General features: G+C 48.0%; 52 protein-coding genes and 1 pseudogene. 37 read left to right on the top strand and 16 right to left on the bottom strand.

Translation table 11 applies throughout. The features are described from left to right. Window positions 1–305 precede the first annotated feature (305 nt). The 3 genes from yedE (at window position 306) to AK95_RS14060 (ending at window position 2,332) form a co-directional block, all read left to right on the top strand. Window positions 306–1,514, top strand: a complete 1,209-nt coding sequence (gene yedE, locus AK95_RS14050; RefSeq protein ID WP_074961842.1) for a selenium metabolism membrane protein YedE/FdhT — start codon at window positions 306–308, stop codon at window positions 1,512–1,514. Next, the gene (gene yedF, locus AK95_RS14055) at window positions 1,504–1,731 is read left to right on the top strand and encodes a sulfurtransferase-like selenium metabolism protein YedF (RefSeq protein ID WP_015735163.1); all 228 of its coding nucleotides are present in this window, start codon (window positions 1,504–1,506) and stop codon (window positions 1,729–1,731) included. The genes yedE and yedF overlap by 11 nt, the downstream gene beginning before the upstream one ends. A gap of 160 nt (window positions 1,732–1,891) precedes the next feature. Continuing rightward, the gene (locus tag AK95_RS14060; protein ID WP_071220618.1) at window positions 1,892–2,332 is read left to right on the top strand and encodes a helix-turn-helix domain-containing protein; all 441 of its coding nucleotides are present in this window, start codon (window positions 1,892–1,894) and stop codon (window positions 2,330–2,332) included. Window positions 2,333–2,508: 176 nt separating this feature from the next. Here the strand turns inward: AK95_RS14060 and AK95_RS14065 are convergent, their stop codons facing one another. Then, window positions 2,509–3,630 carry a DUF4261 domain-containing protein gene (locus AK95_RS14065; protein ID WP_071220619.1) on the bottom strand — a complete coding sequence of 374 codons (1,122 nt, stop codon included), beginning with the start codon at window positions 3,628–3,630 and terminating at the stop codon, window positions 2,509–2,511. Window positions 3,631–3,833: 203 nt separating this feature from the next. On the opposite strand from AK95_RS14065, the gene AK95_RS14070 reads away from it, so the two are divergent. The 7 genes from AK95_RS14070 (at window position 3,834) to AK95_RS14100 (ending at window position 10,736) form a co-directional block, all read left to right on the top strand. Further along, the gene (locus AK95_RS14070; RefSeq protein ID WP_071220620.1) at window positions 3,834–4,316 is read left to right on the top strand and encodes a GNAT family N-acetyltransferase; all 483 of its coding nucleotides are present in this window, start codon (window positions 3,834–3,836) and stop codon (window positions 4,314–4,316) included. Window positions 4,317–4,456: 140 nt separating this feature from the next. After that, window positions 4,457–5,830: a PD40 domain-containing protein gene (locus AK95_RS14075; RefSeq protein ID WP_071220690.1), complete on the top strand. Its 1,374-nt coding sequence runs from the start codon at window positions 4,457–4,459 to the stop codon at window positions 5,828–5,830. Between the two features lie 289 nt (window positions 5,831–6,119). Continuing rightward, complete coding sequence (locus tag AK95_RS14080) at window positions 6,120–6,662, top strand: MarR family winged helix-turn-helix transcriptional regulator (protein WP_071220621.1); 543 nt, start codon at window positions 6,120–6,122, stop codon at window positions 6,660–6,662. A 28-nt stretch (window positions 6,663–6,690) separates the two neighbouring features. Further along, window positions 6,691–8,145: an aryl-sulfate sulfotransferase gene (locus tag AK95_RS14085; RefSeq protein ID WP_071220622.1), complete on the top strand. Its 1,455-nt coding sequence runs from the start codon at window positions 6,691–6,693 to the stop codon at window positions 8,143–8,145. 52 nt (window positions 8,146–8,197) lie between these two features. Continuing rightward, window positions 8,198–9,151, top strand: a complete 954-nt coding sequence (locus tag AK95_RS14090) for an ABC transporter substrate-binding protein (RefSeq protein WP_481855850.1) — start codon at window positions 8,198–8,200, stop codon at window positions 9,149–9,151. Window positions 9,152–9,164: 13 nt separating this feature from the next. Then, on the top strand, window positions 9,165–9,944 hold the full coding sequence (locus AK95_RS14095; protein WP_071220624.1) for an ABC transporter ATP-binding protein: 780 nt from the start codon (window positions 9,165–9,167) through the stop codon (window positions 9,942–9,944). Between the two features lie 15 nt (window positions 9,945–9,959). Next, a complete protein-coding gene (locus AK95_RS14100) occupies window positions 9,960–10,736 on the top strand; it encodes an ABC transporter permease (RefSeq protein ID WP_071220625.1) in 777 nt (258 codons plus the stop codon). A gap of 56 nt (window positions 10,737–10,792) precedes the next feature. Here the strand turns inward: AK95_RS14100 and AK95_RS14105 are convergent, their stop codons facing one another. Then, window positions 10,793–11,347 carry a helix-turn-helix domain-containing protein gene (locus AK95_RS14105; protein WP_071220691.1) on the bottom strand — a complete coding sequence of 185 codons (555 nt, stop codon included), beginning with the start codon at window positions 11,345–11,347 and terminating at the stop codon, window positions 10,793–10,795. Between the two features lie 118 nt (window positions 11,348–11,465). On the opposite strand from AK95_RS14105, the gene AK95_RS14110 reads away from it, so the two are divergent. Continuing rightward, complete coding sequence (locus AK95_RS14110) at window positions 11,466–12,053, top strand: LysE family transporter (protein WP_071220626.1); 588 nt, start codon at window positions 11,466–11,468, stop codon at window positions 12,051–12,053. An 86-nt stretch (window positions 12,054–12,139) separates the two neighbouring features. On the opposite strand, the gene AK95_RS14115 is transcribed toward AK95_RS14110, so the two are convergent. Continuing rightward, window positions 12,140–13,072, bottom strand: a complete 933-nt coding sequence (locus AK95_RS14115; protein ID WP_071220627.1) for an L-lactate dehydrogenase — start codon at window positions 13,070–13,072, stop codon at window positions 12,140–12,142. 251 nt (window positions 13,073–13,323) lie between these two features. Next, complete coding sequence (locus AK95_RS14120) at window positions 13,324–13,887, bottom strand: thioredoxin family protein (protein ID WP_235613110.1); 564 nt, start codon at window positions 13,885–13,887, stop codon at window positions 13,324–13,326. Between the two features lie 347 nt (window positions 13,888–14,234). Between AK95_RS14120 and pdxR the strand changes: the two genes are divergently transcribed. From pdxR to csaA, 3 genes are all read left to right on the top strand, one after another. Next, window positions 14,235–15,662 carry a MocR-like pyridoxine biosynthesis transcription factor PdxR gene (pdxR, locus tag AK95_RS14125; protein WP_071220628.1) on the top strand — a complete coding sequence of 476 codons (1,428 nt, stop codon included), beginning with the start codon at window positions 14,235–14,237 and terminating at the stop codon, window positions 15,660–15,662. A 103-nt stretch (window positions 15,663–15,765) separates the two neighbouring features. Continuing rightward, the gene (locus tag AK95_RS14130; RefSeq protein ID WP_071220629.1) at window positions 15,766–16,641 is read left to right on the top strand and encodes an arylamine N-acetyltransferase family protein; all 876 of its coding nucleotides are present in this window, start codon (window positions 15,766–15,768) and stop codon (window positions 16,639–16,641) included. A gap of 180 nt (window positions 16,642–16,821) precedes the next feature. Further along, a complete protein-coding gene (csaA, locus tag AK95_RS14135) occupies window positions 16,822–17,151 on the top strand; it encodes a chaperone CsaA (protein WP_071220630.1) in 330 nt (109 codons plus the stop codon). A gap of 43 nt (window positions 17,152–17,194) precedes the next feature. Here csaA and AK95_RS14140 read toward each other — a convergent pair whose 3' ends face one another. Next, complete coding sequence (locus AK95_RS14140) at window positions 17,195–18,559, bottom strand: aminotransferase-like domain-containing protein (protein WP_071220631.1); 1,365 nt, start codon at window positions 18,557–18,559, stop codon at window positions 17,195–17,197. Between the two features lie 215 nt (window positions 18,560–18,774). Between AK95_RS14140 and AK95_RS14145 the strand changes: the two genes are divergently transcribed. From AK95_RS14145 to AK95_RS14205, 13 genes are all read left to right on the top strand, one after another. Beyond that, window positions 18,775–20,811, top strand: coding sequence for a penicillin-binding transpeptidase domain-containing protein (locus AK95_RS14145; RefSeq protein WP_071220632.1), 2,037 nt, complete (start codon window positions 18,775–18,777; stop codon window positions 20,809–20,811). 83 nt (window positions 20,812–20,894) lie between these two features. Next, window positions 20,895–21,287: a VOC family protein gene (locus AK95_RS14150; RefSeq protein WP_071220633.1), complete on the top strand. Its 393-nt coding sequence runs from the start codon at window positions 20,895–20,897 to the stop codon at window positions 21,285–21,287. 9 nt (window positions 21,288–21,296) lie between these two features. After that, window positions 21,297–21,725 (top strand): GNAT family N-acetyltransferase, encoded by a 429-nt coding sequence (locus tag AK95_RS14155; protein WP_071220634.1) that lies wholly within the window; start codon window positions 21,297–21,299, stop codon window positions 21,723–21,725. 19 nt (window positions 21,726–21,744) lie between these two features. Next, entirely contained in the window at window positions 21,745–22,341 is a 597-nt protein-coding gene (locus AK95_RS14160) for an AAA family ATPase (RefSeq protein WP_071220635.1), read from the top strand. A gap of 439 nt (window positions 22,342–22,780) precedes the next feature. Further along, window positions 22,781–23,752, top strand: a complete 972-nt coding sequence (locus AK95_RS14165) for a metal ABC transporter solute-binding protein, Zn/Mn family (protein ID WP_071220636.1) — start codon at window positions 22,781–22,783, stop codon at window positions 23,750–23,752. A 1-nt stretch (window position 23,753) separates the two neighbouring features. Beyond that, entirely contained in the window at window positions 23,754–24,482 is a 729-nt protein-coding gene (locus AK95_RS14170) for a metal ABC transporter ATP-binding protein (protein WP_071220637.1), read from the top strand. A gap of 3 nt (window positions 24,483–24,485) precedes the next feature. Beyond that, window positions 24,486–25,424 (top strand): metal ABC transporter permease, encoded by a 939-nt coding sequence (locus tag AK95_RS14175; RefSeq protein WP_071220638.1) that lies wholly within the window; start codon window positions 24,486–24,488, stop codon window positions 25,422–25,424. Further along, window positions 25,421–26,323, top strand: a complete 903-nt coding sequence (locus AK95_RS14180; protein WP_071220639.1) for a metal ABC transporter permease — start codon at window positions 25,421–25,423, stop codon at window positions 26,321–26,323. The genes AK95_RS14175 and AK95_RS14180 overlap by 4 nt, the downstream gene beginning before the upstream one ends. A 132-nt stretch (window positions 26,324–26,455) precedes the next feature. Beyond that, window positions 26,456–26,983, top strand: coding sequence for a GNAT family N-acetyltransferase (locus tag AK95_RS14185; protein ID WP_071220640.1), 528 nt, complete (start codon window positions 26,456–26,458; stop codon window positions 26,981–26,983). 32 nt (window positions 26,984–27,015) lie between these two features. Then, window positions 27,016–27,540, top strand: coding sequence for an NUDIX hydrolase (locus tag AK95_RS14190; protein WP_071220641.1), 525 nt, complete (start codon window positions 27,016–27,018; stop codon window positions 27,538–27,540). Window positions 27,541–27,734: 194 nt separating this feature from the next. After that, a complete protein-coding gene (locus tag AK95_RS14195; RefSeq protein ID WP_071220642.1) occupies window positions 27,735–28,694 on the top strand; it encodes a glycosyltransferase family 4 protein in 960 nt (319 codons plus the stop codon). A 13-nt stretch (window positions 28,695–28,707) separates the two neighbouring features. Further along, window positions 28,708–29,406, top strand: a complete 699-nt coding sequence (locus AK95_RS14200; RefSeq protein WP_071220643.1) for a galactosyltransferase-related protein — start codon at window positions 28,708–28,710, stop codon at window positions 29,404–29,406. 17 nt (window positions 29,407–29,423) lie between these two features. Next, a complete protein-coding gene (locus tag AK95_RS14205) occupies window positions 29,424–30,182 on the top strand; it encodes a glycosyltransferase (RefSeq protein WP_071220644.1) in 759 nt (252 codons plus the stop codon). Window positions 30,183–30,252: 70 nt separating this feature from the next. Here the strand turns inward: AK95_RS14205 and AK95_RS14210 are convergent, their stop codons facing one another. Next, entirely contained in the window at window positions 30,253–32,868 is a 2,616-nt protein-coding gene (locus AK95_RS14210) for a glycosyltransferase (RefSeq protein ID WP_071220645.1), read from the bottom strand. Window positions 32,869–33,106: 238 nt separating this feature from the next. Between AK95_RS14210 and AK95_RS14215 the strand changes: the two genes are divergently transcribed. Then, window positions 33,107–33,565, top strand: a complete 459-nt coding sequence (locus AK95_RS14215) for a hypothetical protein (protein ID WP_071220646.1) — start codon at window positions 33,107–33,109, stop codon at window positions 33,563–33,565. A 25-nt stretch (window positions 33,566–33,590) separates the two neighbouring features. Then, entirely contained in the window at window positions 33,591–33,794 is a 204-nt protein-coding gene (locus tag AK95_RS14220) for a hypothetical protein (protein ID WP_071220647.1), read from the top strand. Here AK95_RS14220 and AK95_RS14225 read toward each other — a convergent pair. Further along, window positions 33,768–35,126 carry a glycosyltransferase family 2 protein gene (locus tag AK95_RS14225; RefSeq protein ID WP_083397624.1) on the bottom strand — a complete coding sequence of 453 codons (1,359 nt, stop codon included), beginning with the start codon at window positions 35,124–35,126 and terminating at the stop codon, window positions 33,768–33,770. The genes AK95_RS14220 and AK95_RS14225 overlap by 27 nt on opposite strands. Window positions 35,127–35,336: 210 nt before the next feature. Between AK95_RS14225 and AK95_RS14230 the strand changes: the two genes are divergently transcribed. Next, entirely contained in the window at window positions 35,337–37,148 is a 1,812-nt protein-coding gene (locus tag AK95_RS14230; protein ID WP_071220648.1) for a DUF3658 domain-containing protein, read from the top strand. Between the two features lie 75 nt (window positions 37,149–37,223). Beyond that, window positions 37,224–38,297: an acyl-CoA dehydrogenase family protein gene (locus AK95_RS14235; protein ID WP_235613111.1), complete on the top strand. Its 1,074-nt coding sequence runs from the start codon at window positions 37,224–37,226 to the stop codon at window positions 38,295–38,297. Between the two features lie 113 nt (window positions 38,298–38,410). On the opposite strand, the gene ureC is transcribed toward AK95_RS14235, so the two are convergent. The 5 genes from ureC to AK95_RS14260 all read right to left on the bottom strand — a co-directional run bounded on the left by ureC (window position 38,411) and on the right by AK95_RS14260 (window position 44,698). Next, complete coding sequence (gene ureC / locus AK95_RS14240) at window positions 38,411–40,123, bottom strand: urease subunit alpha (RefSeq protein WP_071220650.1); 1,713 nt, start codon at window positions 40,121–40,123, stop codon at window positions 38,411–38,413. Then, window positions 40,120–40,764 (bottom strand): urease subunit gamma, encoded by a 645-nt coding sequence (gene ureA, locus AK95_RS14245; RefSeq protein WP_071220651.1) that lies wholly within the window; start codon window positions 40,762–40,764, stop codon window positions 40,120–40,122. The genes ureC and ureA overlap by 4 nt, the downstream gene beginning before the upstream one ends. Before the next feature lie 237 nt (window positions 40,765–41,001). After that, window positions 41,002–42,108 carry a Ger(x)C family spore germination protein gene (locus tag AK95_RS14250; RefSeq protein WP_071220652.1) on the bottom strand — a complete coding sequence of 369 codons (1,107 nt, stop codon included), beginning with the start codon at window positions 42,106–42,108 and terminating at the stop codon, window positions 41,002–41,004. A gap of 1 nt (window position 42,109) precedes the next feature. Next, window positions 42,110–43,192, bottom strand: coding sequence for a GerAB/ArcD/ProY family transporter (locus tag AK95_RS14255; protein ID WP_235613112.1), 1,083 nt, complete (start codon window positions 43,190–43,192; stop codon window positions 42,110–42,112). A 6-nt stretch (window positions 43,193–43,198) separates the two neighbouring features. Continuing rightward, entirely contained in the window at window positions 43,199–44,698 is a 1,500-nt protein-coding gene (locus tag AK95_RS14260) for a spore germination protein (protein ID WP_235613113.1), read from the bottom strand. Between the two features lie 168 nt (window positions 44,699–44,866). On the opposite strand from AK95_RS14260, the gene AK95_RS14265 reads away from it, so the two are divergent. The 4 genes and pseudogenes from AK95_RS14265 to AK95_RS14280 all read left to right on the top strand — a co-directional run bounded on the left by AK95_RS14265 (window position 44,867) and on the right by AK95_RS14280 (window position 49,888). After that, a complete protein-coding gene (locus AK95_RS14265; RefSeq protein WP_071220654.1) occupies window positions 44,867–45,649 on the top strand; it encodes a YqzG/YhdC family protein in 783 nt (260 codons plus the stop codon). 185 nt (window positions 45,650–45,834) lie between these two features. Then, on the top strand, window positions 45,835–47,397 hold the full coding sequence (locus AK95_RS14270; protein ID WP_071220655.1) for an ATP-binding protein: 1,563 nt from the start codon (window positions 45,835–45,837) through the stop codon (window positions 47,395–47,397). A gap of 126 nt (window positions 47,398–47,523) precedes the next feature. After that, the gene (locus AK95_RS14275) at window positions 47,524–48,774 is read left to right on the top strand and encodes a multidrug effflux MFS transporter (protein ID WP_071220656.1); all 1,251 of its coding nucleotides are present in this window, start codon (window positions 47,524–47,526) and stop codon (window positions 48,772–48,774) included. A gap of 189 nt (window positions 48,775–48,963) precedes the next feature. Further along, window positions 48,964–49,888, top strand: a pseudogene (locus AK95_RS14280) (VanW family protein). Here AK95_RS14280 and AK95_RS14285 read toward each other — a convergent pair. The 4 genes from AK95_RS14285 to AK95_RS14300 all read right to left on the bottom strand — a co-directional run bounded on the left by AK95_RS14285 (window position 49,885) and on the right by AK95_RS14300 (window position 54,052). Then, window positions 49,885–50,712: a cytochrome c oxidase assembly protein gene (locus AK95_RS14285; protein ID WP_481855849.1), complete on the bottom strand. Its 828-nt coding sequence runs from the start codon at window positions 50,710–50,712 to the stop codon at window positions 49,885–49,887. The pseudogene AK95_RS14280 and the gene AK95_RS14285 overlap by 4 nt on opposite strands. Window positions 50,713–50,716: 4 nt before the next feature. Continuing rightward, the gene (locus AK95_RS14290; RefSeq protein ID WP_071220657.1) at window positions 50,717–51,205 is read right to left on the bottom strand and encodes a DUF2243 domain-containing protein; all 489 of its coding nucleotides are present in this window, start codon (window positions 51,203–51,205) and stop codon (window positions 50,717–50,719) included. A 146-nt stretch (window positions 51,206–51,351) separates the two neighbouring features. After that, the gene (locus AK95_RS14295; RefSeq protein ID WP_071220658.1) at window positions 51,352–52,542 is read right to left on the bottom strand and encodes a styrene monooxygenase/indole monooxygenase family protein; all 1,191 of its coding nucleotides are present in this window, start codon (window positions 52,540–52,542) and stop codon (window positions 51,352–51,354) included. Window positions 52,543–52,855: 313 nt separating this feature from the next. After that, entirely contained in the window at window positions 52,856–54,052 is a 1,197-nt protein-coding gene (locus tag AK95_RS14300; RefSeq protein WP_071220659.1) for a cytochrome P450 family protein, read from the bottom strand. A gap of 231 nt (window positions 54,053–54,283) precedes the next feature. On the opposite strand from AK95_RS14300, the gene AK95_RS14305 reads away from it, so the two are divergent. Both AK95_RS14305 and AK95_RS14310 read left to right on the top strand, forming a co-directional pair. Further along, window positions 54,284–56,593 (top strand): helix-turn-helix domain-containing protein, encoded by a 2,310-nt coding sequence (locus AK95_RS14305; protein WP_071220660.1) that lies wholly within the window; start codon window positions 54,284–54,286, stop codon window positions 56,591–56,593. Between the two features lie 198 nt (window positions 56,594–56,791). Next, complete coding sequence (locus AK95_RS14310; protein WP_071220661.1) at window positions 56,792–57,664, top strand: ABC transporter permease; 873 nt, start codon at window positions 56,792–56,794, stop codon at window positions 57,662–57,664. The last annotated feature ends 7 nt before the right edge of the window (window positions 57,665–57,671 follow it).

Consider the following 57,671-nt stretch of genomic DNA (forward strand, 5'->3'; position numbering starts at 1 on the left):
ATTGAGACTTGGTTACGCCCATTTGACCTGCGCATTCGCCCTGAGATCGAAGATCAGAGTCATACCCTTGAATTAATGCCAATTTGCTATCCTTAGTAAATTTAGTCATAAAAAAACTGCACCTCCAACTGTTAGATGTGTCTAACAATTGGGGTGCAGTTCACAATCGCGGCTTTTTTGTTTTTAAGATGTAATTACATGAACAAATATCATCCCCGCATTGCAGTTTTTATAGTAAAATGGAAATTGCGGGTTTTGCCATAGATGAGTGTCGTGACTTTAAGGAAGAGGAGTTATTGAGGCAAGTGAAAAAGTTATATTCAACATGGTTCGGAGGTTATTGGAGCCCATATCTGGTTATGGCTTTGGCCGGTATTCTCAGCGCGGTTTACTTCGGAATCACCCATACGGTGTGGGCGGTAACCGGTGAGTTTACCCGTCTCGGGGGCCATATTCTGGAATTCATCGGGGTGGATGTGTCGGATTGGGCGTATTTCGACCTCGTACATATGAACGGAACGACTTGGACGCGGACCGACGGCTGGATCGTATGGGGCATGTTTATCGGAGCCCTCATTACGATTCTGCTGAGCAGCAATTTCAAGATCCGAATGCCGAGACAGAAACGGCGGTACGTTCAGGGATTTGCCGGAGGAATCATCGCGGGCTTTGGAGCCCGGCTGGCTCTGGGCTGCAATCTCGCAGCCTTTTTTACCGGCGTCCCACAATTCTCCCTTCATTCCTGGATCTTTATCGTTGCTACCGGCGCGGGCACTTTTTTAGGTGCTCGGTTGGTTAACACAAGATGGTGGAAAGGGAAGCCCGTCCTGAAAATGGGCGGTACCGCGCCTTCCGTTAAAACGGGTAAGAACCGGCAACCCCTCTTGGGGGGTGTGCTAGGTCTTGCGTACATCGCGCTGATCGTATACTTTTACTCAACAGGTCGCACGATGCTTGGGACAGCCGCCCTTTTCGGAGCGGCATTCGGTATTCTGATCGAACGGGGGCAGATCTGCTTTACTTCCGCTTTCCGCGATCTGTGGATCAGCGGCCGGGCTACGATGACAAAAGCGATTGCCGTCGGTATGGCAGTCAGCTCTGTCGCTACCCTTATCGTTATTCTTGTATACGGTCTGGACCCGATTACAAAAATTGCCGCCCCAAGCACCTTTATCGGCGGATTGCTCTTCGGCTTGGGTATTGTTATGGCCGGAGGTTGCGAAACCGGCATGATGTACCGGCTGATGGAGGGACAAGTTGTCTTTTTACCCGTGTTTATCGGCAATATAATAGGTGCAACTGCTCTGGCATATGCATGGGATCATATGGGGGTATTTAACCTTCTCGTGAAGAGCGGCTCGCTTGTTAATCTGATCACCGTCATGGGTCCGGCTGGTGCATTGATAATTACGCTGCTTGTACTTGGGGGCGGATTCGCTGTCGCCGCATACTGGCAAAAAAACTACCGCTTCGGCGTTGGATTCAAGAAAGGGGATGCAACCCATGTCCGTTGATTTCACACTGGATCTCCGGGGGGAATCTTGTCCTTACCCGGTCATCTACACACTCGAAACACTCCGTGATATGAAAAAAGGGCAGACGCTTCAGGTCATTTCGGACTGTCCGTCCGCTTTTCGGAACGTGCCGGAGGAAGTCGTTAAACACGGCTATACCATGGCACAGGAGCCGGTCAAAAACGGCCAGGAATTCAGCCTGTTTATCCAGGCGTAATACCATAATCATAATTGCGTAAAAAGCCTCCCTTCTAGAAGGGGGCTTTTTTCATGTGTGACTGTTCTGACGCAACTGAAAGCAACATGAGATGTTATCCTTAATTACTGGTTAACTCGGAAAATGACTTTATAATGAGAACAAAGGATGTGATCTCCATATGATTAATATGAATTTGAAGAAATTGCGAAAGATGCACCGATTCACGCAAGAAGAGGTTGCCGAAAAGATCGGCGTGTCAAGACAAGCTGTTGCGAAATGGGAAAATGGAGAGACCGTACCGGATATTCAGCATTGTACAGCTCTTGCGGATCTGTATGGCGTAGTACTGGATGATCTGGTCCATTATTCCGATAAGCATTCAGAAATCGGCCTTCGGCCAAAGGGAAAACATATTTTTGGAATGGTCAGGGTCGGGGAACGTGGTCAGATCGTAATTCCGAAAAAAGCCAGGGACATATTCGATATACGCCCCGGGGATAGCCTGGTGGTTCTGGGAGACGAGGCGCAGAAGGGAATTGCCATTATGAAAAGCGAAGGCATGCTGCAGTTTGCAGAGGATATATTAAATGCGCAGACACTCAAGGAGGAAGATGAGTAATTGCCCTCCAAGCGATGCACGTTGCACGAGTCTGGGTATCATCTCTAGGCGTCAGCTTTGGCTGGTTATAAAAAACTCAAGGGAAAATCGCTATTACAAGCTGTAGAGTTTGAAAGGCTCTCCAAGTCATTCAAAATAACTTGGAGAGGCTTTTTAATGTGGGAGATTACGTTGAATCAGAACTTGATTTTAAGTGTGTCACCATCAAGATAAACCCCTTCGGAACGCATTATCGGCAGCTTCTGTTCCGCCGAAAAGCCGATGGTTTCCCCGTCCCTAAGTGTGACGTTCTGTTCAACGATATATAAAGATATATCCATCAGGAATTCACGAAGCTCGGCAGGTGTTACCTGGCTGTCCAGCACTTCGATTTCGTCTTTATCAAAGGCTCTGAGTCCATAGGTATAACCATTAACTCCGGATTCCGTGCGTACGAGCCCGAAGTATACGAGATTTAACAGCGGAAACGGATCGTCGGTTTTCATGGTTTCAGCCATTTCCACAAAGAGCTCGGGCTGAAATACCGTGCCGGATGAATAGAGACCGACGGCATTAGGTAGTTTCAAACAGCTCGCCGCCAGCTTGGTGTACATCCTGCCGCTATCAAGCGGGGAGGCAGCACGCGAAAACACAGCCAGAATAAGCTGACTGACATGGGTTTTGGTTACCTCTACTGCCTCTGGCCACAGGTAGTTTCCTTGCGCGTAATGCTCAGCCTCGCCATCCGGTACCGGAGCATCAACGAAGCTGACCGCAACCATGCAGCCGTCTGCTTCAAAGACCAGAATACCTTCCTTTTCCTCTTCGGAGCTGCCATTCTCCAGGGAAGAGGAAATATTCCAATCGTGCTGAAGATTTGCTTTGATCTGCTCCAGGTCACATTCCGATGAATTCAACAGAACGAAGCCGTTAAATATACCGGATGATTCATTGGAGTCAATCGGGGTATCCTCTGGAGCTTCCCCTGCCTCATAGAGTGCCGCCTGCTTCATCCAATACTCACGAATCATGTTAACCATGGCTACAGCTTCTTGTTCCGCCGTGGCAGAATGATAAGGCTGCATCGCACTGAATACATGTCCGCAATGCTCGGTGTCTGACGAATTTTCATAACCGCCACAGACACCGACCAGCCATTTGCCAAACAGGGTCTTTTTATATTTGAAAATATAATAATGCATGTCGTGAAGATCAAATTCCCCCGCTAATTCGATTTTGCTGGGCTTATGACCGAGCTCTCGTTCATTTGCCAGCCATTCGATCATGGAATCCATTGCTGCTTGTTGTTGAACTGTCATTGTGTTCCTCTCCTTATATATGTACGATAATACAACTGTTATATTCTACCAATCATCATTGTGGTGAGCAATACTAGAAAAAGGAAAATAATGACCAATGAAAGAATGATCCTCGACAGCCGTTTTCTCAAATATGGGTAGGATCCATATACACCATGTTGAATATATTTTTACATCCATACAGAGATCAAGGAGGTGGGCAGGTGGAACTTTTAAAGGTTTCATATGAACAGAAAACAGTATTACGTAACCTCATGGAACTCTATCAATACGATATGAGTCAATATGAAGCTGAGAGTGAGAATGACGTTAATGAATATGGTCTGTACGATTATAAGTATTTAGACCATTACTGGACGGAAGAGGGGCGGTATCCTTACTTTGTTATACAATCAGGGAAGCTGGCCGGATTTGTATTGGTGAGAGAAATAAAAACAGCAAGGGATTCCTCTCGAAAGTACTCCATGGCGGAATTTTTCATCTTAAAAAAATACCGAAAGCAGGCAATTGGTAAGAAAGCAGCCTTTAAAGTATTCGAAATGTTTAAGGGCAAGTGGAGTATTGCCTGGTTGGAAAAAAATCGGTCAGCCCAGGCATTTTGGACAAAAATCATCTCAGAATACACGATCGGCGAATATTCCGAAACAACGTTTTCAGGTAACCCTGCAATTGAATTTAATGCCTAACAGCTCGTTCGAAAATACGACGCTTACGCATGATGAGCCATTCAAATAAAGATGAAGAAGCTCGATATAAATCTGATCGGGACGGTCGCCTAACCGTCCTCCACTGAATATATCTGAAGTATCAGATGATTCAAGAGAGGATGTTGGCCTTGCAAGCTGTTTCTCATGATCTAGATCAAGGGTGGATCGCCTATACATCGAATCGTGCCGGATCGTTCGACATTTGGCTGTACCGACCGCAGGATAGACTTCATGTTCAACTTACCCGGGGACTTGGCGCGGAATTCTCCGTTCCCTATTGGTCGCCGGACAGCAGGAGGATTGCATTTATCGGAATTGGAAATGTGGTCCATTTGCTGGATACCTCCACGCATACCGTAGCCAGGATCGACCAAATCGAACCTTACACGCTGTTGGACTGGTCTCCTGACAATCGCTCTCTGGTCTATGTTAAAAATGGCCGAATCGTCGTTTATGATACGTTCACACATCGGAGCTATACCATCTCAGAGCCTGGAGCTAGCGATGTCCAATGGTTCCCTTCGGGTACAGAGCTTCTATTTGCGGCTCCGGATGCCAGTGGCATTACGCAGCTCTTCCGCATGCAAAGCGATGGCAGTAATCGGAGACAAATCACACGGAATACGAATGGACCGCTCCATAACGTTCGGATATCCCCGGACGGTGCCTTCGCACTCTATACATTCCCAGGTGCAAGCATCTCCATAATATCAACTGTCGATTTGGCAACCGGAACTGTCTATACGCTGGAAGGCGGACCGCTCGCCAAAAACTATTTTCCGTCTTGGTCACCGGATTCCCAGAACATCGCCTACAGCGCAACCGCTTATGAAGAGCCATATTATTATTCTCTTATCCAGATTGACAGCCGCACTGGACAGAATCAAAGGACGATTGCGGTTTCCGACTGTTTTGCCACCCCTGTCGGGTGGTCGCCGGATGGTACGAAAATCGCGTATTTGTCGGGATGCGGAGGTGTTGAAAGCGCTAGTCAGCTCTGGATCGTGGATATCAGGGATCAGATGCCGGTGAACGTTGTCAGCGGCGGGCGTATTACCGCCGTGCAGTGGTCTCCTCGCGCCAGAAGGCTTACGGAAAACATTTTCACCAGCCTCGTTTACCGGGTATCCTTTCCATATCCTGCAAACTGGCGTCAGGTAAGTGATGAAAGATACGAAGGGGCCGACGGTTTTTTTCAGGTATCCGCGATTTCATCAAGTGACCCTATTACCGAAGTATGCCACGCTGAAGCTTTTCATCCATTAATGCCTTACGGCTCATCACCAACGATTATCCATGTGAAGGTGCAACATCAAGACGCATGTTTCATCTTCCCGTCAGCCGATCAGCCAGCCGAGATGAATAAGCAGTCCGCCCTGATCGTAAGATATCCCCGCCCTGTCCAAATCGGGGAAACGTTCTACAATTATTTTATCTTGTTTGCTGACGTCAACCATATCCGTCAAATGGGTGCACGGTTGTCGTTTGTATAATGCTAATCATTGCTCCATGGATGAATTTTGTTTAATCCCTACTTGACAGGTTGAATTAATTGGTTTAATCTAGCCACAGGAATCACCACTTCAGTCATCATTAAATGATCATTCATTATCTTAGCATTGAAGGATAATGTCAGCCGATTGGTCCACCAAAGGCTCCTGTTTACTCCTTTGTCGTTAGTACGACGAAAGGGGTAGATGGGGGTCTTTCTGTATTTTCAAGAGATAGCGATGGGGGATAAGGACCGGCAAACGGAGGTTCATGACCCGAGAAAGGAGCGACATGGAAGATAAGAATTGGGACTTGTTGGAGGAGGCCGATTGGCATTTTCGCAAAGTGGTACGCAGGTTTGTCAAAGAACGTGACAAGATTTCGGTAGAAGGCATAACCTTGCCAGGCTTGTTGATTCTCAACACGATATACCGGAATGGAGAGCAGAGGCTTGGCGAGCTGGCGGAACAACTCGACTTCACATCCGGAGCTGTAACGGCGATATGCGATAAGCTGGAGACTTCCGGGTTCGCGATCAGAAGGCGTAGCAAGACGGACCGGAGAGCGATTGCCTTAGATATTACAGAAGCAGGAAGAGAGATGCTGCAGCGTAATGAAAATGTTGGCGGGTATATGATTGACCTCATCTTCGGCGCATTCTCGCACGAGGAGCTCAGGGAACTCATTCATTATTTTAAACAGCTGAGTGAACATCTTGAAGGTTTCTCGGATTCCGTGCTTCAACAGTGTGCATTATTTACCGAGCCAAACGAAAGAAATGCACAAGGTAATCGTGGCTCCGTGAAACGATCAAATGCCTTTATTTCTTACTAAAAATCAAATTTGAAAGGAAGTTGTGACGATGGGACACCCGACGATTTATCCAACAGGTACAACGGTTTATAATCCGGAGAAGACTTGGAGCGGTTACACGATATATCAAGCAGCGGATACAGGAGCTCTCCTCATTGACATGAATGGGAGAGAGGTTCATCTGTGGAAAGGGCTTCGAGGATTTCCCAACAAGCTGTTTCCGGGTGGTTACGTGCTGGGAAGCACCTCCGAGCGCGACCCGAAATACGGGTTTCAGGATGAAACCAATCTGGTGCAGGTCGACTGGGACGGCAATATCGTCTGGAAATTTGACCGTTATGAATACATAGAGGATCCGGGGCATCCGCCGCAGTGGATGGCACGCCAGCATCACGATTATCAGCGTGAGGGCAATCCCGTCGGTTATTATGTTCCAGGGCAAGATCCGAAGGTGGATTCGGGCAATACGCTCATCCTGGCTCACAAGAATGTGAAGCGTCCCGAGATATCCGACATCGAGCTGCTGGATGATACGATCATCGAAGTGGATTGGGAAGGAAATGTGGTGTGGGAATGGGCCGTTAGCGATCACTTTGATGAACTGGGATTTGATGAGGATGCAAAGCTCGCATTATCCCGCGATCCGAACACCCGCGGCTTTGGAGCTCATGCGGGCGATTGGATGCACATTAATTCGGCTTCGGTGCTCGGGCCTAACCGATTTTATGATGCGGGAGACGAACGCTTTCATCCCGATAATATAATCTGGGATGCTAGGGAAACGAATATTATTGCCATCATTGATAAAAAAACCGGGGACATCGTCTGGAAGCTTGGCCCGGATTATTCCACGGAGGAAACGAAGCATATCGGCTGGATTATCGGCCAGCATCATGCACATCTCATACCGCAGGGCCTTCCGGGCGAGGGTAACATTTTGATCTTTGATAATGGGGGCTGGGGCGGTTACGGAAAGCCGAATCCGGAAGCGGCGGATGGTTTGAAAATAGCTCGGCGTGACCATTCGCGCATCCTGGAAATCAACCCCGTTACTTTAGAGATTGAATGGCAATATACGCCGACGGAAGCCGGATTCCAGGCTCCGCTTGACTCTTACCGCTTTTACAGCCCGTATATCAGCTCGGCACAGCGGCTTCCCAATGGCAACACCCTGATTACCGAAGGGGCTGACGGGCGAATATTCGAAGTGACACGAGATTTCGAGCTGGTGTGGGAATATATTTCGCCTTATAAGAACAGCCGCAACTCCAACATGGTCTATCGCGCATACCGGGTTCCATATGAATGGGTTCCTCAGCTTGAATTGCCCGTTGAGACGGAGATTGCCCCGCTGGATGTTGCCGATTACCGTCTGCCGGGCGCCGCGCCGAGAGGTGCCGTTACAAGCGTGGAAGTCGAAGGTACAATCTCATACGGTGAGGGAGCGCTTTGCGTGGCCAGAACGGATGAAGTCGTGCATAAAGAGAGGGATCGGGATGAGTAGAAATCAATCTTTGAAGCAATGGAGTTTTCGGCTGCTGTCGGTAATTCTTATCATGAGTATGCTAAGCGGGTGCGGCAATGCTTCGGGTGAGCAGCAGGGGAATCGGCTCAAACTGAAAATCGCAGACATTTCAACCAATACCGTGTTTCGTGTAGCAAAGAGCAAGGGTTTCTTCGACAAACACGGAATTGATGCCGAATTGGTAAACTTCGCTACGCCGGCTGAAGGCGTGAACTCCTTATTCATTAAACAGGTAGACGTTGCGTTCGGAGCAGACTTCCCGCTCCTGAACGCTGTCAGCAAAGGCGATTACTCCATCTTTGCTTCATCAGGAACGGCAACGGATTTAAGTGCGAGCGAATGGAAGCTGTTCGTTCGTAAAGAGATTGGAAGCGCTGCGGATCTCAAGGGGAAGAGGTTAAGTTTCTCGAGAGGCACTTTCATCCCCTATCTATGGGATGTGTATTTGGCCGAAAACGGAGTTGCGCTCTCGGATGTGGAACTGATCGGACAGGGAGGTTTCGACGAGGCGTATGTAGCTCTCAAAAAAGGCGACATTGACGCCGCCTGGGTATATGGAGCAGTGCTGAACGAGAAGTTCGGTGCGCTTACCGAAGCCAAAGAAATGTCGGATATGTCCAAGACACCCGTAAGGCTTGGTACCGGATTGATCGCTTCGAATGAATTGCTCAACGGCAACAAGAAAGGTTTCGTAGCGCTGCTGAAAGCGCTGGATGAGGCGTCAGCTTATGCCCAGGCGCATCCGGAGGAAACGGCGGACTTGATGTATGAAGAAGTCAAGCAGCCGAGAGAAGCGACGCTAAAGGATCTGCCGAAGAATCCATGGAATCTTGGTTTTACGGAAAAAGCCTACGAAGGATTACAGGGACAGAAGGAATATATGGTGGATAACGGCATCATCGAAAAGGATTTCGAGCTGAACGAAAAACTGAATCTGGATTTGGTGAGGGAAGCATTTCCGGATCGAGTCCTTGAACTGAAGTGAGGAGATGTAGACGATGAGAGCAGCGTCAAGGCAGAATGAAATCCATATTGAACAGTTGAATAAAAGTTACGCACAGCAAACCTCGGCAGGTGACTTGCACTATATTATCCAGGACGTCAACTTGGCGGTAAAAGGCGGCGAGTTCTTTGTTCTGTTGGGTCCAAGCGGGTGCGGCAAGTCGACGCTGCTTGGTCTGATCGCCGGCTTTGTATCCAAGACTTCGGGTCAGGTGAGAGTAGGCGAGAAGGAGGTGGACCGTCCGGGCCAGGATCGCGCCGTCGTATTTCAGCAAGCGGACTCCTCCTTGTTCCCATGGCTGACCGTAAGAGAAAATGTGGAATTTGGACTTCGGATGAAGCGAATACCTTCAGCAAAGCGAAAGGACATATCCAGTCAGTTTATTACGATAGTGGGTCTTGCGGGGCATGAGAGCAAATATCCACGCGAACTGTCAGGCGGTATGAAACAACGGGTACAGCTGGCAAGGGTATTGTCCAATGATCCAGCGATTTTGCTCATGGATGAACCTTTCGGCGCATTGGATGCGATGACAAGACGGACGATGCAAAGAGAGTTGGTACGCATATGGCAGGACACGGATAAAACCGTCATCTTCGTGACGCACGATATTCAGGAAGCTCTTCTACTCGGAGGACGTATCGGCATCATGTCAGCGGGTCCGTCCTCAAAAATAACGGATATCTACGAGGTGCCTCTCGCCTATCCGAGAGATATATCTGATCCGGCTTTCCATGCGCTGTATAACCAAATTCAATCGCATTTTGACGAGTAGAGAGGAAGGGAACCCATGAGCAAGAAAATTAAGAAATGGTCGCTTCATATCTTGGTGTGGATTGCTGGTCTTGCCGTCTGGCATTTGCTTTCCCTTGCGTATGGGCCCGAAATTCTGCCAGGTCCTATCTATACCGCCAAGGGCGGATATGAATTGTTGATGGACGGCACCCTGATTCAGTATATCGGGATCAGTTCATACCGGGTGCTGCTCGGCTGGACCCTTGGCAGTCTGATTGCAATTCCGGCCGGACTCATCATCGGGAAGGTGGGGCCGATCCGCGCTTTCGCCGAACCGTTCCTCAATTTCATCCGGTTCATTCCGCCGATTGCCTTCATCACCTTGTTTCTGGTCTGGTTCGGCATCGGGGAAACATCGAAAGTTATGCTTATTCTGTATGCAACCTTCTTTATTGTGGTAATAAATACGTTGACGGGTGTGTTATCCGTAGAAGAGGATAAGATTCGCTCTGCCCGCAGCATGGGGGCATCCGAGTGGCAGATTGTGCAGCATGTCATCATTCCTGCAACGATCCCATTTATGTTCACCGGCATCCGGCTTGCCATGGGAACCTCGTTCATGGCGATTATCGGGGCAGAGATGATTGCTTCGAATGAAGGCGTGGGGTATCTGATCTGGAATTCACGTTTGTTCTTCCGTACGGATTGGATTTTTGTCGGTTTGATTTGTCTGGGATTGATGGGGTTCATAACGGACCGTGCCGTAGGTCTGCTGGGGCGCAAGTGGTTGTCCCGTTACGGGGTAGTCAGTACGAACTCACTCCGTAGATGAACGTAGTACTATTATACGAAGCCGCAGCTCCCTCTTATGAAGGGGCTGCGGCTTTTTCATTTGGAATAATGGATCACCATACTTAATCGGTTCATGGAGGCGCCGGAGTTATGGTAAACATGCGGTTTATCGGCCTTAAATCGAATGGATTTACCAGGAGTCACCGTATATTCCTCGTTTTCGACACGAATGGTGAGCTCTCCTTCGAAAACAGTAATAAACTCTTCCGTCCCCTCAATGTGAGCCTCTGCACTTAAATAACCGCCACAGTCCATTTCTAACGAATACATTTCAAAGCGCCGCCCTTCCTCAAAAGGGAAATAAGGATAAATTCGAACTTTTCCGTGATCCTCCACCAGCGCTTGCACCTCTTCTTGGGATACCACGACCGTTTCGGATTGAGGCTCATTAATCAAAGACGTAAAAGAAAGCTTTAACCCGTTCGCGATTTTCCAGACGGTTGTAATAGAGGGACTCGATTCTCCTCGTTCGATCTGGCCCAGCATCGTTTTGCTGATTCCGGTCATCTCCGCGACTTTATCCAGGCTTAGCTTCCTTTGCTCCCTTAGCAGCTTCATATTATTCGCCAATACTAAATGAATCGGCTTCAACATCAAACACCGCCTTTTTTGGATTGTGCGTTATAACATACATATTGTATAATCATAACGTACAGACGCTATAACGTACAATTATTACTACTATAACATACGCGAAAGGAGGGAGCGCGTGTTCATCGTTTCGCTGCTTACCTATGCGATTGTCGCGTCATTTACGCCCGGACCCAACAACATCATTTCGATGACGAATGCACGGAGCCACGGATTTAAGAAAACGATGCGCTTTATCGGAGGGGTAGCAGCTGGATGCTTGGTCATTATGCTGTTGTCCAGCTATTTCAATCTGGTATTATATCCATTCATCCCGAAGATCAGGTTTGTTATGAATATCATCGGATGCGTGTATCTGATCTATCTTGCCATAAAAATCATGCAGAGCAAGCCCTCTCATGCAGATGATAAGGCTCGTGGATTCAATACCTTTTATTTCGGGTTCATCTTCCAGTTCATGAATCCGAAGGTTATTTTATACGGGATAACAGCCGTATCAACCTTCGTTATGCCGATCTCTACTTCCCATGCGCAGTTGATATCCTACTCGTTATTGCTCACGATTGTCGGCATTTGTGCCAACATGACCTGGGCGTTATTCGGTTCGCTGTTCCAGCATCTGTTATCCCGATATGAGCGCCCGTTTAATATATTAATGGGATTGCTTCTGCTTTACAGCGCCTTTTCTATTTATGCCACGAACTGATTGGCTAGCTACATCGTAATGTCATCGCTCCTCAGCCAAAAGAACAAGGCTTCCCGAATCACACATCCGGAAAGCCCTGCTTTGTTTTATTCGAAAATGTTGGAGATCTGCTCTTTCAGTTTGTTAGCAGATGCATGAAATTGGGTTAGTTCCTCGTCATTAAACTCGAGATTCAGAATTTCCCGAACGCCTGTACGATCAACCACACAAGGCACGCCTAAGTATACATCAGACACACCGTGGTAGTCCGTGAGCAGCGTGGATACATTGAGAACGGAACCTTCGTTTTGCAAAATGGAGACGATGATCCGATCGAGCGCCAACGCGATTGCATAGGAGGTGGAACCCTTGGCGTTAATGATTTCATAAGCCGCATTCTTGGTGCGGTCGAAAATGTCTTCTTTTTCACCGTCAGTCAGATCGATTCCGATCCCCGCGATGTTGGCAATGCTCCAAAGCGGCAATTCGGAATCACCGTGTTCCCCGACGATATGGGCGTGAATGCTGCGCGGATTAATGCCTTTGTTTTGACCAATCAAATACCGGAAACGGGCGCTATCCAGCAAGGTGCCGGAGCCGATCACGCGATTGACCGGGAAGCCGCTCTTCTTCAACGTGACGTAAGAGAGAATATCCACCGGATTCGTAGCCACAAGAATGATACCGTGGTCATTGTATTTCACGATGTTTTGGATAATATCGTCAAATATTGCCGTATTTCGCTTCAATAAGTCAATTCGCGTCTCGCCGGGTCTTTGGTTGGAGCCTGCGGCAATGACAATGATGTCTGCATCCTTGCAATCGCTGTAATCTCCAGCCCACAGCTTGACGCCTCCGGCAAAGGGGAGGCCGTGATTCATATCCAAGGCTTCACCAAGCGCTTTGTCATGGTTCGCATCGATTAATACCAGTTCAGATACTCTTTCGCGTAAGAATAAGGTGTACGCAGTCGTTGCTCCCACAGCTCCTGTACCGATGATCACCACGCGGGACGGACGCTGAGCTTCATTTTTTGTCATAAGTGTTTCGCTCCCTTGTACTGAGTTAATGAAATTTGGTGAATGGTATACTTCTGATGAATTACCCTTATTAAAGGCTGCCGGAACAGTGAATCCCTAAGGCTTCATCGATAGTAATGATAACATATTCAGGAAGATTTAAGCAGCGGGATTGTGATATATTTCATCCTGTGTGTTCATTTTTAACTTTGACACTGTCAGAAACCATACACCTTCATCAGGGGAGGGGATCACGCTTATGCCAAACGCGGTCACAGGTTATTATCGGTAATTCTATCAGGTATAAACGAAGCAAGCAGTTGCCTTATTTCCTGAATCATGACCCTCTGATATTCATTACCCTCATGGTAGAGCTCTCCGATCTTCATGTACGTTTGGTCCAGTTGCTCTTGATAGGATGCAGCTTGTTTATCGGGGTGGTTCCTCTTGAACTCATCCATAACGTTCTGGATATACGCCGGACGAGCGCCCCAAGTTCCGAGTACTTCTCCTGTGCTTGCATGGCTTGCATGGAGGAAGACAGCAATCGGCTGTGCGCGTCCGCCATCCGTTAGAAATAGGTCCATTGTTTCCATATGATCTTCCATGATGAGCACGTCGGACGGAATTCGGCTATATTCCAATATTTTAAATAGGACAGGCACATTCCATATGACATCCGGGCACCAATCCGTACAGAGAATCAGGCAGTGCAGATGGTTGAATGGGTTTCGCTCAGAAGTGAAGAATCGCTCGGTCTCTTTGTTCTCCCACTGGAAGCGATCATATACTTGTCTGAATAGTTCCTTCGTATTTGGGATTCTGCTCAATTTCATTTCCCGAATCTTCATATTCTCCATGAATTGGAGAGGCGTTAAACCCTGGCCGATCTTTTGTTGGAGATGGAGGGGATGAGACATAGGATCATACGTCCTTTCATAACGTAATAGATTCATATTGAGATACATCCAATTTAACGTTAGCTTAAGACAAAACTGACCATACAGAAATGGTCAGTTTTTATCTGTTTATGAAAGTCAGATATACTGAAGGTTGTGTTACCGAATGAAGCGATTCGTGAAATAGGATGCGCTACATGGGCTGAGTTTCATGTATAATTCATTAAACATACCTACCATTACGACAGTAAATTTTATTAATATAATGCCTGAGGTGGTCCCACTTGTTTGATATTCTTCTACCGGAGCAAAGCGAGTTCCCATTATACCAGCAGTTATATCTGCAAATTCGTGAGGGTATCCGTAATGGGGACATTCCCGACGGACAACGATTGCCTTCCGTTCGTGCCCTCCAGCTTCAGCTCAATGTAAGCAAAACGCCGATCGAGACGGCTTATCAAATGTTAACGTCAGAAGGGTATGTGATCAGCAAACCGAGGTCGGGGCTATATGTCATAAATCCATACAAGGAACTATCTCACCATCATCAACAGCAGACCCCCTCTATAACAACGATGTCAGTTATGCATTCCAACGGGCACTTGAATCAAGATCAAGGCGTTATTGACTTTAATCCCACTCGATTAGATCAAGCGTCTTTTCCGGTACGAACCTGGAATAAAATGCTCAAGGAAGCGCTGGAACAGCACGTGAGTGAAATGGGAATGTATGGGGATCCGCAGGGCGAATACGGGCTTCGCACCGTGGTTTCGGAATATCTGCGAAATTCCAGAGGGGTTATTTCAACACCTGATCAAATTGTGATCGGCGCCGGCACGGCCTATAGCATGGGGCTACTTACGAGAGTACTTCCAGAACTTAAGCATATTGCGGTTGAGGAGCCGGGTTACAGCTTGGTACGAGATCAATTTCACTTGAATGGCTGTGATTTACTTCCGATTACGCTTAGTGATAAGGGAATCTCGCTTGACCAGCTGGAGAGCAGCCACGCACAGCTCGTATATGTAACGCCATCTCACCAATTCCCGACGGGAAGCATCATGCCTTATCCGGAGCGGGAACGATTACTGGAGTGGGCCAATACCAGAAATGCATACATTATCGAGGACGATTATGACGGTGAGTTTCGTTACCAGGGAAAACCGATTCCTTCCCTGCAAGGGTTAGATCATAACGGGCGGGTCATATACGCCGGCACGTTCTCGAAAGTGCTGACTCCGACACTGCGTATGAACTATCTCGTTCTGCCACCGGCGCTGCTGAATCACATATCCCACAAACGTCAGGAAGTATTCTTTGCCCCTTCACGCGTGGAACAGTGGGCAATGACCGCGTTTTTTGAACAGGGGCATTGGTACCGTCATATTCGTAAAGTGCGTAATCTGTACAGGAAGAGACATCATCAGTTGATTGAGTTGATAGAGGCTTATCTTGGCAGGTTTGTTGAAATTACGGGTCAGAATTCAGGCCTCCACATTCAGCTGATCGTCAAAAAAGAAGTGTCCTCGGAGGAATTGATTCAGAGGGCGGCGAACGTCGGGGTTATCGTGTACGACCTGCGAAAAATGTGGATGAACCACCAGCAAGATGCAAACCAGTTCCCGAGGTTATATATGGGATTTGCAAGCTTGAACGCAGCTGACATGGAAAAGGGGATACGGCTTCTGCAGAAGGCCTGGAACATGGATTGAACACGGCTTGTTTATACCTGTCTTTTATAAAATGTTGAAACTGACCATTTCATAAGGGTCAGTTTCTTGTTTATGATAAGCAAAAAAAGTAGGAGTGCATGCTATGATCACCCAAAGTGAGGTAAGGGCATATTTAAACCGTTTAGGCATTTCGGATATTCAGGAACCGACGAAGGAATATTTGTTCGAGCTGCATAAAGCCCACGTCGCACGAATACCTTGGCAGACCTTGGATATTTTTGCTGGGAAACCGACATCCATCGATATACAGGAATCCGTACAACTTATGATCCATCAACGAAGCGGTTATTGTTTTCATCTGAATGGAGCCTTTAGCGCGCTTCTTCGAGCCTTAGGTTATAAGGTATATTGGCATCGGGCAGGAGTACAGCCATTAGGGCAAGAACCGCGGATTAACGGCTTCCATCTCGGGATAACGGTAAGTTTATTGAATGAACAACTTGGGGAAGAAGAGCGGTGGCTCGTGGATGTCGGTCTTGGCGATATGCCCTGGGAACCGATCCCATTGAAATTCGGACAATACATACAGGGACCTTTTCAATATGCGCTTGAGCCGTCTCGCATAACGGATGATGGCTGGAGGCTGATCCATGATCCCCATTATTCATATGTAGGCGTAGATTATGCCCCTGATGTTGTGAACAGCTTGGAACTATTTAAATCAAACCATGCATTTTATAGCCGATCACCGGAATCCCCGTGGATGGAGCTGTTCATTGTTAGGCAACGGCACGAGCAGGGCATGAACGAGCTCAAAGGCTGCATATGGAGAAAGTGGAGCGGCAATACCCTGGATAAGGTAGAGATTTCATCGAAGTCGGAATGGTTCGAGATCCTGGCGGACATATTTAATGAGCCGCTCGTCAACTATTCCATGATCGAACGGGACCTGATATGGAATAAGGTTAACAGGCAGCATCAGAATTGGAAGAAGCTTATGGAGAATGAGCGAGTATAGAAGACACCGAATGATTCACCTTATTTCAGTTCTCCAGTTGATCCTCAGCGGCATAGAACACGCTAAACCAATCTGTCACTTGAATACCCGGAAATGCAGATGATAAGATGGTACATAAAATTCGTGTTGTGAAGCATCGTCTTATTGCTTCATAACCTAGCTGTAAGGAGATCTATAGTCATGGCAACCATCGAAGATTTTACCAAACTGGATATTCGGATCGGAACGATCGTGGAAGCAGAGCCATTCCCGGAAGCGCGCGTTCCCGCCATCAAAATGAAGATTGATTTCGGTCCGCTCGGGATCAAGCGCACCAGTGCCCAGATTACGAATCGATATGATGCGGACACCATCATAGGTAATCAAGTTGTCGCTATCGTCAATTTTCCGCCTAGACGCATAGCTGGCTATCAATCCGAAGTGCTTGTCCTCGGCGGGGTACCGGAGCAGGGAGACGTCGTGCTTCTGAAACCGGATGTTGATCTGCCGAATGGTACTCCCATCGCTTAAACCTATTTCATCAGTCGGTCCGGTCGCTTGCGGCTTGGACCGACTAGATGAACCTCACCTCGCTGCGTCTCTTCAACAATTTAGCGGCTCCTTCCGCAATTTTCTGAACACCGATTTCGATGAGTTCCTCCTTCACCTGAGATACGCTTAGTCGTATCATGGATTCGTTCTTAAACTCAGGCAAGAACATGCTGCTGGCATCCTGAGCATATACGTTCTCATTCTCCAGATAGTTAACCAATTGATATGCTTTTAATGGTTCTGGCAGCTGGATCGTGGAATAAAATCCGGATGGCGAACCCGTAAAGGATAAGAAGGACGGCAGGTGAGTTTGGTAAGCCTGCTGGAGCAGAGCCCCTTTTTTACTATAGGTTTGCCTCATCCTCTGAATATGTGCTCGGAACATCCCGTTCTTCAGATAAATTTCGAGGGCGCCTTGCATGAGCACCGGACTGTGTATGTCCGCCGCGTGCTTTGCCCGCTGGAATATTTCACTCATCGCTTCGGGGATCACAGCCAAGCCCAGCCGTAGTCCGGGGAGCATGACTTTGGAAAAGCTCTTCGTGTAGATCACCCTGCCAGAGGGATCGAAGGCAAACATCGGATCATGTTTCGAATCCGGATCCAAATCTCCCATATAATCATCCTCGATGATATAGACATCATACTTCTGCGCAAGCTCTACAATCCTCTTCTTCTCCACATTGGAGTAACTGTAGCCTGTAGGGTTATGGAACCTTGAGACCGTATAGAAAAACTTGATATCCCTAGTTTTAAAAATGTCCTCCAACCGCCCAAAGTCGATGCCGTTCTTCGTAACCTCAATCCCGTATGTCACGGCTTGATGAATCTTGAGGGAGTCCATCATGCTAAAGTGCGTGGGCTGCTCCACACAAATATTGTTCTTTCCGTTAGGAAAAGGAAGGGAGACCAGCAGATGCAGCGCTTGCTGCGAACCGGACACAACAAAGATCCTTTCAGGAACCGTGAAGACCTGCAAGTCGAGTAAATGCCGGGCTAACTCAACACGAAGTGACTGCAAACCCGGAATTTGGGAATAGGTAAATAACTCTTCTTTATATATTTCAATCGCTTGGTTCATGCAATGCTGAAAGTCTCGGTAGGGCATGACCGTTTTATCAGGTCCCGCCGATCGAAAATCGATCACTTGGTCCGCTGGGTTCGAGGGAGTTATGTTACCTCTGCCCTCCACGACATAGTAACCACTCTTGGGAACAGCATAGATAATATGTCTCTTTTCCAATTCAGCATAGGCCCGTATGGCTGTATTTTTACTGCATGAATAGGATTCTGTCAAAGCGCGGATGGATGGCAGTTTGCTGCCGGGTTTCAATAAACCATCCAGTATTTGGCGTTCAACTGACTGAATAATGTCGGTGTATTTCATATCTTGTTATACCTCCATTCGATCTGTACGGGTACAGAGCCGGAAAACATGCATTCTCACAACAATATGCTATAAGTATACTCTACAATGCAGCATGCTTTGGTTCGATATTGCTGTTGATGTTGATGGGAATGGATTGTGTGCTGATCATGATCATTTTCATCGTTAGGAGAACGATGTAATGACGATTAATACGGGGTTGAGGAGTGGGATCGATGCATTTTAAATGGACATGGCTCTTCTTGTGCCTGATTGTGATGGTAATCCTTACGGGTTGTGACCGCATCAAGGAATCGGATCCGCGAGAAATTGTGAAACAGTATGTGGAATGGTGGGAGCAGGGAAGCTACGAATCGATGTATGATGTGTTGTCACTGGAGTCCAGACAGAAGATGACAAAAGAGGATTTTATAACGCGATTTCGGAACATTTATGAGGGGATTGGAGCAGAAGACCTCACCATCACGACAGACTTTATGGCTCAGGAAGCAAGCGAAACAAGGGATGAGCGGGTGTTCTATCCCTATCAAATCCAATTGGAAACATCGGCAGGTCGGGTACAGGCAGAAGGTTCGTTTGAGCTATTAAAAGAGGACGATTCAACCGAGGCTAAGAAGTTGTCTTGGCGAATGGTGTGGCAACCTTCCTTGATATTGCCGGCTATGGATTTCGGGGATAAGGTGAACGTGCAGACGTTACCATCCAGCAGGGGCGAGATTTTGGATCGTAACGGTCACGGTCTGGCCATTAATGGCACGATTGAGGTCATCGGTATCGTTCCCGGTAAGCTTGGCGCCGATGGAGAACAGACCTTGGTTGAATTAGCTGAACGCCTGGGAATTTCGACCGAGATTATGAAGCGTAAGCTTGATGCGCCGTGGGTGAAAGACGATCTGTTCGTACCCATCCTGAACCTGAATGCCCAGCAGGGCAGAATGGATTACAGTGATCTGCCAGGCGTTGTAAAGAAGAAGGAACGTGCTCGAGTCTACCCTTACGGCGCGGCGGCAGCACATCTAACAGGCTACATCCGACAAGTGACAAAGGAGGATTTGGCCAATGCGCCCGAGGCGCAGTATGGACCGACTGAACTTATCGGCAAATCAGGATCCGAGCAGGTATATAATGAAGTGCTGCGTGGCCGGGACGGTAAGCGGATATCGATCGTGGATTCCTCGGGTAAAGTCAAAGAAATCGTAGCCGAGAAGGAAGCAGTAGATGGTCAGGATATTCGTTTAACCATTGATGCTGAACTTCAAAAATCCATATTTGCTTCATTTCGTGAGGATGCAGGTACCGCAGCCGCCATCAACCCCAGGACCGGAGAAATCTTGGCATTGGTTAACAGCCCGTCCTATGATCCCAATGCTTTCATTGTTGGATTATCGACAGAGCAGTGGGATGAGTGGAACCACAATCCGGATAAACCGCTATTGAATCGATTCACGAAGCTGTACGCTCCGGGCTCGGTATTTAAACCGATCACGGCAGCGGTTGGTCTGAAGCTTGGGGTTACTACTCCTGGAAAGGTCAGGGAGATCAACGGCTTGCGTTGGTCCAAAGACCCGAGCTGGGGAAATTATTACGTGACACGCGTGAAGGAAGTACCCGTCCTGAATCTGAGAGATGCTCTTGTGTATTCAGATAACATCTATCTGGCGCAGGAAGCATTGGAGATGGGTGCGGATCCTTTTCTGAAGGAAGCTGTAAAATTCGGGTTCGAAGAGGGTTTGCCGCTTCCATTCCCTTTCCCGAAAGCAAGCTTGGCTAATGAGGGGATCAAGAACGAAATTCAACTCGCGGACTCCGGATATGGCCAAGGGGAAGTGCTCATGAGTCCTTTACATTTGGCGTTGGCCTATACTCCCTTCATGAATGGCGGGAAGCTGATTCAGCCTGTACTGGATTTATCAGAGCAGGAGAACAAGCCTCAGAAGACAAGAGAGGTGTTGGATGCGCACACTGCCGGAATCATCAAGCGTATGCTCGTCGATGTGGTTCAGGATCCAAAAGGCAGCGGACACGGCGCTGATCTATCGGGCATTGAGCTTGCAGGGAAGACGGGAACCGCCGAACTGAAAATCAGCAAAGGCGAAAAAGGACAGGAGAACGGATGGTTCGTTGCGTTTGACACGAGGGAGTCCAAGCTCCTCCTTGCGATGATGATAGAGCATGTTGAAGATCGGGGAGGCAGCGGGTATGTCGTGAACAAAGTCGCGCCGATCTTGCAAAAATATTACGAAAAAAAATAGCCTTGAAAATAAGCTGACGAAAAGCTCTTGTTATGCGAATTGGACGGTTGTAATATGGAATAAAACTAGTCGGAGATGATCTTATGAGTAAGATTCAATTCTCAGTCCAAGTTCGATTGGTATCCGATCTTACCCGTTCCAAACAGTTCTATGAAGAAGTACTGGGTTGTGAAGTGAATGACGTATGGGCGGTAAGGGATGAGTTTGCGCTCGGATTCAAGCTGATTCAGGCGGAATCCCGCGCTGATGTCACACCCAATCCAGCGGGGAAGGACCATGCGACGCGCTGGGATACATACGCTTACGTGGGTACACATTATGATTTGGATGCGTTGTATGAAGAACTGACCTCCAGGGGGGCCGAAGTGGCACAGGAACCTGTATTCATGGAAGCGGACTGGGGCGTGTGGAAGGATTTTGCGATTCAAGATCCAGACGGCTACGTCATTGGATTTGGCTCCGGGATAAAGGACTAGGTGGGTGCGATGTCGGACATTGATATGAAGCAGGTCCTTATCAGCAGCGACCCTTCGCTGTTGGATGTGGATGCCATTGTACATTTTTTGCGGCGAAGCTACTGGGCTAACGAGCGTTCTGACCAAAAAATCAAAACATCGTTAGAAGGTTCTACGTGCTTCGGGGCATATTACGCCAACCGACAGATCGGTTTTGCTCGCGTGGTAAGTGATGGCGCAACCGTCTATTGGCTGTGTGATGTATTTGTGGATGAGGCATATCGTGGAATTGGCGTGGGGAAGAAATTAATCGAAACGATTACGACCCACAAGGATTACCGAAATGTATTCGGTATATTGGCAACGCGGGATGCCCATGGTCTGTATGAGCAATACGGTTTTGTCCGCGATCATGGAAAAACATTGACTCGTATGCCGGATTTTCTCCGGAAGGATTAGTTAGAAGGGGGATTCCTCAATGATTATATGGGTTAACGGCGCATTCGGTTCGGGGAAGACCCAGGCTGCGCATGAGCTTCAGCGAAGAATCCCGAACTCGTACGTGTACGATCCGGAAAATGCAGGTTACTTCATTCGCGATAATGTGCCAAGAGATGCCAAACGCGATGACTTTCAGCATTATCCGATGTGGAGGGAGTTTAATTACTCCATATTTAAGTATATGGACCAGGAATCGGATCAATTGATCATTGCTCCGATGACCATTACAAACGCGGAATACTTCGATGAAATCGTTGGTAATTTGAGACGTGATGGCTTAAAAGTAGAGCATTTTACATTGTGCGCTTCCAAGGAAGTGCTCCTTAGACGGCTGCGGAGCAGAGGAGAAGGTTCGAATTCATGGGCCGCACAACAAATTGACCGGTGTATCAGCGGATTCTCGAATGAAGTGTTTCAGCATCATATCGACACGGATCATCTATCGATCGATGAAGTGGTCGAAACGATCGGTGCTTTGGCAAATGTGAAGCTGTTGCCTGATCATCGCAGCTCCGCCAAGAAGAAACTCGATCGAATCAAAACCAAATTTGCGCACATCCGATTTTTTGGATAACAAGTGGATGGATTATGACATTTGAGGGTTTATTCGAAAGTTCGTAGTGTAGAGTTTTAGCCATAGCGGGAATATAACTAAAGAAAAGGCGATTTCTCATATTGGGAAGTCGTCTTTTTCTGTCTGTAAGGTAACAGAAAATCTAACCGCCAAAATATTTTATATGCAGCTAAATATTTTTCCTTAATGAAAAACAAGCTATATATATATGAATATTCTCAATGAAATCAAGAAAAAATGGAGAAAACCATTAAAATGAGATCTGCGAAATTATAAAATTCCATTGACAAAGTCCTAAAGATGGATTATTTTTTGTACATGGGAATTAAAGTTGCATTAGAGAAAAATAATTGGATCAAGGCAGGACGAGGTTGGAGAATGTCCGGGATCGTCTAAGGATGAGCAAACTCATTATTGATGTGGAGTGGAGGAGAAGAAGATGAAGAAGAGGACTAGAAGAAACAGGATATTATTAGGGGCAGCCGCCATTCTGAGTTTGCTGCTGGTGTTAACCGCGTGCGCTTCGGGAGAAGTGAAACTGGAAGGAACAGCGGGTGAACAAGGGGATAAGAAAATCCGAGTGGTTACAACCATTGGACAGATTGCGGAACCCATCTCCGTTATAGGGGGAGATCGGGTCGAGGTACTGAGCTTGATGGGGCCTGGCGTCGATCCGCATTTATATAATGCTACCCAAGGCGACATCAAGAAACTGGATAGTGGCGATGTTATTTTCTATAGCGGGCTTCATCTCGAAGGCAACATGACGGAAATATTCGAACAGATCGGTAAGAACAAACCTGTACTGGCGATTGCAGATGCCATCCCGAAGGATCAATTGCTGCAGGATGATACACAGGCCATTGATCCCCATGTGTGGTTTGACATCGATTTGTGGAAAGTGTCTTTGGATTCGGCTGTAGAGGAGCTGAAGTCCCTTGCTCCGAATGATGCTGACTTTTTTGAAGAGAACAAGCAGAAGTATTTTGCCCAGCTGGATGAATTGAAAGCCGAGGCCAAGGATAAGTTGAGTCAAATTCCGGAAGAACAGCGGGTGATGGTTACCGCTCATGATGCCTTTGGGTATTTCGGCCGCTTGCATGGTCTGGAGGTAGTTGGACTGCAAGGATTGAGTACGGAGGATGAAATCGGCCTCTCGGACATTAACGGAACGATCGATATCCTGCTGCAGCACAAGGTGCCTGCCGTATTCGTTGAGAGCAGCGTCAATCCAGCTTCCATTAATGCCGTTATTGAAGGTGCTGCCAAGAATGGGCTGGATATAAAGCTTGGAGGAGAGCTTTTCTCCGATGCCATGGGCGAAGCGGGAACAACGGAAGGAACTTATGTCGGAATGTATCGTCATAATGTCGAAACCATCTATCATGCATTAACAGGAAGTGGTGAATAACATGTCTGTACTTCAAGTTCAAGACCTTAATGCATCCTATCGTAAAAATAAAGTGCTCCACCATGTCTCCTTTCATGTGGAACAAGGCTCTTTAACCAGCATTGTCGGGCCAAACGGCGCCGGTAAATCAACGCTGTTAAAGGTCATGCTGGAGCTTCACCCCAAGCTGTCCGGGAATGTGTCATTCTTTGGATCAAGCTTAAGCAAAACCAAGACCCGTGTCGGCTATGTCCCGCAGCGCGGATCCGTGGACTGGGATTTCCCGACCGATGCACTGGATGTTGTCATGATGGGTCTATACGGCCGGGTGGGCTGGCTGAAACGACCGAACAAGAGCCATAAGGAAAAAGCGATGGCATCGCTGGATCAAATGGGCATGGCGGACTTTGCCGACCGCCAGATCAGCCAGCTCTCCGGCGGACAGCAGCAGCGCGTATTCCTCGCTAGGGCGCTTGTCCAGGATGCCGACCTCTATTTCATGGATGAACCGTTAGCTGGTGTTGATGCGGCAACCGAGCGGGCGATTATGACCACGCTGAAGGATCTGAAAATGGCCGGTAAAACGGTCATGGTGGTCCATCATGATCTGCAAACGGTTGAGGATTATTTCGACCATGTGCTGCTTCTGAACCGTACGGTCATTGCGCATGGGAAGACGGAAGACGTCTTCACGAAGGAACATGTATACCGCGCCTACGGCGGTTCGCTTCGCTGGATGAAGGAGGCGTAACGCATGCTGAATTCATTATTATCTCCGAACACGCAATGGGTGCTATTGAGCACATTAATTCTGGGCATGGCAGCCGGCATGATCGGCTGTCTCGCCTATTGGAAGCGGCAAAGTTTGATGAGTGACGCATTGTCTCATGCGGCTCTTCCCGGTGTCGTGGTTGCATTTGCATTGACTGGAAGCAAGAATCTGCTGGTGATGATACTCGGAGCTGCTGTCAGCGCCTTAATCGGAGCCTGGATGATCCAGTGGATCCGTACTTCCAGCCGCATTAAGGAAGATACGGCCATGGGCATGATTCTATCCGTATTTTTCGGACTGGGCATTATGCTGCTTACCATTGTGAACCGAACAGCGGGCGGGAATCAGAGCGGACTGGATAACTTTATTTTCGGTCAGGCTGCATCCATGGTTCGTAAGGATGTTTTTACGATGCTCATTCTGGCTGCTTTAGTTATTCTGGTTGTCTCGATTGGCTTTAAGGAATGGAAGCTATTCCTGTTTGATCCCGATTTTGCCCGGGGATTAGGGATGAATAGCCGTCTGATGAATTCCCTCTATATGGGGGTGCTTGTTCTTGTCATTGTCATTGGTATTCAGGCCGTTGGCGTCATTTTGATGGCGGCCATGCTGATCATACCTGCCGTAAGCGCAAGATATTGGACTCAATCCTTCAGAATGATGGTCATTTTGTCGGCAATATTTGGTGGCGGCTCCGGGTTTGTCGGCACCTTGGTCAGCACGATCGGAAAAGGATGGCCTACAGGACCGTTTATCGTTGTCGCCTCTTCCGTATTGTTCACGGTTTCTCTGGTCTTCGGTGCCGAGAAAGGACTGCTAATCCAGGCGCTGCAGCTCCGCTCTCAGAAAAAAGAACATATGGACTCCAATAACCCATCGGTTCTAAGTCCGCGGTTGTCCGAAAGGGGGAGCAATCAATGACCTATACAGGATGGATATTGCTAACGGCTTCTCTCGTCGGATTATCTTGCGGTATCGTTGGCGTGTTCCTGATACTGCGCAGAATGGCGATGATGGCCGATGCTATCAGTCATACTGTGCTGCTTGGGATCGTAACGGCTTTTATCGTCACAAGAGAATTAAGCGGACCTCATATGCTGATCGGTGCGATTATTGCCGGTTTGCTGACAGCAGTCCTCGTTCAATGGTTTCATTCCCGGGGCGTTCAGCAGGATGCTTCCATCGGTGTTGTATTTACAACCTTGTTTGCGATTGGCGTCATCCTGATTGCAACCCAGGTTGGCAATGCCCACCTGGATACCAAGCATGCCCTCATGGGTGAGATTACGTTTGTGCCTTGGGATGTGATGCACGTTCCTCTGTTAGGGGAGGTACCCAAAGCTACCTTCATGCTGGCAGCCGTGCTCCTCGTTGTACTGATCGTCATCCTGGCGTTCTATAAGGAATGGAAGATTACGTCCTTTGATCCGGCTTTGGCAGCCAGTATCGGTATTCCTGTCGTGCTCATGCATTATGTATTTATGTCGCTGGTCTCCATCACAACGGTTGCATCGTTTGATGCCGTGGGTGCGATCATGGTGGTGGCTATGCTTATAACACCTGCCGCAGCAGCCTATCTATGGACGGATAAACTCTCCATCATGCTGGTGTTAAGCGGAGCCTTCGGCGTCATTTCTGCATTCATGGGTTACTATGTCGCGTTATGGCTGGACACCTCCATCTCTGGCTCTATGGCATTTGCTTCCGGAATTGTATTTATTCTCAGCTTCCTGTTCTCTCCGAGACATGGCGTGCTCTCCCGTTATCTTCATAAATTTAATACGCATGGCAGTGATGAGAAACTGGACGGTGTATCCTGAAATAAGGGATGCTGCATGAAGCTTGGGCGATGAGTGCCCAGGCTTCTTTTTGTCTTCCAAAACCTGAGGTGTGTTATAATCAGGAATTAATGCCGTGGTGTGAAGAAGGTTATTTCAAAGGAGTGAGTACATATGCAGATGGAGTCAACAAGACTGGTGATCCGGGATTTTGAGGAGGAGGATTTTGCTAGTATTCATGCCTATGCCTCTGACCCATTAGTGACCGAGTATACGATGTGGGGACCGAATACGGAAGAGGAAACTTTAGAATATTTAAAGGAAATCCACCAAATGAAAGAGCAGAGCCCCCGTGACAGCTATGAACTGGCGATCGTTCTAAAAGATAGCGGCCAGTTAATCGGCGGTGTAGGTCTTCACCGATCCAGGACAAACGCAGAGCTTGGGTACTGCTTGAATTCCGCCTATTGGCGACAGGGTTATGCTTCGGAAGCTGCTAGCGTCATGTGCCGTTTTGGTTTTAATGAGCTCGGCGTTCATCGGATTTACGCCACCTGCAGGCCGGGAAACATCGGGTCAGCTGCGGTTATGCGCCATATCGGAATGAAGCAGGAAGGGCATCTTCGTCAGCATCTATGGTTTAAAGGGGCTTACCATGATTCCTATTTATTCTCCATCCTCAAAGATGAATTCGAAGTTTAAATCTATCATATGGTTAAGGAGCTTCTGCCTGCATGGATAATACCAAATTGTTGATCCGTCATAACGGAATTTCGATTTACGAGGAAGCGTCAGGTAAAGTGTATTATACGAAAGAGAATCATGTGTCCGTTGTTGTTCTGGCTAAGCATGGCGATCAACTGCTGTTGATCCGTCAATATCGCGCCGCTGTGGATGACTACGTCATTCAGTTACCCGGTGGTGGCGTAAGCGGGGAGGAGGATCTGGAATCGGCAGCACGCCGTGAGATGCTGGAGGAAACGGGCTGCACCTGCGGCAAGCTTCATTATCTGGGCAAGCTCTATCCGGCGTCCTGGAGATGCAATGAGATTGCCCATGTTTTTTACACGGATGAGGTAATCAGTCAAGCGGATCAGCAGCTCGAGGGATACGAGGACATCGACCTAGTAAGAATGAGCGTAAAGGAATGCCTGCACCGGATTCAGGAGAATGAGCTTCAGGACTCCGAGCTGGTCTTTGCGATAATGCAAGGTTTGCTCCAGGGATTCATTCAGAATAATTTAGCATATCGTGGATAAAAGAGTATAAGTCGATCTCGATCCACCATGAACTACAATCCGTACGAAGAGCCGTGCCGATACAGAACTTATCTGTATGGGGCGGCTCTTTTTTTCGTGAATTATGGACAAATTCATCATTTATGCCGCGGTGACAAACTTGGCGGCCTTGGAACGAATATAATTCACTATGAGCATAAAGGAGTGTTCGTCCCATGGGAAGGCATCTGCTGTTCTATGATGTGGAGTGGTGGATTTTAGGTAAACATGCAAAGGTCATTCAACAGTTTCACCCATCCCTGGATCTGATGTCCATCGGGGAATTGGATCGGTATCTGGAACGGCACAGCAGTGAGGATATGAATCAGGCCTATGACCGAATCGGTGCAATGTGCTTGGGAATCGCAGCCTATTGTATTTTCAAGCATATTCGTATCGATGCCTCGGCAGCGGTCTCTTATTATTATTTCAGTCAGAATTACGAAACCTTTCGCGAATGGATCGGTGACGAACTGATCTCCGACCCGGAGTTTCTCAGGCTGGTCATTCCCCGAATCGGCGTAATCGGTGCGATGAACCAACAGCTGACCCAAGCGCTTAGACAGGTGGCTCCGGAGGCTAACGTGGAATATATCGGGCATTTTGTAGACCATCGGTTATTCCAACCATCCAAGATATTGAGCAGGGGTAGTGCTCCGTTTGTCATAGGCTGGGCTGGAGATCCTGCGAAACGATCTAAAAATTACGCTACATTATATAAGCAGATCCGTGACCATTTCCGCCAAGATGAACGGATTCGATTTATTGAAACAGCCGGAGCTTACTCCTATGAAGAGATGCCTAAATTTTATCATCAGCTGGACCTGCTGCTCATCACTTCGGCAAATGAGGGCAGCGCAGCTCCTGCACTGGAGGCCTACGCATGCGGGGTACCCGTGTTAGGAACTAATGTGGGTAACATTAAGGCTGCCGCTCATCCGGCTGCGCACGGCTTGATCTTGGACAGTGACAATCCGGAGGATTTTATCAACATGATCGATCAATGGATGGGACAGCGGCGTAAGCTGGCTGACATCGGACAGCAGTGCAGGCACTACATTGAGTCATATTGGACAATAGAACAAGTGATAGAGCGCTGGTTAAGGGTGTTATTCCAATGGGAGAGGCAGTCGTGAAGGAGGGGAGCCTGTGTTAGATCGAGTATCTGTGCTGATTCCGTATCAATCGGATGGAAATGGACCCAGAGATACAGCGTTTGAGTGGGTATTGGGCTTCTACGCACGGATGATGCCGGAAGTCGAGGTATGTGTAGGCGAAATAGCGGACGCAAGGGAGCTCTTCAGCAGATCCAGGGCGATCAATCGTGCGTATCACCAGGCTACCAAAGACATTATCGTGATTGCGGATAGCGATATTGTATACGACCCGAATCTGTTGAGGAAATCCATTACTTACGTGAACAGCGGGCAGTGGGTGATTCCCTTCAGCCGTATCCTTCGTTTATCCAAAGAAATATCGCATTTGCTGCTGCAGCAAGAAAACATATGGCCATTGACCGTTAATACTGAAACAGCCGCGGAGCAGGCGACCGCATTTGTTGGCGGATTTAATGTGCTTGGCCGCGAAGCCTATGAAACGGTAGGAGGATATGATGAACGATTTGTCGGTTGGGGCGGGGAAGATGAGGCTTTTGCCTATGCGCTGGATACCTTGGTCGGCCACCATATCCGCCTGGAAGGGGAAATGGTTCATTTTTGGCATCCATTCGTAGGACCTGACGGGAATCCCAATTACGATTCCAATTATGCGCTGTATCTGCGCTATCTAAAGGCGCGCGGCAATCAGGAAGAGATGCGGCTATTGATTCAGGAACCATCTTCTCAATAAGGAGGGGCGAATAGCTTATGAGGCTGTCAGTAATTGTACCGGTATTAAATGAAATCACCTTCGTTCCATTGTATATAGAAAGTGCGATCCGTTACGCGGATGAGATTATCATTGCCGACGGCGGCAGTACCGACGGGACCATTGAGGAAATCGAGCGCCTTCAGCAGCGCTATGCGATTCGACTGTTCCATGTCCAGCAGAGCGGAATGCCATACACCGAGGATTGGAACGAATCCGTGGTCCGTAATTTTTTGATTGATCATGCCCAAGGAGACTGGATCATGAATCTGGATATCGACGAACTGATGGATGATCGATTCGCTGATGTTTTGCCGGAGCTCGTGAACCGTCAAGACGTGGATATCTATCAGTTTCCCTTCGTTAATTTCTGGGGGGATCCGTGGACGATTCGGATGAATAGCCCTGGCGATGAGCGCTGGTCCAATGATATCACCCGAATGTGGAGGGCCAAGCAAGGAATACGCTATCGTGATGAGAAGCATCACTGCACGCTGGAAGCTGCGGAAGGCCGGAGTATATGGAGTATCCCCCGCGGGCGATGCGATGTGAACGTGTATCACTACCACTATGCACTTGGCAACAAAATCAAGTTCAATGATAACCGCCGAGGGGATGTCAATGTGCAGATGAATCTCGGACAGCCGGATTGGACATTCAAGCCTGAAGCCTATGATATCATCACAAAGCCTTATGAGGGCGAGCATCCTGAGGTTATCATGAACTATCTAAATCGGCGGGATTCTTTAGGATCTTAACCGAATAATCAAGAAATAACCCCTCCATGACCTGATTGTAGAATCAGTCATCTTGAAGGGGTTACTTTTATTATTCCGTTGTCATTTCTGTTGCAGCGTGGACAGACGAGCATAAGTGGCTGACAGCTTGAGTTACCCCGACCCGGTCCAATACCTGCAGATTGGATATTTGAGTTAGCAAGGAATTGAGCTGCTGTTCATGATAGCTTAGGGAATCCACCCAATAATGATCGGAGTGGACCTGCGAGTGGACATCTGTAGAGCCGCAATAAACGACTTGATCAAATCGAACCTCAGAGAACAGATCAATCCGGTTTGTAAAATACAGCCGCGGGCCTATTTTTCGGGTTCCTACGATGAGATGGCCATGATATACATGGGTGTACACAATGACTAGCAGTTTCTCGTTCTCGCTCAAACCCTTCACAATCTGCTGCCAGCGTCTGGAAATGGCCTCCCAAACGGTAAGACCGAGCACCAGCACCACTTTTGTTCCGGCTTGATTGACTCTGGACGCGATTTCATCCGGACGATCTACCATATGAAAAATGCTATCCGGTCCTTTTGGCGACCTCCACGGTTTGTTCCATTTTTGTTCATAATAGGCTTTATTCTTATTCCATAACTCGTTATAGACATGATTCTTAAGCTTCTTGATCGTAACGCTCCCGTGATGATAAACAAAGGCGTCTTCCACGATGGCCAGGCGGTACCCTGCGTTCCGGACACGTTCACAATAATCATCGTCTTCAAACATCCCGAGCCCATAAGCGGGATCCAGTGTCCCCACACGTTCCCATACATTCCTCCTAATGGCTACACAGAAAAATCCAAGCAGATCGGTATAACGGTATCTTCGCCGGTAACGCTCGTAGAATTCGCTAAGCCAGCGGGGATGAGCGCCTTGAACAGCATCCCCTATAAAATGATCCAGCGCTTGATCGTTCCCCACGTGATTAGACATCGGACCCGTCATAGCTAACATTTCGTCTTTCTGAAAAGGTCTCAGCAGGCGCGAGATCCAGCTTCCATCCGGAACAAGCGTATCATTATTGAGCAGAATGATAAATTCTCCGCTTGATTGCGCGCATCCCAGCGTGTTGCCAGCGGCAAAACCGAGATTCGTAGGCGAGGTGATCACTTTGATCAGCGGATGATTTTGACTCCTGAGATAGGCGGATGTCTGATCATTTGAGGCATTATCAACGATGATTATCTCCAGGTTCGGATAATGACCCGGTTGAAGGAGTCGATGAAGGCATTGCTGTGTATAAGACCAGTTATTATGAACAACCAGGATTACACTGACTTTGGGGAACAGGTACTGAACGATATCACCATGGAGCATTTCATATCGATGATCCCAATTGTTGAGCTCTGCAAACTGCTGGCGCTGTTCAATGACGTCATGCTCGGACTGTAGAAGGGCAGCTTCAATCGCCTCTTCAAATTGCGCGGGAGTATCCGCAATCGTGACCAGGTGATCTGCAACGGTTTTCACTTCAGGAAGTTCCGTAGAAATGACCGGCTTGCCGGCAGCCAAATATTCGTACAGCTTAACTGGATTGGTAGCTTGCGTCAGCTCGTTCTTCTTGAACGGAATTAAAGCGACCTGGAAGCGATGCAGATAAGCAGGAAGTTCACGGTAAGGCTTCTCACCTAGCAATAATACGTTACTCAGTCCCTCGATCCCCGAGGTGTCACAGCCGAAAGTATTTCCAATAAGGACAAACGTCCAATCCGGCCGATTTCTGGCGAGTGACTCCATCAGCTGAATGTCAAACCAGTCGGATATTGCCCCGTAGTAACCAATTATCGGCTGATCAATAGACTCAAGCTCTGGCAGCGCCTCATCAGGCGGCTTCGAGAAGTGAGCAGTATCTGCTGCATTGCGGATAAGTACCGCCGAAGGATTGTACTGGGAGGCCCAGTCATGCAGATGCTGGGAGGTTGTTACCACGAGCCCTGCTTCTTGCAGCAGCTGTTCTTCCAGCAGGAGCATCGTCTTGTCGTTCGTTGAGAAACCGGCATGATGATCCATGCAGTCGTAGACGATATGATGCTGATCCATAGCGGTAACGAGTGGAGTCCAGAATGGAAGATCCACGATGGAGACCAGTTGGGATAATCCAAATTTATCCCTTATATGCTCTACCGACCACTTCAAATACTGGATATCCCAATATTCCATACGATCCTGGTACAAATTCAAAGGCTGATTGGCGCACAAGGTGACTAGCCATATATTACGATCAATATTTTTAACTTTAACATGACGGCTGATTTCTTCTCTTGACGCTTCCTCTTTTCCTAACCCCACAATCTCGGGATTTACGTAGAACACTCGATGCCCCTGCTGAGCGAATTGCTCTGACATCTGCTGTGGGCGCTGCCATCGGAACTGCCAATCAATGACGGGAAACCGCATGATGTCGTACAACAGCATCGTACCGGGCTCGGGCTGCTCGCCAGCGGGCATGCATACGTCCACGGCCTGGACAGGTGCCTGTTCCATTAGTTGTATGGATCGCGGGTATGTCATTGGTAATGTGTACGCAGGAGTTGAAGGTGGAGCGGAGCGCTTCCTCCGGATATATTTCAGGGCAAGTTGGCGCTGTTTCCATTGACGCAAGGCCGAGCGATGGGTTGAGGATTTACGTCGGCGGTAAGGCTTGATTTTATTCAAGGTTAGCCTCCTCTCTGGTGCAAGGGTCTATTTAACAAACTATGTATCATTCCAAATATCTGTATGGGTAGAACACCAGATGAAGGGGAAATACCGGGAATGATCGGAAAGGGCACCACTGATTGCAGGCTTCCGGTGTCCAGGAATTTAGGCCATTTCCTTATCTTTGACCTTCCAGGTAGCCATTGTCCCGGCATTCACATAAGGTACCAATGACTAAACAAAGGGAGGGGCACTTGTGAGGAGATACTGGAACAGGAGTCTTGATGGGGGATGCAAAGAAATCACAGTCCGAAAAAAGAAAAAGCGTAAAAAAACCTCGTATTCGATATGGAGTAAATTTTTATCACTGCGTCGAAAGCTCATCCGCAGTATTGCAGGAATCCGATTGCAGATTGCTCGATTGAATGAACGGCTAAATGCGCTTCAAGAGCAGGTGAACGGTTTACGAGGTGGAGCAAGTCCAGGGGCAGGTCCAAGTGCAGGTCCAGGAGTAGGTCCGGGTCCAGGTGCAGGTCCAGGCAGCAGCATCATTGCTTTTTTAAGAGGCAGGTTGAACAGCCGGGTTACAGTGGAAACAACGGCAGGCACCATATTCGGAACGCTGATCGCGATTGGAGAAGATTATGTTCAGATTGCAGAGCCGAACGGTAGTATCGTCATAATCCCGCTCCGCAGTTTCTTGTCTATCGCTTGATAAAAGATGGGAGGAAGCAGATAGTATGGACTTTTCAGAAATTCTGGCTACTTTCGTGGGCAGAACGGTAGAGGTTGTTCAGGTCAATCAATTTCTGCAAGGTCAGTTACGGTCCTCAGCAGACGGATTAATTACAGTGGAAGTGGTAAGCTCGAATTATATCCCTACTTCTCAAGTGGTCACTGTGCTTAATGAGAGTATTTCATTCGTGCGCATTCTGCCTCTCTGAAGGATTGCCATGTTTCAGTGTTTCGGTCTCGTCAATAATGGAATTCTTCCATTTCAAGTAATGATGGGGGTGTCGATGCGTCAAGCTGGTCATTCTTAGTCTTCGGTGGTATAATGCCTCCGCTACGTGGCATAGCTTGTGTGTACCGGATAGCTTCATTAATTGTCCGATATCCTCATACAATCTCCCTTCAAAGAGAGTATGAGGATCCCAGCCATCGACCTGCTTAAGTATGGGAACATTGAACATGCGCGGAGCTACGGCTGGGGCCTCGTGCAGCAGCACATAAGGAGACAAGGAAGAGGGCGCTGCTTTAACTCCTTGATACACGAGCTGTTTATTTGCTCGCTCCAGCCACTCCGTATGATTAGCATAAACGACGGCGGTATCCTGTTGGCTGCCAGACGCCCTCAGGAGGATCTCCAGCGCATCAGGAGCAAGCCAGTCATCGGCATCCAGCTCCAGTAACCAGGGGGCTTTTGCTATATTCAATATTCTGTTCAGAGCTCGTGATTTGCCTATATTCTCTTCTTGCCGAATCAGCTTAATGCGTGGATCCTGAGGCAGTCTCATCAGATAATGTGCGGTCTCTGCATCGGTTGACCCGTCATCGAGAATCACAAGCTCCCATGCCCCGAGGGTCTGCGCTAATACGGACCGCACAGCCCAAGGAAGATAAACGCCATCATTATAGGTGCACAAAGCAATAGTCACCAGAGGAGGGCAGTCAATATCCGGTGGCTGTGATTGTTCTTGGGCACCAGCTTCGAGAAGAGGGAATAAGGCCTGCCATTCCTCAGCTTCTTTCATCCAGGCGGGCGCCTGGCGTTGAAGGTACAAGAATCCATCGGAATCAACTTCCGTCCATTCATACCGCGTGGATAGCTCGAATTGTTTATCGATCAATACGTACCTCTGGAATGGCAACTGCTCTCTAGTTCTGAAACCCGGTGTCTGTCCGTTCATAACAGTCTTCGTGCGCCATAACAGCGGACCACGGGGAATCCGTAAAGGTGAAACGTATCTGTTCCTGGATGGTGACAACTGATCTATATTCGAAGCTGGATTCATGATATAGCCGGCAGAGTACTCGTTACAGGACCTCAGCCAACGTTCAATCTCTTCCTTGGCATGAGGCTGGACAGTATCTCCGGCATGGAGCGTTATGAACCACGGCTTAATCTCCCGGGCAAGTGTCTCATTCAGGATCGATCCGGTCAATTCTTCACTAGGAATTATCACAGGAAGGGCAGCGGGGAAAACGCGTTTTATCGAGGCTGCGGTATTCTCGCTTAAATGGGGATATGAACCTGGAAGAATAAACACCAGCATAACCGTTCAGTTCCTTTCTATATCTATATCTTTATCTTTGCCGTTGTTAAACCCAATTCGTTAAACCCAATCCTGTTTATCGTATGCCCGCAAGCGCTAGGCGGATACAACAGCCTATAACATACTGTTAGTTGCGACGTTCTGGTAAATCGGGAATAATAGAACCTAGAGGCAAAAGCCGGAACGTTTAGATGGGAGAAAATAAATCAGATGAAATCGACTCATAGTCATATCATTCAGCAAGCTCAAGATTTTGCACGTTCCGTGCACGGACAAGATTCCAGCGGTCATGATTGGTGGCATGTTCAGCGTGTCACCCGCATCGCCCGACTCCTAGCTTATCTTGAAGGGGCGAATGCATACATATGTGAGTTGTCAGCCTACCTACATGACGTTGCTGACGAGAAGCTGAATGAATCAAAGGAAGCGGGTTATGAGCGGGTTCAGCAATGGTTGAACCAAGCCGGTGTTGAAGCATCTGACCAGGAGAACGTGCTGGAGATTATCAGTACGATGTCGTTCTCAGGCGGAACGGGGAGCGTCATGCGTACATTGGAAGGACGAATTGTACAGGATGCAGATCGTCTGGATGCGATTGGCGCAATTGGGATTGCCCGTACTTTCGCTTATTCCGGATGGAAGGGACAAAGCATGTACGATCCATGCATTTCCCTTCGGCAGCATATGACACGAGAGGAATATCGAAAAGGCAAAAGCACGGCCATTAACCATTTCCATGAAAAGCTTCTGAAGCTGAAGGATAAAATGAATACGGAATCGGCAAGGCTGCTCGCAGATGGCAAGCATCAGAGTCTCGAGCTCTTTCTCCAGTTATTCGATAAAGAGTGGGCGATGGGGAATGAAGCCTACCTGCACGAATCCCCGATTCATCGCCGTAATGTATCACGTGTCCATATTGCCTTCGATGATTCAACGGCAGGGTCATTAAAGATGATGCTGCGCTCGAAACCGGGAGAGATCGTGGTTACATTGGGCGATAACCTTATGGTAGGGCCGCTTCCCAAAGACCATGATTTTTCCCGTTCGTTCTCTACCCGAAATAAGTGGTTTCAGGAACGATACAGCATTGCTCATGTGGAAGATAGAAAATTAACGATGCTGCAAGCCGCCTTCGATTGGCTGACCTGGCCCCAGCAGCTGACCGAGATGCCGTGCTTGATATGGGCTGGCGATTCCGCTTCGGAACAGCTAGGTTTACGCAGGTTGTTGTCTCTGATACCAGATCATCCTGAAGTCATATTGGTAAATGCGACAAGCGTTCATCGTCAGCAAGATCCAAACAGTTGGTATCGGGGAACGTTTGAGATGTCTTCAGATAAACTTCAAATGGTGCTGGATACAGCCGAGCAAGTTCCATTGTCGTCGCAGGATCAGGCTGGCTATCGTGCGGATTGGCAGCGTCTCATAAACGACGATGGGTTCCTGCGCGTCCTTCAAGGCGAGCGGCTGTGCACCGTTCCTGAAGCTTACTATGATACAGATATTCTGCAAGCAACTTATCGTCTTGAGGCCAGACATGGGTTCTTCAAGAAATCAGCCCGCATTATTGGCGAGGTGATCGGCATGGGTGAATTAACCGTTTCCGACTCTTTTATCGAGTATCGGGTTCGCCACCTGATACAGGAAGGTGCATTAACCTACTCTGGCGAGCTGGATGCCATGCGAAATTACAGCATATCTCTTGTGGATGCATCGACTCCCGAGGAACAGTGGAGCCATGAACAACGCTTGGCTAAGATCGTGAAGCTGAAGTCGCTGCTGCATGAGATGATGGAAATTAACATTGCAGAGAGTGGATTCATGGAAGAACTACGCCAATTGGATGCAGAGGGTCTGGGAGCATCTGTTTCCACCAACCAAGAAGCTGTTACGACCAGCATCCAATCTCAAATCGAGGGCTTTATGAGTTCGTATCAACATCATCAAGAACAACGTATATCCTTGATGGGTTCCCTGGAGAAGGTGTTATCCCAGATCGATGAAACGGCTCCGAAAGAATAGATGAAACACATTCGAACAAGGCCTTAATTGTTATATCATTCAGACTAAGAAATGAAAGTGGAAAGCGGTGGAGTTATGTTATTTACAGCACAGCAGATTCAAACGATAAGAGAACAAGCGCTTGGGATGGACAAGCGTCGACAAGTAACACCCGAAGTGTTGGCAGCAATATATGATCATCGTTTGTTTCACTTGTTTGTGCCCGATGAGCTTGAAGGAAGAATGACCTCACTGCCGGAGGCTGCGCGCATTTTTCAGGAGAGTGCCAGGATCGACGGCAACCTGGGATGGCTGGTTACGATTGGTGCAGGTGGAGGATTCTTCGCTGCGCTGATGAGCCGGGAGGTGAGCCGCCGCGTATTCGCGCACCGCGAAGCGGTGATTGCGGGCAGCGGGATGCCAACTGGTACGGCAAGACAGGTAGATGGCGGATATATTGTGAACGGCAGCTGGAAGTATTGCAGCGGTTCTACCTATGCAACGACCTTTACAGCCAATGCAGTTATTGAACCGGGTTCCACAGTACAAGATGCAGTTGATGTACCGACTGCGGACCAGGACGAGTCCCATATTCGATCCTTTATCCTGAATCCTGATCAAATCGAGATTCTGGAGGATTGGAATGCCTTCGGACTGCGGGCAACGGCGAGTCATACGATATCCGCTGTGGAGGCGTTCGTGCCGGTGGAGATGACGTTCTCCCTTACGGAAATCCAAGCGTATGAGAACGAAACGATCTATCAATATCCCTTCCTTCCGTTTGCTCAAGTATCTTTTGCTGGCGTCGCTGCAGGCATCGCCGAGCATTTCCTTGAGGCAGCAGAATCGCTTGCGACACAGCGAGGTAGCTCTTCTCATGTGTTCAGCAAGCTGGAGGAGCGTAAGGCTGCTTTGGAGCTATCCGTATCGGATTTTTATAAGACGGTGGAAAGCTCATGGGATGAGCTGCTGCGTAATGGTGAAATATCGAATGCAACGGAAGTAGAGGTAACCGCCCGCAGCATAGCAGCAGCCCAAACCGCGTTATCCTGCGGCCAGCGGTTGTTCCCGTTGTTGGGTTTATCCGCTGCGATGGAAGACGCCGAAATCAATCGCTGCTGGAGGGATCTTCAGACGGCATGCTCGCATTCGCTGCTAAGAAATTTCTGATGGAGAAGCAAAACCATGAGCTGCATACCAAGCAGCTCATGGTTTTTATGTTTCGGCATAGCCAGAGATATGTGCATTCGCTTTATTTGAGAGGATTTTATTTCACGTATTCGTTAAACCAGGAAATAACGCTGCGATAAAGGCAGGTGGGAGGATGGGGCGCTTGTCAGCTTCTCACCGTTAACGGTTACCGCATAAGTCACCGGATCGACCATAATTTCCGGTGTCTCACCATTGTGAACCAGGTCGGCCTTTCTTACGGTTCGGCAGTTCCGAACAGGCAGTAGCTGTTTGCATAATCCTAATGGATCAAGCGTGCCCAGCTGCAGGGAGGACTGGGATACGAATGTTGCGCTTAGTGCAGCCTGCGCTCCGCCATAGCTGCCGAACATCGGCCGATACATATAAGGCTGCGGTGTAGCGATGGAAGCGTTCGGATCGCCCATGACCGCGTGTACGATCATGCCGCTCTTCAGTACGATCTCCGGCTTGGCTCCGAAGAAGGCGGGTTTCCAGAGTACGAGGTCGGCCATTTTCCCGACTTCGATGGAGCCAACGTAATCGGATATGCCATGGGTCATGGCAGGGTTAATGGTGTATTTGGCGATGTAGCGCTTGATTCGGAAATTGTCCGATTTTGTATCCGATCCTAGCGAACCGCGCTGTTGTTTCATTTTGTCCGCCGTTTGCCATGTGCGAATAGCGACTTCACCTACACGGCCCATCGCTTGTGAATCGGAGCTGGTCATGCTGATCGCTCCAATGTCATGGAGTATATCTTCAGCCCCAATGGTCTCTGCCCGGATCCTTGATGCGGCAAAGGCAACATCCTCCGGAATACGCGGATCAAGATGATGGCAAATCATCAGCATATCCAGATGTTCGTCAACCGTATTTACCGTATAGGGCATGGTCGGACTGGTCGAGGAGGGGAGGACATTCGGCATGGATGCTACCCGCAGCAGATCCGGGGCGTGACCGCCTCCCGCACCCTCGGTATGATAGGTATGAATCGCCCGTCCGTTAAAGGAGCGCAAGCTGTCTTCAACAAAACCCGCTTCATTCAGCGTATCGGTATGGATGTTAACCTGCACATCCAGTTCTTCGGCAACGTTTAAGCATTTGTCAATCACATAGGGCGTGCTGCCCCAGTCTTCGTGAATTTTGAGTCCGGCCGCACCTGCATGGACTTGTTCCGCCAGCGCTTCCGGACGGCTGCTATTCCCGCGGCCCAGAAACACCATATTAATCGGAAGAGCATCCGTCGCCTGCAGCATCCGCTGCAGATTCCATACCCCGGAAGTACAATTGGTTGCCAGAGTTCCCGTAGCAGGCCCGGTGCCTCCCCCAACAAAGGTAGTGACACCGCTTTGGAGCGCGATTTCGACTTGCTGCGGACTAATGAAGTGCACATGCGAATCCACACCGCCAGCTGTTACGATCATGTTCTCGGCGGAGATAACTTCGGTGCCCACACCGATAATCATACCTTCGGTGACTCCATCCATCATGAGTGGATTTCCCGCTTTTCCGATACCGCAGATGAACCCGTCCTTGATCCCGATATCCGCTTTAACAATTCCCCAAGTATCGATAATGACGGCATTCGTAATGACCAAATCCAGTGCGCCTTCCGCGCGGGTCGCGAGGGGATGCTGTCCCATGCCGTCACGTATCACTTTACCGCCGCCAAATACGCATTCATCCCCGTAGACGGTATAATCCTTCTCGATCTCAAGCCAGAGGGAGGTGTCAGCCAGCCTTACCCGATCCCCAGTTGTAGGCCCGTACATGCTGGCATAGGCAGCACGATCAATTGTTGTCATAAGCTCACCACCCCATTGGTTTTTCCGTTCGTTAAACCTGCAAAACCGTGAATCTCCTGGCTGCCGCCAATTTGAACAAGCGTGACCTCCAAGGTTTCCCCGGGTTCGAACCTGGTCGACAATCCGGAAGCAATATCTAGCCTGTATCCCTGCGTGCCGTTCCGATCAAATAACAAGGCGGGATTGCATTCGTAAAAATGGAAGTGCGACCCTACCTGAATCGGTCGGTCTCCACTGTTGGTGACTTCACGCATAATGCGAGGGCGGCCGGGTACCAGCTCAATCGGCTCATCTCGCAGGTCGTATTCGCCTGCAATAATGCCGGGTGCGTCCGACGCGCCTTGAATCGGGTCATGTACGCTGACCAGCTTGGTACCGTCCACAAAGGTGGCTTCGACCTGAACTTCCCTAAGCAAGTAGGCGACGCCGTCCATCACTTGATCCGCTGACAGCACATGACGTGCTTCTTCCATTAATTCGGCTACAGACTTACCGTCACGAGCTCCTTCAACAACATAACCTGAAATGAGTGCGGCCGCTTCCGGGTAGTTCAATTTCAAGCCGCGGGCTAACCGTTTCTGCGCTAGTTCCGACGCGAGGAAAAGCAATAATTTGTCTCTTTCCTGGTAAGTGAGATGCATCCTAGCCACTCCTTTTACATTGTGTTTGTTAGAATACATTACACACCTAGGGGTGTGTATAGAAAAAAATGATGCATAATGGTGTTTGTTTTGGATAAATGTAGCACTACCTAAATAAATAGTCAATATGAATGTAAGGTTTTATTACATTTACTTCACTTCTCCATCAGATTAACTCCAAGCGTGATAGAGGATTTCTTATAAGCACAAAAAGACCCTATTCGGGCCTTTCCCATTTTATCGAAACTTGCCGTAATCTTTAATATGCACTTCAACCAAACATTCCACCGGCAGCTTCTGAAGCTCCTGTCGCCAGTTCATCTTTTTCCACTGCGCATAGCCAACGCGGTTACGGACAACTGTTCCTATTCCGAGGTTGTCTACCTGATGCTGTTTCATGAGCGTAATGATCCGATCGCCTTTTTTCGAAATATACTTACTGATTCGCTTCTCCAGCTCATGCCTTTCCCGGTCGTTGCTCAATCTGGCATCGCCGATGTATTCCAGAACAGTGCCGGTCACTTTAATATGATACGTAACTTTGTCAACGCCCTGAGCTCCACGGGTGACTTTAACTTTACGTGAGCTGATCAATGAACTGAACATGACGTTTTCCTTCGTGTCACCGGGCTCCGACAGTTCGATATTAATTTGGCCATCTCTGAATTTGCCTCTCAGAAAAGCGAAGACCAATGCATCCTGAGGTTCGATCTTCGTTACATAACGATCATCTCGAAATAATGCGATTCCATTCGTCGTAATGTAATTATTCTCATGCTTCTTAATAATCGGAGCAACGGGGTCTACACCCTGATCGAAAAAATCCCTGGCAAAGTTGAACAAAGTTACCTTTGGAATCGTCTGCCCCAGCGCTTCTTTTTCAAGCAGCATGTCGATATATCGACCAGTACGCGGATGCTGCCTGTAATCGTCAATCAACAGTTCGCCTGCATGTCCTTCAACCACACTCACTTTGACCTGTGATGAAATGGAGGGATCTCTGAACAAGGTGTCCAGATGTCCATGAAGTCCATTTTCCGCCATCGAAAGGCCGAACAATACGTTGCGGATTTGTCCGCTTACCAGCAGCATCCCCGTTCTCCTGGACATGATCATTTTCGCTTCTTTGCTGCTATTGGCGGTCGCCGTCAATACCTCCCGTTTTGCGGTGGTTTCCGGATCCGCTTGCGGAATCGAGACCGAGATGGCTAGTTTGCCATCCGGCAGTAAATCGTAACTGGTGGTCTGGATGAAACCGAGATCTTCCAGTATCCGCTGATCTCCGCAACCTGATAAAGGGATGATACACAGCAGGAGGAGCAAACAGGTACATTTTTTTAACATATCACATCACGCTGCCTTTTTTTCGCTGCTGCCATAGCAGCAGAATGATTAGTATCACCGGTACAATATAGGCGAATCCGATCTGGATATAACCCAGATACAAAATCCATTTTCGAATGGTATTCAATACGGTTGGAATGTAGGATATGAGCAAGGCAAAAAGAATGATAAAGAAATAGTGAACATTGATTTTGATCTTCGGGAAAACTCGTAAGGTGCTCTCACCGGCTGCCCAAAAGTAAAGGACGAGGGTGATGATGGTGGTGAACAGGAAGAAGCCGTAGAAGAGATTCTCAATTCGCTCCATGAACGGCAGCTTGATATAAGCCAATAAATCGAGTAATGGAAACAACATAACCTTCAACATATCGCTGCCAATGACTCCAAACGAGACAAAACCCAAGAGAACGTAGGATACTGTACGAATAAGATGACCGTAAATAACGGCCCTGAACAATTTCGTCTTCTTATCGGTGTAGGGAAAGAATAGTAAACACAGCTCATATCCCATATATGCCAAATAGATATGAAAGAATCCTTCGGTCATATTGTAGCTGTCTTGAAAAATATAAGGCGTTAATCGCTCGAATCTGAATTCCCCAGTATAGTAAATAAGCAGCAAACTCATCCAAATGGTGCACCAGAAGAAAACAGTCGAAGCCTTGGAAATGTTATAGAGTCCTTTGGTCAGCAGCATAAAGGCTAGAACATCGATCGCAATCTTGAATACCATCGGGTCGGTTGTCGGGAAGGCAAACATCTGAAAAATCAGCACATATTCCTTAGCAACGAGACAGCCGAGTAGTGCCCATACCATGCTAAAAGCCAGATAGAAGGGGACCAGGATGAACTTGGGGATGCTTTTCTCCAGTATTTCAAAGATCGATTGACCTTTGCCCAGCCGATACACCCAATAGATTAGGTAAATATTGAGACAGACCAGAATGGATATCGGGATCACAACAAGCCAGCCATTTGTCCCGAAATACTGGGCTTCGATCTGCGCGATGCTGAATACGTAGACGCCCGTTTGAATCATATAGATGAGGATCGCTGTATGAAATTGGGATAGTTTTTCTTTCAATTGTCCTCACCTCTTCATTTTTAACTTCTCTTTGTTTCTCGTTTTAACTTGAGTTGGCCGCTTGGCCAGGGTGGAAAAAGGCAATCTCATAAATACGTCTTTCCAGTCATAGGGCTCAAAAGGAGCAATTGGCGATAAATAAGAGCTGCCAATACTCGTCAAACCGCTAAGGTGAACGACGATATACGCCAGTCCAAAGGCCAGACCCAGATTGCCCCAAAATCCTGCCATAATGATGAGTCCGAATCGGAGCAGGCGAAAAGAAGCGCTCATGACATAATTGGGAATAACAAAGGAGGCAATAGCCGAGGAAGCGACGGCGATAATCAGAATGTTACTGGTTAATCCTGCCTGCACGGCAGCTTGTCCTATGACGATACCGCCTACGATACCAATAGTCTGACCGATCTTGGTGGGTAGTCTGGCCCCGGCCTCCCTTAGAAGCTCAATGGTTGTCTCCATCAGAAGTGCTTCAAAGATCGGGGGGAAAGGCACTCTGCTTCTGGACTCGGTTAATGTCAGGAGTAGATTCTGTGGAATCATTTCATAGTGAAAAGAGGTCACCGAGACGTAAAGGGCCGTCAATGTCACCGTGATGATGAGCGCTGCAAACCTCAGGAACAAGGTCGCTGTACCAATGCTCCACCTCTGGTAATAATCATCGGAGGATGAGAAGAACTCAAAAAAGTTGACCGGAGCGCTGAAGGCAGTCGGACTCCCGTCCATAATCCCGACGACTCGACCTGAAACCAGCTTGGATGCAATCGTATCCGGGCGCTCGGTGGTCAGGAATTGTGTGAAGATCGAATAAGGAGCATCATCAATGCACTGAATTAGCATGTTCGTATCATGTATAGCATCGATTTCAATATCCTTAATTCGCTTTATCACTTCATTTACATATTTCTCATTCGTGATGTCCTTGACGTACAGAACATAGACATCTGATTTCGAGACTTCTCCCACGGAAAGTTTAATGACTTTGAGATGAGAACTCTGAACTCTCTTTCGAATTAAAGACAGATTCGTATAAGCTTGCTCGGTAAACGCCTCGTGCGGCCCGATAATGATGGATTCCGTTTCGGATTCTGCAACCGTACGGGACACCGGGAATATGACATCGATCATGAATGCATTTTCCTCGTAGAAGATAGCCGCCATGCCGCTAAGAATGCCTTCAACACATTTTTTGGTATCCGTTACTGGTTTAAATTGGGATTGTTCCGTTAACAACGCAAGCGGCGCTTCAGCGGTCAACACAGGGGGAAGCAGATCACGCTCCAGCCGATCCTCATTGACTAAATGACTGAAATACAGAACATGCAGACGTTCATTAAGATAGGATTTATGGACAAAATCGGCGGCATGATCAAATTGATCGATGATATGCTGCAGTGTCAGCGTTCCTCCCTCCTGAGGATGAGGGTCCTGTTGATTTTCTTGAGCCGGACCTTTATCGGCATGCTCATGGTTGACCAGAAAGATGGATTTTAACTTCTGCTTCATTCCCACGTCTTTACACCTCGGATTCCTGCATAGTCTGTCATAGTGTGCGTACTTTGCCCTGGATCTATCCAACGAATCCCATATCGAATTAGGAAGACCGTTAGCGGGAATCCTAGGCTTGAGAGACGAAGCCAGATTGTATCTAGAAGTGTAAAGAGGAGGTTTACTATGTTGGGCAGTATCTTAATGGCCGGTGCTTTATTGCTTGGGATTAGTCCTGATCATGATCAAGGGATTAACAAACTTCAGGATTCTTATGATCAGCAGATCATCTTTGAATCCGGTGGTGAGCTTGTGGAGGAGGCAGTGAGGGCGTGTGAGAAACATTTCGGTACAGCGGTTAACTTACCGCCGAAGTTGCCGCCCGTCGCTTTCACGCATCAGTATGGCCGCTGTTATGACATGGAGAGCGGATTGGACGAGCACTTGGAGATCCATTATCTTAACCGACATAAACCTGATAATGACTACAAAATCGAATTATATCCGCTGGAGAATAAACAGCAATTGAAACATCTATCTTTTCAGGAATCGGAGCTGACAGATCATACAACCGCAAAGTTTTACAAGGGGCCGACCAATACGTTGCAACTGTTCGTATTTGAAATGGGGAACTGGCAATACCTTTTAACTGCTGCAAATGGCGCTTCTTCAGAAATCAGGCAGCAGGAATTGACAGAAATTGCAGAGTCCTTGACCCAAGCGGTGAACAGCAAAGACCCTGCTTACGCCACGTGGGGAACTCTTGCCGTCACGGAAGCAAAGCGTAAATACAATATGGATGTAGTCGACTACCTCTATATGGGAAGAACCAAGATCTCTAGTGAACTGGCGGAGGAGAAGTTTAAACTTTGGCTTAAGGAGGGGGCTCGTGAATTTGGCGTATATGTAACCGTTGCGTTTCATCCGACAACCCATCAGTTCATATCGATTCGGTTCGAGGAAATCTAGCCGGAAAAACGAGCTTGTTAGCAGGAATAAACACGATTTCCTGAAAGAGATTCACGGTTGCTTTTTTTGAAAGTCGTGTTTTCCTGCTGTTCAGACGCATACATATGGTGTACCATATTTGGTGAAACTTGCCTCCGTGATTTCTACATTTTGCGCCAGTAATAGTGGTTTAGGAGTGATTCGCTTTGTCTTTTATAGTACTTAAGCTCCTATTTGTTCCATTGATATCGGTTTTTATTATGGTGTCATCGGTTTATCTTGGATATCAAACGTCAATCCCTATGATGCTGCTCACGGCATCGTTACTGTATGCATCCGTTATTTTTGATCGAAAGTTCAAATGGCTTCGAAATATTCAATTTCTCTTTCTCGGGGCGTTTCATTTTGTCAGTCATTTGAATTGGTGTATCTTGTTGTATTACATACTCATCATCAACCTCATTCATAAAAAAGAGCGTTTCATAGAATCGTTGCCGCTGTGCCTTCTTATGATCCTTCAATATTCCATTATTCGTCTGACTTATGTGCCGATTACAAAGTACAACATACTGGTCGCTGTATTTGATTGTTTGTCTTCCTTTGTCATCGTGGTTTCTTTTCACTTTGTAAACTTTCTCGAATCGGAGAAGAAGAAGTTATATAAGCAAAACGATTATTTGACCTATCACGATCCCTTGACGGGGCTACTGAATTATGATGGATATTTGCATAAAGTCCAGCATCTCGTTGAGTTGAACAAGCCTTTTCAGTTGGTGCTGCTCGACATCAACAATTTTAAATCGTTAAATGCGAAGGACATCTCCACAGCCAATGAGATTCTGATCAACTTCTCTCGTGCGCTGCGCAGGCTGTTCCTGAGTGATATGCTGGCAGCCTCCCGATATGCAGGGGATCGCTTTGCTGTGCTGCTCCCCGAGCATGTCAACATCGACAGCAGCTTGTTCAATTTTGAAAGTATCGGCGTACAGGTGACCTATAGCATCACTTGTTACCCTCATGAAGCCTTAACTTATCAAGAGATGATCAGCACGGCAGAGGACCGGATATTTCAAATGCGGCGAAATTCCTGGATGAGAGGTCAGGAGGAAATGATCCGAACTGAAAAGATGAAGATGGTCGGGGAATTGGCTGCCGGAATGGCCCATGAAATTCGGAATCCGCTTACCTCTATTAAAGGCTTCATCCAACTCTCCAAAAATCAAGGTTATAACATTCAGCCTTGGTATGAGGTCATTATGGGGGAAATCACGCGGGTAGGGGAGCTTACGGCAGAATTTTTGCACTTTTCCAAGCCGCATGCCAGCAATATGAGGGTTGAATCACTAACGGATTGTTTGACCCGGGTCTATTCCTTGTGTGAATCCGAAGCAGCTTCGCGCGGTCATTTGTTTAGGCTGGACTTAAGTGATGAGCCGATTAAGATTGTCATGGACCGTGATAAGATCATTCAGGTTCTCATCAACCTGATCCGTAATTCTTTTCAAGCGATGGAGCACACCGGTACTGTCCGACTCTCGCTCAGGGCGGAAGAACGAATGGCTGTCGTGGAAGTTGAGGATACCGGAAAAGGCATTGCTGATGAAAATCTGGTCAAGATTTTTGATCCGTTCTATACAACCAAAGAAGAAGGGACCGGCCTTGGGCTGTCCCTGTGTCAAAAAATTGTAGAGGACCATGGCGGCAGAATAACGGTTCACAGCGAGCTAGGGATCGGCACGACGTTTACCCTGCGGATTCCACTGGCTTAGAAAATTTGGATGGCAATCGACCGAAATATATCCTATGATAGGATAGTTGTTTAGCAAATCCAACATGGTTTTGCAAAAATTATATACTCATGCATCAATGTGTTGCAGAAAGGAAGTAACAGACGTATGTCGATGTCCACGAAAGAAGCCGGTTCAACCATGGTTCTATCTCGCAGGAAGAGGCTTCAGTTTGCCTTGATTCTCGGATCTCTTTCGGCTTTCGGGCCACTTTCCGTTGATATGTATTTACCTGCACTGCCTAAACTCTCCGAGAGTTTGGGTTCGCCAGCATCGTTGGCCCAATTAAGCCTGACGGCATTTCTACTTGGTCTCGCACTAGGACAGCTTGTAGCAGGCCCACTCAGCGATATTCGGGGGAGAAGAGCACCACTCATCATATCCTTGATTATTTATTCCATTACCTCTTTGCTCTGTGCGTTTGCCCCAAGTATATGGGTTCTGGTTGCGCTTCGATTTGTACAGGGAGCAAGTGGAGCAGCCGGTATCGTCATATCCAGAGCTGTCGTCCGGGATTTATACACCGGTTCGGAGCTGACCAAGTTTTTTACATTGCTGATGCTGATCAATGGTTTGGCACCCATTATCGCTCCAGTATTCGGAGCGTTTATCCTTAATTTCGTCTCTTGGCGCGGCGTTTTTGTCGTCCTGTTCCTGATTGGATTGCTTATGCTGCTCGCGGTATGGTTTGGTCTTCCGGAAACGCTCAATCGGGAGAAAAGGGCCAATGGAGGGATCAAACAAACCTTCCGTACCTTCGGTACGCTGATTCGGGACCGCGTATTTGTCGGCTATGCGCTCTCTCAAGCGTTCGTGTCCGCCGCGATGTTTGCGTATATCTCAGGGTCACCATTCGTGCTGCAGGATATCTTCGGCGTATCCCCTCAAATGTACAGCCTGTTCTTTGCCGTTAATGGGGTTGGCATTGTGCTGTTCTCTCAAATTACGGGTAGATTGGCCTCTCGCACAGGGGAAACCAAATTGTTGACAACGGGACTCATCATTGCGGCCTTTGGCGGGACTTCGCTGTTCGCGATCACCTGGCTCGGCGGCGGATTGCTGCTGATTGCCCCGATGTTATTTCTGATTGTTTCTGCCGTCGGCATGGTCAGTGCAACAACAACATCACTGGCGATGCAGAAGCAAGCAGCTCATACATCAGGCAGTGCGTCCGCGCTTCTTGGATTACTACCTTTGTTATTAGGCGCAGCCGCAAGTCCACTTGTGGGCCTGGGAGACGGAACAACTGCTGCACCTATGGGAACGGTTATCGGGATTGCAGAATTGCTGGCTGTAAGCTCGTTCCTGTTCCTTGTTATGCCCTTTAGCCATAGGAAAGAGACTCCGGTCTCACTGTAAATTAAAGTCAGAACATATAAAGAAACCCGCACATTACATGGTGCGGGTTTTCTTTGCTTTATAAAACAATCTGAATGAATTACCTGTAATGCAATCATAATACCAGAGAGTAAACGAAACCGGACATATCACGTAAACCGAAAGAAGAGAAAAACACAAAGATAAAGCAGGTGAACCAGCTTGAGATGGATGTCAGTCTTCGGTCTATTGTTTATGCTCTTGCAAGGGGATGAACCGGAAAACAACAATTTAATGATAACGCAAGAAGGCAAAGTCATGGCCAGCGTGAACCGAAGCGAACATGCACTTGATGTATTCCCGCTGCTGGATATGGATAAATACAATCAATGGGTGGATGCGCTTGATCGGAAAACCTATCTGCAAGCCAGGAATGCCCGGATTGGCAGCAGCGGCCAAATCATTCCGGGGCAGAATGGTCATAGACTGGATCGACGCAAACTGCTGGAACGATATTATTCGTATTGGTACGGGACTGGGGGCGCTACCGTCGAAGCGCCAAGGTATCCGATATATCCGAAGGTGGATACCGAGCTTCTTGCCTCCATTCGGGTTAAACCGATAGGGTTACTATGTCACCTATTTTAATTCCAACAACAAAAATCGTTCCCATAATATAGCATTAGCTGCCCAGGCGATTGACAGTGCAGTCGTGTTCCCCGGAGAAACCTTCTCTTTTAATCAGGTGGTTGGCATGAGAACAGTGGACAGAGGTTACAGACGTGCCGGTGTTATCGTCAGAGGTGAGTTATCAGAGGGAGTAGGAGGAGGGATCTGTCAGGTTTCTTCTACATTGTATAACGCCATTGACCGTGCAGGCTTGCAGATTGTAAAGCGCTACTCTCACAGCCGGAACGTCCCTTATGTGCTGCCGGGGCGCGATGCTACGGTGAGCTGGGGAGGCCCGGATTTTGTTTTTGAGAACGCCTATAATCAGCCTATCCTCATCCGGGCATTCGGTAATGGGGGAAGAATGACCGTTGCCATCTACTCTTCTGAACTCATAGAATATAAGCCGCGCAATGTACCAAGCATATCTAACCTGCTGCCGGAGGAGACGAGTGACACCAAGCACAATCCGGTAAACGGCGATTAATCCAAGGCTTGGAGGATGGATGCAGCAGGTCGCGGGCGCGCCGACTTATACCATTGCATACACAGCCAAAACACTAGAATGAGCTCAATCGCGTCGCCGCCGTAATACATCAGCATTCCGCCGAGCTTGGCCTGTTCCGAAGAGACGCCGTCTGGCGGATGGGCATATATGTATTTGGAGAGTATTCCATGTCCGGCAATGGCGATGATCAGGATGATCGCACGAGCCTGGAAGCTGCGACGGTGCGGAGCCACATCTACGTAAATCATAGATACCGTAAATATATACCCGGCTGCAAAAACATGAAAATGCACTACAATATGAAGCAAAAGACTATGATGCATATCCATGAATAGGCCCGTTGTGTACAGGACCCATAGTCCACCGATATTCAACAAGGCCGCTACCGCCGGATGAGCAACGATTCGAGCTGGATTGCTCTTCAGCACACGAGTGATCCGTCTCGCGACTGGTAATGGGGTAGACCTGAGCAGCAGCGTCATCGGAGCGGAGAATGCAATCAACAGCGGCCCCAGCATACCAAGCAGCAGATGTCCGAGCATGTGAATCGTGAAGTTCGCAGGGGCGAGTCGCGCGAGCGGACCGATCAGCGGCAAACCAACGCAAAGCATTCCCGCAATCCAGCACACATAACGATAGACCGGCCAAGTTCGGTAGTTTCGATTGGAGACTCTAGCAGCAACCATATACAGAAGAATGGGAAGCGCGAAGATTAAGCCACCTATGATTAAATCCCAGGACATCCATGAAGCAGAGGCTCCGGACATTCCAGCCCCATGATCAAACGAATGGTTACTCACCATAAGATCAGGCCTCCCTGGAAAGAGCTCGGTTTTGAGTTCGCACGATGAGAATCATACCCACTATGATCATGCCCGCAGCAATCAGGTTCCAGACCCAATCGTAGGGACGGATATCGACGTTATAACGAATTTGGTGCAGACGCATCCATTTATGCTGAATGATGCCGTCATACAACTGGAAGGCGCCGCCTCCAAGCAGGATACCACCAATCCACCGTTTCAGCCAGAACGCATTTCGGCGGTGAAGATCGGCAAGCATGAACGAGGATCCGATGGTGGCGAACCAGCTGAACGCGTGAAACAGTCCATCGGAGACAAGGCCGATATCGCTTGTAGATTTATCATAGAAATGATGCCAGTGCAGCAATTGATGAAACACAGCCTCATCGATAAAACCGACTAAACCTAATCCGAATAAGATTCCGGCCCATAAATTACGTGCGGAGTATCGTATGCGCTGTAATTGGTGTTCTTTGAATTTTGTTGACTTCATTCGGTTCATCCGCTTCCATTTCATAAAGATTCGAAGTGTATTGTTTTAAAAGGGTTCTACTATCTAAGGTTACCCATTTTTACCATTTCAATAACTCCTGGGGCCTGGAATGAGGATTCCTTATTTAGGATTGCGCTTTCTGTCGATTAACGGAGAAACGGTTGATTTATTGGATGTTCATGAAATGCTTTATGGGCTTTCGTGGGATCTTCGAACCAGCCCGCAATTCCGTTTGCCGTCATCTGATCGGATGCTGCTTGCATCAGCAGCCCGGCGATATGCTCAGGAAGCGGCTCCGTCATCGCGTTTGTCCATTCCGTAACAGCCGTAATGTATTGCTTCGTACGGTTCCAGTAGTCTATACCAACAGCTTCATCCCATGTCGATTCCTTATGTGTTATGAGGGTTTCATATAATTGTTCGGCGGCATATGAAGCGGTATTACAGCCTTGGCCTGTGATCGGGTCACTGAGAAACACGCTGTCGCCGCACCCAAGTACCAGCGTTCCGCCTAGTGTAGTATATGGCCTGTGAATGACAGGCGTAATCGCGGTTTGAAGAAAGGCGTGCTCATCGATGAGTGCAAACCGGTCCATATCAATTCGCTCATATATAGGATGAAAATGCTCTTCAATTACTTTCGCCATGCGTGCCATAAACTCGGAAGAATTCTTAATCGCTTTAAACACATCCAATATTCCCTCAGGCACCGCTTCGATGAATAAGATGGTGGCACGTCCTGAATCGGTAATAGCAGGAATCTCGAACATTTCACCGTTCCCTGGAAGAACTGTAATGGAAATGCCTTCAGGCTTCACGGGCTGTACGCCGGTAAAATAACCTACGATGCATTTCCGCTGAGGCGATTGGTAGGGAGTGAGTCCCGTTTCTACAGGGAATGGCGCCAGCGGCCCTGCTTTACCCGTTGTGTCGATGATGAGATTGTAGGAATGAGTCAGCTCCAGAAGGTCTTCCTGCTTCAAACGCCCGTGTACAAACTTCACGCCTTGCGAAGTTAAATCATGGATTGATTCAGCGAAGCGCAAGCGTTGGTCCACTGATGCGGCGATTCCGGTTAGATTACCTGTAAACAGTTTTTGCTGGCCTAAATGAAAGTGGATCGTACGGATTGGAGGTGCGCTATCTTCGGCAGGCATGTTAAAACGTCGTTCGCGTTCTAATGTGGGATGAAAATGTACCTGTGTGGATCGAATTCTTCCATCCAGGATGTTCTGCGGCTGTTCATAATGATGAACGGTGACATCAAAATCATTCTTCAGCGAATAGGCAAGCTGGATTCCGGCGGTACCGCAGCCGATTATACCAATACGTCTCATACATATGTCCTCCTTGAAATGGGCTTTTAAATAGAATACAGCGATGAGAATTGGATCAAAAGGGTGGAATTAACTATTATTCACTCCGGCAATTGAACTAAAAGGATACACGGCAATACGCCGATGATTAGTTTACATAATGTATAATATGTAACCTCTAGAACAATTCCTAAAGATGAATTCCTGCTCTGTAGACGACTGTATCAAAAGTTCCTATTTCAATAGACTTTGGTTGTCTTATAAAAACACATGAAAAAGGCGAACCCCTTAAACAGGATTCGCCTCTTCATATTGGCATTTATGTTGTTTAGCATCAAGCATGAAGTGAAATCGGAATCTCCTTTACACCGCGAACAATCATACCCGGTCTCCATTCAAGCTCATCGATGTCCCGTTGAAGCTCAAAATGGGGGTAGCGGCGGAGCAGCGTGTTGATTGCGATTTCACCCTCCAGTCTGGCGAGCGGGGCTCCCAGGCAGAGGTGAATTCCTTTGCCGAAGGCTAAATGCTGGCTTTTCTCCCGGGTAATATCAAAGATATCCGGATTCTCGAATTGTGAGGCATCCCGATTTGCGGAGTTCAGAGCGATGACAACCAAGTCGCCTTTTTTCATGTGAACGCCATGAAAATCCATATCCTCCGCTGCCCAGCGGGAGGTGCTGAATTCAACGGGACCGTTGTAGCGAAGCATTTCCTCAATTGCGCCATGAATGAGTTCGGGTTGTTCCTGCAGAAGCTTGCGCTGCTCCGGATGCTCCAACAACGCAAGCACGCCATTGCCGATCAGGTTCACCGTCGTTTCATGACCCGCAATGATCATCAGGGTGACGACGCCATATAACTCCTGTTCGGATAAGCGATCACCCTGATTCTCGGCAATGACAAGCTGACTGATCATATCATCACCCGGTTGTTCGCGAACCTTTGCGAACCAATCCTTCAAATAAGCGATAAATTCATTCATATGCTGAACCACTTGCTCGTTCATTTCCTGGTTGGACGCGCCAATGATGGAGTTGGACCATACCCGGAACTTGTCCTGATCCTCCGTAGGCACGCCAAGGATTTCACTTATTACGATAATGGGAAGTTTGAAGGCATATTCGTCAATGAGATTTATAGTGTCTTTGGAGGAGACAGCATCCAGCAGGTTATCCGCGATCTCTTGGATATGGCCTCGCATATCTGCGATTCTCTGTGGCGTAAAACCCTTTTGAACCAAGCCGCGAAGTCGTTTGTGATCCGGTGGATCAGAGAACAGCATGTTGGTGCTGAATACGCTGGTCTGTTCCTGACCCATTGCTTTAGCGATGTCTTTGCTAAATCGGCCATCCTTGAGCGCTTCAACAGCTTGCTCGTAATTGCTGATCAGCCATCCGAAACGTCCATCAGGAAATTGCAGATTCAGAATGGGATCGCTTTGCCTCAATTTCTCGTATACCGGATATGGGTTATGGGTAAATTCCTTCGTAAACAATACATTTTTCAGAGATTCGTTGGCATTTGTCATATAGGGGCTCCTCTCGAAAATGATAGTTTCATATCCAGTATAAGGGAAGGAGAAGGAGATAACCAATTTACGGATGAAATGCCGGCAGTCTCCAAATGCTTGATCATACCAACTTGCGAGAAAATGGAATCCTGATTGACTCTTAAAGAGTGCCATTTGGTCTACTGACTATCCGTCGTTTTCTTTGTTATATTGGATCATATCTGAATAGTTGAAAGGGGGAATCAAGCGGTGAAATCCGTTTCCGGGGAGAAGGCAGCGCTGCTGGTTCGATTTTTTATACCGTATGCTGTCATTTTGGTGGGCTCCCTATTGGTTGGATGGTTTGCTTATGGGAAGACCGCAGAGCTTATCGAAAGCGAGACGGTGAGAACCACCTCCGCAGCTCTGCAGCAGATCCAGGAAGCGCTGGATCAGAGATTTGCCGAAATCGAGAACCTTGCACGGCAGATGTCGAGCGAATCGAAGGTGCTCTCTTTTCAATTCGAGAAAGAACCGTTTGCCGGTACGGGTCCCTATCGTCTATGGGATTTGGAAAAGAGTTTGTTTAATTACAAATTGTTCAATCACTTCATTGTGGATTATTACATCGCTTACAGAAACAGCAACATGATCGTATCACCTCGCAAGGTGTATACGGTGGACCAGTATTATCGGATGCAGCTGCACTATGACGACCAGCCATTAAGCGAGTGGAAGCAAGCTTTGTTTGGGCAGTATCATTATAAAACGTATGCCCCTGGCCATTCGGTTGTATATGAAGGGAAACCTTACTCGGTTGTCAGCTACATGCAATCCTTCGGGAATAAAAGAAGCAGCGGAGTGGTCACTGTACTGATCAATAATATGCAGATCCAAGACATGCTTCGTAAAGTCGATCCGGAACAAGAGGGTTTTGCCTACATTGCAGATCAGAACGGCAACCTGATCAGCTCCATTGGTTTGAAAGAACCGGATATTTTGAAAGCGCTTCCTGAAAAAGGAGGCTACTCCCATATTCGATTAGGTGGTCAAGAAATGCTGGTGACGCAATCCACGTCCCAATACAATGGCTGGAGCTATGTATCTGCCCAACCGAAATCCGTGGTTCTGCAAAAGGTAAACTATATCAAACAGCTGACATTGGCGATCTTTATCACGGCTCTTCTGCTAGGGCTTGGCATAGCCGGCTATCTCGCGTATCGAAGCAGTAGGCCATTCCTGAAGATTCTCCAGCTTCTACCCTCATCGCGCCGGGATGTAAAGCATGCTATTGCTCGTAACGCCGTCGATTATATCGGTCATTCCGTGTCCGAGCTGATCGAAAGCCATCATACGCTGAAGGAGCGATTGGAAGAGCAGATCCCGATGCTGCGAAATGTCGTAGTTGACAGGCTTCTGAAGGGAGGTTTCACCTCGATGCAGGAGATCGACGCTGCCATGGAACATGCACAAGTCCAGCTTCGGGGATCTCACCATGCGGTTGCCCTGCTTCACATTCGGGGATACCGGGAGCCGTTTATGGAAGAGATGCTGATGGAACTTGATATTGTAAAAATCAACATCCGCGACCGGATTCAATCGTTATGCGGGGAGGAAGTGCTGCTGCATGATTTTGGTGAAAACCAGTTGGTCCTGATCCTGTCCGGAACGACGGCAGACAACGAGGATTTCACGACACGGATGCGAGCGTATATACAGGGAATTTATGAGCATTTGAGCGCAATCCCGGATACGGGCTTGTATATAGCTGTAGGTGAAAGCCAGTCCAGCATTGCTGAGCTATACCGTTCCTACGGAGAAGCCAGGTTTGTGCTTCATCACGCTGGATGGAGCGAGAAGACGCCCATCTTATTTCATGCTGAAATGGAAACGCCGCCCTTCACCTATTATTATCCGGCCGATGAAGAGATGAGATTAATTCAGCTTGTGAAAGCAGGCAATCTGGATGAGACCAAGCAGCTATTATTGCAGATCAAGGAGAAGAACAGATCGGAGCGGCAATTGCCAATGGCTGTGGAGAAGCTCCTTGCTCAGGAGCTTAGCGGTACCCTGATGAAATGCTGCGAACAGACAGGAGATGATGGAACCGGCAGAACGGAGGAAGTGGATGCCGTCATCAGAGCTTTAAATCCGGTGATGTCCCCGGCTGAAGCCATGAATATTCTCCATACCGCTTTCATTCGGCTCTGTCGGAAGAACGAAGAGAGGAAGAAGAGCCACAATGATCATTTAACGAACCGACTGCTAGCCTATATCAAGGGGCACTTTTGGGAAAGTGATCTAAGTTTAACCGCACTTGCCCGGGAAACGCGCACCTCCGAAGCCTATGTATCTTACTTCTTTAAGGAGCAAACAGGCTTGAATTTCTCGGATTATCTGGAGCAGCTCCGAATGGATGAGGCGAAGCGGGAATTATCGTCTGGCGATAGGCCGGTAAGCGACATTGCTGCTTCTGTTGGCTATCTCTCACTCAATACCTTCAGCCGTGCGTTCAAACGGGTAAATGGCATTAGTGCTACCGAGTATAGACGCCTTCAACGTGAAGGAGAACATGCTTAATCTAAAGAAATGCGTAGTGCCTGATTGATGAATAACTGCCCATTCTAAAATTCTGAATAATGGACCGGAAACATGAAGATTTACGCAGATCCACCCAGCTGGATATACTCCAATCACGGACCGCACCCGGGACGAATCCATTGAAGATTGGAGTGGTAGCCGCTGAGTGGCTGGAAGAGTTTCATCCGTAGCTGGCAGTTGTATGCGCTTTTTTTGCTTCCGCTGCTGTACATCATTATTTTCAAGTATGTGCCGATGTACGGTGCGCAAATTGCGTTTAAAGAGTTCAACGTCACGAAGGGGATCAACGGAAGTCCATGGGTCGGATTGGCCCAGTTCGAACGTTTCTTTCAATCGCATGAATTCTGGCGATTGCTGAAGAATACGTTCTCCATCAGCTTGTACACCCTGATCGCCAGTTTTCCGTTTCCCATTATGCTGGCGCTTGGACTGAATTATGTAAGGAACCGGCGATTTAAGAATACCGTCCAGATGGTTACATACGCGCCGTATTTCATCTCTCTGGTCGTGCTGGTGGGCTTGATGCTGCAGTTTATGGATCCCAGAACGGGACTTATCAATACGATTCTCGGCTGGATCGGCATCGGTCCGTTTCATTTCATGGCGGAGGCGTCCTGGTTTCAGTCGATCTATGTGTGGTCCCATATCTGGCAGAATGTCGGGTTTTCCTGCATCATTTTTTTGGCAACGCTTTCAGGGATTGATCCGGCACTTCATGAAGCAGCTGTCATGGATGGGGCTACGAAAATGCAGCGGATGCGCCACATTGATCTTCCGGGCATCATGCCAATCGCCATGATTTTGCTCATTCTGAATACGGGGCAAATGCTGGAGACCGGCTTCGAGAAAATTCTGTTAATGCAGAACGCACTGAATTTGCGTTCATCCGAAGTCATAGACACGTATGTGTACAAGGTGGGATTGGTATCCCAAGCGATGAATTTCTCATATGCCACGGCGATTGGATTGTTTAAAGCGATCATCGGTTTCGTGCTGCTGTTGATCGTAAATCAAACGGCCAAAAAGCTGAAGCAGGAGAGTCTATGGTAAGGAAGGG

Origin of the sequence: Paenibacillus sp. LC231 (assembly GCF_001860525.1) — a bacterium.
In the GTDB taxonomy this organism is placed as follows: Bacteria; Bacillota; Bacilli; order Paenibacillales; family Paenibacillaceae; genus Paenibacillus_AQ.

What these genes read in the sequence shown, in the direction of transcription:
- AK95_RS14225 (WP_083397624.1), bottom strand. Translation starts at nt 35,126, where the DNA reads ATGCTGGTGTTTATTCTTCCAGGTTCATATCCCCATTTAAGCGAGAAT.
- AK95_RS14235 (WP_235613111.1), top strand. Translation starts at nt 37,224, where the DNA reads ATGTTATTTACAGCACAGCAGATTCAAACGATAAGAGAACAAGCGCTT.
- AK95_RS14080 (WP_071220621.1), top strand. Translation starts at nt 6,120, where the DNA reads ATGGAAGATAAGAATTGGGACTTGTTGGAGGAGGCCGATTGGCATTTT.
- AK95_RS14195 (WP_071220642.1), top strand. Translation starts at nt 27,735, where the DNA reads ATGGGAAGGCATCTGCTGTTCTATGATGTGGAGTGGTGGATTTTAGGT.
- yedF (WP_015735163.1), top strand. Translation starts at nt 1,504, where the DNA reads ATGTCCGTTGATTTCACACTGGATCTCCGGGGGGAATCTTGTCCTTAC.
- AK95_RS14250 (WP_071220652.1), bottom strand. Translation starts at nt 42,108, where the DNA reads ATGTTAAAAAAATGTACCTGTTTGCTCCTCCTGCTGTGTATCATCCCT.
- AK95_RS14140 (WP_071220631.1), bottom strand. Translation starts at nt 18,559, where the DNA reads ATGAAATACACCGACATTATTCAGTCAGTTGAACGCCAAATACTGGAT.
- AK95_RS14190 (WP_071220641.1), top strand. Translation starts at nt 27,016, where the DNA reads ATGGATAATACCAAATTGTTGATCCGTCATAACGGAATTTCGATTTAC.
- ureA (WP_071220651.1), bottom strand. Translation starts at nt 40,764, where the DNA reads ATGCATCTCACTTACCAGGAAAGAGACAAATTATTGCTTTTCCTCGCG.
- AK95_RS14165 (WP_071220636.1), top strand. Translation starts at nt 22,781, where the DNA reads ATGAAGAAGAGGACTAGAAGAAACAGGATATTATTAGGGGCAGCCGCC.
- AK95_RS14260 (WP_235613113.1), bottom strand. Translation starts at nt 44,698, where the DNA reads ATGAAGCAGAAGTTAAAATCCATCTTTCTGGTCAACCATGAGCATGCC.
- ureC (WP_071220650.1), bottom strand. Translation starts at nt 40,123, where the DNA reads ATGACAACAATTGATCGTGCTGCCTATGCCAGCATGTACGGGCCTACA.
- AK95_RS14285 (WP_481855849.1), bottom strand. Translation starts at nt 50,712, where the DNA reads ATGGTGAGTAACCATTCGTTTGATCATGGGGCTGGAATGTCCGGAGCC.
- AK95_RS14120 (WP_235613110.1), bottom strand. Translation starts at nt 13,887, where the DNA reads ATGAAATTGAGCAGAATCCCAAATACGAAGGAACTATTCAGACAAGTA.
- AK95_RS14185 (WP_071220640.1), top strand. Translation starts at nt 26,456, where the DNA reads ATGCAGATGGAGTCAACAAGACTGGTGATCCGGGATTTTGAGGAGGAG.
- AK95_RS14060 (WP_071220618.1), top strand. Translation starts at nt 1,892, where the DNA reads ATGATTAATATGAATTTGAAGAAATTGCGAAAGATGCACCGATTCACG.
- AK95_RS14085 (WP_071220622.1), top strand. Translation starts at nt 6,691, where the DNA reads ATGGGACACCCGACGATTTATCCAACAGGTACAACGGTTTATAATCCG.
- AK95_RS14265 (WP_071220654.1), top strand. Translation starts at nt 44,867, where the DNA reads ATGTTGGGCAGTATCTTAATGGCCGGTGCTTTATTGCTTGGGATTAGT.
- AK95_RS14145 (WP_071220632.1), top strand. Translation starts at nt 18,775, where the DNA reads ATGCATTTTAAATGGACATGGCTCTTCTTGTGCCTGATTGTGATGGTA.
- AK95_RS14180 (WP_071220639.1), top strand. Translation starts at nt 25,421, where the DNA reads ATGACCTATACAGGATGGATATTGCTAACGGCTTCTCTCGTCGGATTA.
- AK95_RS14205 (WP_071220644.1), top strand. Translation starts at nt 29,424, where the DNA reads ATGAGGCTGTCAGTAATTGTACCGGTATTAAATGAAATCACCTTCGTT.
- csaA (WP_071220630.1), top strand. Translation starts at nt 16,822, where the DNA reads ATGGCAACCATCGAAGATTTTACCAAACTGGATATTCGGATCGGAACG.
- AK95_RS14090 (WP_481855850.1), top strand. Translation starts at nt 8,198, where the DNA reads ATGAGTATGCTAAGCGGGTGCGGCAATGCTTCGGGTGAGCAGCAGGGG.
- AK95_RS14230 (WP_071220648.1), top strand. Translation starts at nt 35,337, where the DNA reads ATGAAATCGACTCATAGTCATATCATTCAGCAAGCTCAAGATTTTGCA.
- AK95_RS14100 (WP_071220625.1), top strand. Translation starts at nt 9,960, where the DNA reads ATGAGCAAGAAAATTAAGAAATGGTCGCTTCATATCTTGGTGTGGATT.
- AK95_RS14160 (WP_071220635.1), top strand. Translation starts at nt 21,745, where the DNA reads ATGATTATATGGGTTAACGGCGCATTCGGTTCGGGGAAGACCCAGGCT.
- AK95_RS14295 (WP_071220658.1), bottom strand. Translation starts at nt 52,542, where the DNA reads ATGAGACGTATTGGTATAATCGGCTGCGGTACCGCCGGAATCCAGCTT.
- AK95_RS14275 (WP_071220656.1), top strand. Translation starts at nt 47,524, where the DNA reads ATGTCGATGTCCACGAAAGAAGCCGGTTCAACCATGGTTCTATCTCGC.
- AK95_RS14175 (WP_071220638.1), top strand. Translation starts at nt 24,486, where the DNA reads ATGCTGAATTCATTATTATCTCCGAACACGCAATGGGTGCTATTGAGC.
- AK95_RS14075 (WP_071220690.1), top strand. Translation starts at nt 4,457, where the DNA reads ATGTTGGCCTTGCAAGCTGTTTCTCATGATCTAGATCAAGGGTGGATC.
- AK95_RS14300 (WP_071220659.1), bottom strand. Translation starts at nt 54,052, where the DNA reads ATGACAAATGCCAACGAATCTCTGAAAAATGTATTGTTTACGAAGGAA.
- AK95_RS14155 (WP_071220634.1), top strand. Translation starts at nt 21,297, where the DNA reads ATGTCGGACATTGATATGAAGCAGGTCCTTATCAGCAGCGACCCTTCG.
- AK95_RS14170 (WP_071220637.1), top strand. Translation starts at nt 23,754, where the DNA reads ATGTCTGTACTTCAAGTTCAAGACCTTAATGCATCCTATCGTAAAAAT.
- AK95_RS14095 (WP_071220624.1), top strand. Translation starts at nt 9,165, where the DNA reads ATGAGAGCAGCGTCAAGGCAGAATGAAATCCATATTGAACAGTTGAAT.
- AK95_RS14115 (WP_071220627.1), bottom strand. Translation starts at nt 13,072, where the DNA reads ATGACAAAAAATGAAGCTCAGCGTCCGTCCCGCGTGGTGATCATCGGT.
- AK95_RS14130 (WP_071220629.1), top strand. Translation starts at nt 15,766, where the DNA reads ATGATCACCCAAAGTGAGGTAAGGGCATATTTAAACCGTTTAGGCATT.
- AK95_RS14220 (WP_071220647.1), top strand. Translation starts at nt 33,591, where the DNA reads ATGGACTTTTCAGAAATTCTGGCTACTTTCGTGGGCAGAACGGTAGAG.
- AK95_RS14150 (WP_071220633.1), top strand. Translation starts at nt 20,895, where the DNA reads ATGAGTAAGATTCAATTCTCAGTCCAAGTTCGATTGGTATCCGATCTT.
- AK95_RS14065 (WP_071220619.1), bottom strand. Translation starts at nt 3,630, where the DNA reads ATGACAGTTCAACAACAAGCAGCAATGGATTCCATGATCGAATGGCTG.
- AK95_RS14290 (WP_071220657.1), bottom strand. Translation starts at nt 51,205, where the DNA reads ATGAAGTCAACAAAATTCAAAGAACACCAATTACAGCGCATACGATAC.